Source organism: Sanguibacter sp. Z1732, from assembly GCF_051020515.1.
Taxonomy (GTDB): domain Bacteria; phylum Actinomycetota; class Actinomycetes; order Actinomycetales; family Beutenbergiaceae; genus CALKWS01.
Window position 1 is genome coordinate 2025849 of sequence record NZ_CP194857.1, and the last position, 56298, is coordinate 2082146.

The window sequence follows — 56298 nt, forward strand, 5'->3', positions numbered from 1 at the left end:
CTGGACCCCGAGCGAGCCGCGGACGCGGTCGAAGCCATCCTCGCCGACGAACGCACCGGACAGGCCTGGCTGCTCGTGCCCAATTCCGACGCCCGGCCGATGGACTTTCCAGATACGCCCAGCATCATGGCCGACCCCACCGCGACCCTCCCGGAGATCTCCACATGACCGCCCTCGTGCGCACCACCGACCTGAGCCGCCGCTACGGCGATGTCCTCGCCCTGGACAATGTCGCCCTGGAGATCCCGAGCGGGCAGATCGTCGGCACGCTCGGCCCGAACGGAGCGGGCAAGACCACGCTGATCAATCTGCTGGTCGGGCTGCGCCGGCCCTCCTCCGGCACGGTCGAACTCCGCGGTGGTGACCCCCGTGACGAGGCCACGCGCCGGGTCATCGGAGTGACACCGCAGGAGACGGCCCTGCCCGAGGCCTGGCGGGTCGGCGAACTCGTCGACTTCATTCGCGCCCACTTCCCCGATCCGCTGACACGGTCCGAAGCCCTCGCCCGGTTCGACCTCACCGAGTTCACCGACCGCCAGGTCGGCGGGCTGTCCGGTGGCCAGCAACGGCGTCTCGCCGTCGCGCTTGCCTTTGTGGGCAGGCCAGAGATCGTGTTCCTGGATGAACCGACCACGGGTCTGGACGTCGAGGCCCGCCGCGCGCTGTGGGAGGGCATTCGCAACTACCACACCGACGGCGGCACCGTGCTGCTGACCAGCCACTACCTGGAGGAAGTCGAGGCACTCGCCGAGAGGGTGGTGGTCATTGACCACGGTCGCGTACTGACCGACGGCTCGCTGTCCGAGGTCCGCGGCCTGGTCCGCCTCAAACGGGTCACCCTCACGGGTGCCCGGCTGCCCGAGCTGCCCACGGCGCACAGCATCGAGCAGGAGGGCGAACGCATCCACGTGCTCACCGACGACGCCGCCACCTTCGTGCGCCGGCTGGCCGCCAGCGGTGCCCCCTTCACCGATATCGAGATCCGCTCCGCGTCGCTGGAGGACGCCTTCCTGGCGCTGACCTCCACCGAGCGGGCCGCCTGAGGGAGTTTCCATGTCACTGACCATGACCTACACCCGGCGCTATCTCGTCGAGATGATCCGCACCCCTGTGATGTTCCTGTCGATCACCATGACTCCGGTCGCTGTGATGCTGTTCTTCTTCATCCCCTTCGTCGGCTCGGATGCCACAATGATGACCGCGACAGTCGGCACAATGATGGTGTTCGCGGTGCTCCTGGGCTGCGTCGGTCACTTCGCCACAACCGTCTCGGCCACTCGCGAGTCAACCTGGGGTACCTACCTACGAACCCTGCCCGGAGGGTTGGCACCGGAGATCACGGCGAACCTCCTGACCGGCCTGGCGATGGTCACAGCGGCGATCGTGCCTGTCGTGGCGGTGGCCGCGATCTTCACCGCGGCGACGGCGAGCATCGGCCAGGTCCTGCTGGCTGCCGTGGCCTTGCTGGCCACGGTGGTCACCTTCACCCTGATGGGCCTGGCCCTCGGGTACCTCCTCACTTTCCGGGCCGCACTGATCGTGGCAACGGTCGGCGCGTTGCCTCTTGCGGTGGCCGGTGGGATGTTCTTCGATCCGGCGGAAGTGCCGGCCCTGATTGCGACCATCGCCCCGTTCGTCCCCACCCGCGGCGCGACCGATCTGGTGCTGTTCGCACTGATGGGCCAGCCCCCAGACGCCCTCGCCCTGGTGCTCCTGGTGGTGTGGACGGTCGTCTTCGCGGCGCTCCTGGTGCGGGGCCACCGCCGGGACGAAGGCCGCAGGTTCCGCTGATCCGCGGCTTCTCCAGCGAGTTCCCTCACCCGGGCTGTTCTCCGTGGTGCCGGTCTTGCTTGAGGAGGGGGGGGCGGTCGGCCTCCCACGTAGCGGGCGGGCGGCTGCCCTCAGCGCGCCAGTCCCGCGATCTGCCACACCAGGCCTGAGCCGGCCGTCACCGGCCGGAGGCCACGGGCCGCCGCCGCTGCGACCATCGCGGCGGGCGGGTGCGCGAACGCGCGGTACTCGCGTCCCAGCAGCCGGAACACGGCGCCTTGCGCGGCGACGAACCCGCGGCTGATGAGGGTGCGTGGCGGGTGGCTGAAGACCAGCCGGCCCCGGCAGTGTTCCGCCGCCGCGCCCAGCAGCCGGTCGTAGTCCGGGTAGCAGCACACCACACGGTGGAGCACGACGAGGTCGGCCGGCTCCACGTCGTCCGGCGCGGCCGCGATGTCGGTGACCTGCCGGTGCACCCGGTCGGCGACGCCCGCCTCCCGCGCAAGCCGCCCCGCCTCGTCGTCGTACGCCGGCGACAACTCGAGGGTGGTCGCCCGTGCGGCCCCGCGTCTCAGCAGTTCGATGCCGATCTCCCCCACGCCACCGCCGATGTCGAGCACGGTGGCGCCCTCGACGCCGTCGGCCGCGAGAAAGTCGACCATCCGGCGCGCGGTCGCGTCCAGGCCGCGCCGGCGGAACCGCCTCGCCACGTGCTGGGCGAAGGCAGACCCGAACATGTGGTCGCAGCCCCGCGGGTCACAGCATCCGGCCATGGGCCCAGTCTCCACCCGCGACCGCGCCCGCACCATGGGTATTTCCACCCACTCGCACTGCGGACCACGATGCGCAGGACGCCCGACGCGGTGCCCCACTGCCCACTCCTAGCGTGGGTGCCATGGACACCAAAGAGATCGAGACCGTCATCATCGGCGCCGGCCAGGCGGGGCTGGCAGCCGGTTACTACCTCCAGCGCCGGGGCCGCCCGTTCGTCATCCTCGACGCCAACTCCCGGCTCGGCGACAACTGGCGCCGGCAGTGGGACACGCTCCAGCTCTACTCTCCGGCGCAGTACGACAACCTGCCCGGTCTGCCGTTCCCGGCCCCGAAGTGGACCTTCCCGACCAAGGACGAGGTCGGTGACTACCTGGAGACCTACGCCCACCACTTCGATCTTCCCATCGTCCTCGGGACCCGGGTCCGGTCACTCGAGCGGCACGGCGACCAGTGGGCCATCACCACCGACGGTGACATCTACCGCTGCGACAACGTCGTGGTCGCCACCGGCACCTTCGGTCGCACCCCCTATGTCCCGGCCATCGCGGACCGGCTCGACCCCACCATCCTGCAACTGCACTCCAGCGAGTACCGCCGGCCCGGCCAGCTGCGCGAGGGCCCGGTGCTGGTCGTGGGCGCGAGCCACTCCGGCACCGACGTCGCCCACGAGGTCGGCCAGACCCACCCGACGATCCTCGCCGGCCGTGACTGCGGGCAGATCCCGCCGCGCCTGGACTCCCGAGCAATGCACCTGCTCTTCCCGGTGGTGCACTTCGCGTGGCAGCACATCCTCACCCGGCGCACTCCGATCGGCCGCAAGCAGCTGCCGCACATCCGCTTCCACGGCGGCCCGATGCTCCGGGTGAAGCGGGCAGACCTGACGGCCCGCGGCGTCGAGCGGGTCACCTCGCGGGTCGAGGAGGTGCGCGATGGACGACCCGTCGTCGACGGCGCGCCGCGCGACGTCGCGAACGTCGTGTGGGCCACCGGCTTCCGGCAGGTCTTCGACTGGATCGATGTCCCGGTCTTCGGCGAGGACGGCTACCCACGCGAGCTGCGCGGCGTCGTCGACGAGGCGCCCGGGCTGTACTTCGCCGGGCTGAGCTTCCAGTACGCGTTCAGTTCGATGCTCATCGCGGGGGCGGGGCGCGATGCCGAGTACGTCGTCGACCATCTCGTGGCCCGCCGGGAGTCGGAGAGGTTTGCGGCGGCGGACTGAGGCGCCGTAAAATCGGGTCGGAGGTTCCCGTCATGGGCGTCGTCCAGTTCGAGCAGGCACGAGACGCCTTCGCCCGGGGCGACTGGGACGTCGCGTTCCAGGGCTGGTCCGCTGCGGATGCCGCGGCTCTCACGCCCGCAGACCTCGAGGACTTCGCCACCACCGCGGAGTTGATGGGCCGCCACACCGAGACGGTGCGCGCGTTGCAGCACGCCTTCCTGCGCCGGCAGCAGGAACGGGACCCGGCAGGCGCGGTGGCATGTGCCTTCCGGCTCGCGATGAGTTCGGCCGCCCACGGCGAGCCGGCCATGTTCGCCGGTTGGACGTCCCGCGCGGAGAGTCTGCTCACCGAACTCGGCGGCGACGGCCCCGAGGGTGGCTGGGTGGCGCTCCTGCGGATGTTCCGCGCCCTCGGCACGGGCGAGTACGCCGAGGCTGCAGCGGCCGCCGACGAGGCCTCCGAGATCGGGCACCGACACCACGACGCGGACCTCATCGCCATGAGCGTCTGCGCGCGCGGCCGGATGGCGATCTACGCCGGCCGGGTCACAGACGGCCTGGCGCTGCTCGACGAGGCCATGGTGCGCGTCATCGCCGGTGAGGCGTCACCGATCATCGCCGGCCATGTGTATTGCACGGCCATCGAGGGCTGCCAGGAGATCAGCGACTTCGCCCGGGTGGCGGAGTGGACCGCTGCGCTCGAGCGCTGGTGCGCAGCGCAGCCGGGTCTGCTCGCCTTCACCGGCCAGTGCGCCGTGCACCGGGGCCAGCTCATGCGGATCCGCGGCGAGTGGTCCGCCGCCCTGGAGGAGTACGAACTCGCCACGGCGCGCTACCGGCAGGTGGGCGCGCCCGACGCGATCGGCCTGGCCGCCGCCGAGGCCGGCGACGTGCACCGACTGCGGGGCGAGTGGGAGCAGGCCGACGCCTTCTACCAGATCGCCGCGGACCACGGTTACGATCCGCAGCCCGGCCTGGCGCTGCTGTGGTCGGCGCGCGGCGGGCTGGACGCGGCCCGCGGCGTGATCGACCGGCTGCTGGCCGAGGGCGGGGGCCCTGTCCAGCGCTGCCGGCTGCTGCCCGCAGCAGTCGACATCCTGATTGCGTCCGGGGAGGTCGAGCGGGCCCGCGAGGGGGCCGGGGAACTCGACGCGCTGGCCGTGACCGCCGGCTGCCTGTTCTTGGAGGCGGCGGCAGCCCAGGCCTCCGGCGCCGTCGAGTTGGCCGCCGGCGATCCGCTGGGCGCCCTCCCCTACCTGCGCAAGGCCCATCAACTGTGGACGCGGGCCGAGTCGCCCTACGATGGCGCCCGGACCCAGGTCCTCACCGGGCGCGCGCTGGCCGCCGTCGGGGACGGGCAGTCCGCACGGCGGGAGTTCGAGGCGGCCCGCGCGACCTTCCGCCGGCTCGGGGCCCGGCCCGCGGCCGACGACGTCACTGACCTGCTGGCACCGCCGAGCCTGCCCGCCGGCCTCACCGCTCGTGAGGTCGAGGTACTCCGGCTCGTCGCCGCCGGACGCGGCAACGCCCAGATCGCCACCGACCTCGTGCTCAGCGAGAAGACCGTCGCCCGGCACTTATCCAACATCTTCACCAAGCTCGACGTCGGCTCCCGCACCGCCGCCACGGCGTTCGCCTTCACCCACGGGCTGGTCTGAGCCGTCACCGGTAGAGCAGATAGCGCACACCGGCGTCCTCGGGCGAGGAAGTTCATCCCGTGACCGCCAGCACCGGCCGTGTCGTCATCGCGAGCTACCGCCCGCTGCCGGGCCGCGAGCGCGACCTGCACGCGCTCGTGCGCACCCACGTGCCCCGGCACCGCGCTCAGGGACGGCCCACGGAGACGATGGCCACCGGGCTGAGGGACTTGCTCGCTGCTCTCACATAGCCGGGAGCGCTATCACCGCCGTGGTCACAAGCCGATCCGCTGCGCGCCCGTGGTCACGCTGTGCACGTACAGTTCCTCAGCTGGTTCGAACGTACCCACCAGATGCCCACCCAGTTCCAGCGTCAACAGCCCGAACAGCTGACCGATCACGCCGACCGCGGCAAGGGCGCGCTGCGGTGAGATGTCGCTCTGCAATGCCTCGGTGAGCCGGTGGAGTTGCACGGTCAGGGCAGCCGACGGCGGCTCATCGTCGCGCACCGGGCCGGTGGCGGTGCCTGCCACCTGCAGGAACTGAGCCATGACCTGTGTCGCCGGCTCGATGGTCTCGGCCGGTGCGGTGTATCCCGGCACCGGGGTGCCGTAGATCAGCGCGAACCGGTGGGGCTCGTCGTGCGCCCACCGACGCAGGGCCATGCAGATCTGCATCCAGCGTTGGGCCGGCCGGTAGTCCCTGGCGGCATGGCGAAGGTTGGTGGCCAGATCCTGGTAGGCGTCCACGATCAGCGCGGTCAGGAGTGCCTCGCGGCTGGGGAAGTACCGGTACAGCGCTGAGGAGACGATGCCCAGTTCACGCGCGATCGCGCGCAGCGAGAGTGAGGCCGGACCGGAGTCGGCCAGTTGTGCCGATGCCAGTTCCTTGATCCGCGAGATCGCGTCCGCTCGTGCGCGCGCCCGCGGTGTCGGAGGGCGCGTCGTCGAAGCCTCGGTGCCGGGTGTGGTCATGGTCTGATTCTCACAAAGGTGTGATCGGTTGTCACGAATGTGATCAATGCTCTTCCAGATCCGCGCCGGAGCCTCTACGCTGACGACAGTCAGAGAGCACTGCTCACAGTTTGTGGAAGTTGATGGAAGGACGACCGATGATCAGTAGCCGATGGGGAGTCGCAGCGCTCGGCGCCGCCGGGGCCCTCTTCGCGATGTACCCGATCCTGCGGCCATACGCTGAGGACGAGATCACCATGGCCGGGGGGGCGGCGCCTGGGCCTCCCCGGCGTGGCTGATCTCCCACATGTTCGGCATCGTCGCCTTCATCCTGCTCGCGCCGGGGCTCCTGGTGTGGCAGCGCCAGGCCGTTCCGGGGTTCTCCGACGGTGCTGGGCGATCCGATGCCGGACAAGCCGGTCGGGTCGGTGGTGCGGCCCGCGCGACGGTGGCGCTCGCCTGGCTCGGGTCGGTGCTGGTGCTGCCCTACTACGGCGCGGAGACCTTCGCCCTGGGCGCCGCCGGTGAGCACGCCCTGACTGTCGGTGATGTGGAGGTGCTCGCCGCGGTCGAGTCCTTCCGGCTGGCGCCGGTGCCGATGACGATGTTCGGGGTGGGCCTGCTCGCACTGGCCGGGGCAGGGATTGCGCTGATCGTGTCCACCCGGCCCGGTGCTGGACTGGCGCGATGGGGTGGCCTGCTGGCCGGACTCGGCCTGGCAACCTACCTCCCGCAGTTCTTCGTCCCCGCTGCGGGGCGGATTGGCCACGGACTGGTGCTTGGCATCGGATTGGTCCTGCTTGGGATGTCCCTGTTCGGTCGGACAGCGCACTCCGGGCGTATTCGGCGGTTCGCGGTCGGTGTCGGACCGACCCGACGTCCTGCGTCCACCGGTCCCAGGTAGCCGAACGCGGAGGGGTGTCGAACCTGGCAGTGGACTCAGCCGTTCGGGGGTGGTGAGACTGGGGGCTGCGCCCGGAGAGGTGAGATACGTCAGCAAGTCGCCCCAGTCCTCCTGGCGCGCATTTGCTGTCAGCTTCAAAGGTCGGGCGATGTCGCGCAGATGAATGCACGTCTCCGCGAACGGGCCCATGGGTCCTACCCGAGGCGGGTCCACCCGGTCGCCCGCGTGACGTCGGAGGAGTGTGACGAGTTCGGAGGGCTGCCGACGGGCGATGTCCCGCGTGAGGTGGTCGACGGTGGCCGGAGTGCTTCCGCGATACCGGAGCGCTACCAGGCAGAACCGGGCGAAGCCGACGAGCATCGACTGGATGAGGTGCGCTGCCATGTGCCGGACGGTCCAGCCCTCGCACAACGTGAGCGCGTCCCAGTCTTCGGGTTCGAGGGACTGCAGCAGATCCGCGATATCCAACCGGTTGCGCGTGGTGCGCGCGTGCATCTGCGCAGCGGGGTCCATGGGTTCTCCTGGTTTGTGTGTGGTCGGTGGGCGCGGTGGCCTGCGCGCGGAGATCGTGGCCGGCGTCCTCGGACCAGTGACAGTCGTGATCGAGCAGATATGACAACCAAGGTGCCGTAATGTGCGAGATCTGACAACCAAGTTGCCATAATGCGTTGATGGGAACCGTCCTTGACCCCTCCGCCCTGGCCGAGCGTCTTGCCGAGGTGTACGACACCATCGGGCCGCTCTACCGCAGGGCCTCCCGCCTCGTCGAGCGGGACGGGCAATCGAGCGGAGTGTCCGTCGGTATCCGTGCGGTGCTCGACCACCTCAGGCGCGACGGCGAGCGAACCGTGCCCCAGCTTGCGAGCGAGCAGGTGCTGAGCAGGCAGTTCGTGCAGCGCATGGTCAACGATGCCGTTGCGGCCGGCTATGTGGAGTTGGTCGACAACCCCGCGCACCGCCGCTCGAGCCTCGTCCGGCTGACACCGGTGGGACGAGCGTCTATCCGCGCAGTGCACGAGCGCGAGCACCACCTCATGAGTCACGTCGGAGGCGACCTGACCGATGCCGATCTCGAGGCCACGCTGCGCGTGCTGCGGCACATGCTCGAAGGGCTCGAGAGGCTGGCGCAGGAGGGGACGGGCCATGGTGGTCCGTGACGCCCCGGATTCGGTGTTCTGCTCTGGGCAGAAGAACCGCCACGGCCGGGTGCGGGCGTTCTACGTTGGACCATGGCCGAGATCACGAACCCGCTTCGCCCGCACCGCCAGGGCCCCTCGTCCCGCGGACCATCACCACGGCCCGAGTCCCGCAGACCACTACGACGCCCCGAGCCGTTGTGGCGGCACATGGCGGGCGAGCAGTTGCGCCGCGCCCGTCACGCCCGCGGCCAGACGCTGGGTGAGACGGCAGAACGAGCGGGGGTCTCACCGCAGTACCTGTCGGAGATGGAGCGCGGCCTCAAAGAGCCCTCCAGTGAGATGCTCGCTGCCGTTGCCGCGGCGCTGGGGATGACGCTGCTGGACCTGACCCTGGGCGTGGCGGAGGGGCTGGGCGCTGCCCGCGCCGCCCGATCGCAGGCCCCGGGGACTTCGCCGGCACAGGTGCGGCTGATGCTGGCCGCTTGAGGACCCCGGGCCACACGCCGTCGGTCCACGCACGCCGGGGCCTATCGTCCCTCGACGACCTCATCGACCAGTCCGTAGTCGCGTGCACCGGCGGCGTCGAACACCCGGTGATGGGCGGTGTCGGCCCGCAGGGTGTCGACATCCTGACCACTGTGACGGGACAGGATCGACTCCATCTGGGTACGGATGCGCACCACCTCATCAGCCTGCAGGATCAGGTCCGGGATCGAGCCTCTCCCCTGAGCGGCCGGTTGATGGAGGATGACGCGGGTGTGCGGCAGAGCGATCCTCTTCCCGGCCGCACCGGCCGCGAGTAGCACCGCGCCGGCACCCACCGCCTGCCCCACGCAACTGGTGGCGACGTCGGGGCGGATGAAGCGGATGGTGTCGTAGATGCCCAGCATCGCGCTGGGGTCACCGCCGTCACAATTGATGTACATCTGGATGTCTGCCTCCGGGTTATCCGCCTCCAGGTGCAGCAACTGGGCGATCATGGCGTTGGCCACGCCGGCATCGAGGGCAGTGCCCAGGTAGATGATCCGTTCGGTGAGCAGGTGGGAGTAGACGTCCATGACCCGCTCCCCACGCGGGTGGCGGACGATGATGTTCGGGATGGTGTAACTACTCATCGGGACCGCCCCCGATGAACCCGGCGCGCGCACGCCCGGGTGGGGCAACGTCGTCGAAGGCCTGGACCACCTCGTCGATGAAGCCGTACTCCAGTGCCTCTGCCGCGGTGAACCAGCGGTCGTGCAGGGAATCGGCGAACACCTCCTCCAGCGGACGGCCGGTGTCCTGGGCGATAAGGCTGAGTACGGTGTCCCGGGTGTGGCGCAGGTCGCCGGCCTGCAGCTCGATATCCATCGCCGAACCCCCGATGCCGGCCGAGCCCTGGTGCATCAGGATCCGGGCGTGCGGCAGTGCGCGTCGCTTGCCCGGAGTGCCCGCCGAGAGCAGGAACTGCCCGGCGCTGTAGGCGACGCCGAGGGCCAGGGTGGACACGTCGCACGGGGTCAGTCGGATGATGTCGCGGATCGCGAGCATCGCGGGCACCGAACCGCCGGGGGAGTGGATCCAGAGGGCTATGTCGGTGGAGGCGTCCTCGGCGGCCAGTGCGATGAGCTGGGTGGTCAGGACGGTGCCGTTGTCATCGTCCAGCGGGCCGTCCAGGACCAGCACCCGCTGCTCGTACAGACGGCGCCTGGCGCGGTGGTCGAATAACGGGGGCGGGGGATGTTCGCTCATGCCAGCACTGTGCCTGCCGGCGGTCACCCGCCGCTGCCGATGCTGCCCGGAGCGGATCCGCTCAGAGCAGTCAGCCGCCGGCAGCGTGTCTGGGCCCGGTCGTAGGAGAACCCCCAAGGTCGATCGGTCGGAGGATGATCCGCACGAGCATGTTGCTCTGGCCGGGCCGACTACCCCGCCGTCATATCCCGGCCGGGGGTCCCGAAATCGCTGCCAACTCAGCACGGCACGTGCGTACCTGCGACACTCGCTCGACGCCCGAAGTTATCGACGTCCTGAACAGCATCGCCCAGGCGTAGTCGCGCGCGCAACGTGTCGGGCGTCTACCGCCGGAGGTGTTCGCCGGTCCACCACGTCCCGCCGGCGGTTCAGGTAGCCCCGCCCCAGGTCGGGGTACTCACTCTCCGACCGGTGTCCGAGAGCCCGGTAGTAACCGATGCGGCGGTAACCTGGCCGTCGGATCAACTGGGGAAGGATGGCCGATGAGGCAACCGCTGCGGATCGGAATCGCTGGTTACGGCAACCTCGGCAAGGGGGTGGCTGCCGCCGTGGGGCAGAACCCGGACATGGAGTTGCACGGCATCTTCACCCGCCGGGACCCGGCCTCATTGCAGGTTGCCCAGGACGTCGCCCCGGTCTTCACCTGGTCGGAGTTGCTGGAGCACAAGGACGACATCGACGTGCTGATCCTGTGCGGTGGGTCCAAGGAGGACCTTCCCAAGCAGGGTCCCGAACTCGCTGCACACTTCAGCACGGTCGACTCCTTCGACACCCACGCGCGCATCCCGGACTACTTCGCCGCCGTCGACCGGCCCGCGCGCGCGGCCGGGACCACGTCGATCATCGCGGTGGGCTGGGACCCGGGAATGTTCTCCCTGAACCGCCTGCTCGGGGAGGCGCTGCTGCCTCAGGGTGAGACCTACTCCTTCTGGGGCAAGGGCCTGAGCCAGGGACACTCCGACGCCGTCCGCCGGGTTCCCGGGGTGGCGGCCGGTGTGCAGTACACGATCCCGGCCACCGACGCGATCGAGGCGGTCCGCTCCGGTGCCCGGCCCGAACTGAGTACCCGGGACAAGCACCGCCGGGAGTGTTACGTGGTGCTGGCCGAGGGCGCCGACGAGACCGAGGTGGAGCAGGCGATCGTGACGATGCCGCACTACTTCGCCGAGTACGACACCACCGTGCACTTCGTCAGTGAGGAGACGTTGCGCCGGGAGCACGGCGCGATGCCGCACGGAGGCTTCGTGATCCGCAGCGGCACCACCGGTGGCGGCTACGACCAGGTGATCGAGTACCGGCTGGAACTGGGCAGCAACCCCGAGTTCACCGCCAGCGTGCTGGTGGCCTACGCCCGCGCTGCGGCCCGGCTGAACACTCAGGGCGTGATCGGGGCGCAGACCGTGTTGGAGGTGCCGCCGGCGCTGCTCTCGCCAACCCCGGTGGAGCAGTTGCGCGCCGAACTGCTCTGAGGCGCTCGGCCGCCAGGACGTCAATACGGTGACGGTGACCGCCCCGTCCAGGACGGAGTTGGCGCCCAGGATGAACGCCCCCAGGCGCCCCTGTCCGGCCCGATGCCAACCAGAGACTGCGAACTGCCGGCGCCGCGACCTCGGGCGGGCCGGAACAGCAGAGCCGGTGGTGGGGGAAACCCCGCACCACCGGCTCCATACGGTCTGTACCCCGGACCGTCTTCACAGACTAGGCGATCAGTCTCCTTTCAGGGCCGATCGCAGCGATACCCGCGCCCCGGTGCGCAGCAACGAGCCGGAGTAGATCCGGGCGGCCAGGGCGATCACGATCCCGGCGGCCAGGGCCAGCACGCCCAGTGACAGCAGCGGCTCCCACCACAGGGCATCGCCCATGAACAGCCGGACCGGCATCGCCACCGGGGCGCTGAACGGGATGTAGGAGGCGATCGCCATCGCCAGACTGTTCTCGCCGAGGATGATCACCACGAAGTACGGGGCCATGATCAGCATCATCGTGGGCATCATCACCGCGCCGGTGTCCTCCTGGCGGGAGACCAGGGAGGCCCCGGCGGCGAACATCGCCGCCACCAGCACGAACCCGAACAGGAAGAAGATCACGAACCACGCGATCGGCCCGGTGAGCAGGTCCAGCAGTTCACTCTGACCGGTGAGCATCAGCCCGAGCACCGCAACCGCTCCGATGGCTGCGGTCTGTCCCACCGCGAGCACGCTGTTGCCGATCACCTTCCCGGCCAGAAGTGCCCGCGCGGGAACGGCCGAGAGCAGGATCTCCACGATCCTGGACTGCTTCTCCTGCACGGTGTTCTGCACGATCATCGCCCCTGACCCCATGGCGAACAGCATGAACAGGAACCCGAAGATCACCGAGACCAGCACCTGCAGCCCGCGGGAGGTGGTGGTGTCGAGCAGTTCCACCTCCGGTTGCACCGACAGCGCCCCCAGCACCTCGGTGGGCGGGTCGGTCAGGGCGATCACGCGCACGCCCACCGGGGAGGTCTCATCGGGCACGATGGCGGCGTCCACCTCCTCGTCGCGGACGAGGTCCTGCGCCTGGGTCACGTCCGCCGCGGCGGTCACCTCGAAGCCGTCCACGTTCTCCAACTCCGCGCCGGCCCCGTCGACCACGGCCACCGGGGTGTCCGAGCCGATGCGGTCGGCGAAGAAGCCGGACGCCAGAATTCCGGCCAGCACCAGACCGAGTGTGACGGCCAGGGAGATGATGAACGACTTGGTGCGGACCTGGGTGGTGATCTCCCGCTCGGCCACCAGCAGCGAGGCCGCGGTGGTGGACAGTTTCTCGGCACGCTCGGTCTCGGTGGGCTCGTGCCGGGTGCCTCGGGTCGGGGTGGTGGTCAGCGTGGTCATGCTGCCTGCTCCTTGCTCTCCTCGTCGGTGACGACGTCCTTGAAGATCTCGCTCAGTGAGGGGTGCACCGGCCCGAAGCTGAGAACGGTGTCGGTGGCGATCGCTCGGGTGAGCACCTGCTGGGCCACCTGGTCCCCGCCCTCGAACAAGGCCGTGGCGCCGTCCAGCTCCAGCACTCGGGCGCCCGGGACATCCCGGACCCAGCCGGCGTCGCGGGCGGTGACGATCCGGTGGCGGCGCACCCCGAAGGCCTCCCGCAGGTCCTCGGCGGTGCCGTCGGCGCGGATCTTGCCGCCGGCGATGATCACCAGCCTGTCGCTGAGCCGTTCCACCACGTCCAACTGGTGGGAGGAGAACAGCACCGGCACCCCGCGTTCGGCGTACTCGGTCAGCACGCCCAGCACCACCTCCACGGCCATCGGGTCCAGTCCGGAGAACGGCTCATCGAGGATGAGTACATCCGGGTTGTGCACCAGCGCGGCGGCGATCTGCACCCGCTGCTGGTTACCCAGCGACAGTGCCTCCAGCGGGTCATCGGCCCGCTCACCCAGCCCCAGGCGCTCCAAGAGATCCCGGGCCCGGGTGTTGGCGCCGTCCCGGTCGTAGCCGTGCAACCGCGCCAGGTAGCCGATCTGCTCGGCGATCTCATCATCTTCGGGTACAGGCCGCGCTCCTCGGGCATGTACCCGAACGACCGCCGTCCACCGCCGTCGAGGGGTTGACCGTCCATCGTCACCGTTCCGGCGTGGGCGCTGAGCACCCCCAGGATGATGCGCATCGTGGTGGTCTTACCGGCGCCGTTCCCCCCGACGAATCCGGTCAGTTTGCCTCGTTCGACGCCGAAGGACACGTTGTCCAGCACCTTGTGGTCGCCGAAGAAGCGGTCGATGCCCTCTACCTGAAGCATGCCTCACCCCGTCCCTGCTGATGCGGGCACCGTGTGCGCCCGTCGATGACATCGAGGCTATGAGGCCACCGGCCGGTGCCGCTTCGGCCGTCAGGGGGATCTTTCCGGTCTCCACCCTGCGGGGGAGGGAGGGCACCGTCAGTCCTGCCCGGCCAGGCCGTGGCGGTAGGCGAAGGCCACGGCCTGGACCCGGTCGCGCAGGTGCAGTTTCATCAGCAGGTTGGAGACGTGGGTCTTGACGTGGCGCGCCCGATCACCAGGTGGGCGGCGATCTCGTCGTTGGACATGCCGCGGGCCACCAGCGCCAGCACCTCCCGTTCGCGTTCGGTCAGGTCAGCCGCGGCCGCGGGCCGGGCCGCGTTGCCACCGGCGCCGCGGGCCGGGGCCAGCGGGTCGGCGCCGGCGTCGGCCCGGCCGGTGGCGGGATGGCCGACGGCGGAACTCTCCTGGGCAGCCGGGCCCGCCTGGCCAGGACTGGCCCCGTCCAGGTCCGCGCCGGAGACCGCCCGCTCGATGATCGCCCGGGTGACCTCGGGGGAGAGCAGGGCGTCGCCGTCGGCCACCGAGCGGATCGCGTCGGCGAGTTGTTCGGGCCGGGCGGTCTTGAGCAGGAACGCGCTGGCGCCGGCGCGCAGCGCCTCGAGCAGGTAGTCCTCCCGGCTGAACGTGGTCAGCACCAGCACCTTGGGCCCGCCGGGGTCTGCGGCGATGATCGCCCGGGTGGCCTCCAGGCCGTTCATCCCGGGCATCTCCACGTCCATGCACACCACGTCCGGGCCGGTGTCGGCCACCACCTCCAGCGCCTCGGCCCCGGTGGAGGCCTGCCCCACCACGGTGATGCCGGGCTGGGCGTCCAGGATGGTGGCGATGCCCTCGCGCAGCAGGGGCTGGTCATCCACGAGCACCACCCGCACCCCCGCGTCGCCTGCCGGTGTCTCGTGCTCGGCCGGACTGCTCATGCGGGAGCTTCCTGTTCCTCGTCGGGGGATCTGTGTTCGTCGGCGGCCAGCGCGGTGGGGGTCAGCGGCACCTGGGCACGCACCAGGAACCCGCCCTCACGGCGCGGGCCCACGTGCAGGGTGCCGCCGTCGGTGCCGACCCGTTCGCGCATCCCGACCAGGCCCAGACCGCCGCTGCCGGTGCGGACCGGGCGTCGCCGCCGGCCCGCACCGTCATCGGCCACCTCCAGCTCCACCGCCTCGGGCAGGTAGCGCAACCGCACGTCGACCTGGGCGCCATTGCCGGCGTGTTTGCGGGCGTTCGTCAAGGCCTCCTGGGCGATTCGGTACAGGTTCAGGGAGGCCAGTGGGCGCATCGGCACCGGCTCGCCGATCACCTGGTACTGCACCTGCAGGCCGCCGTGCCGGGCGTCCTCGATCAGGTCGGGAATGCGTTCCACGCCCAGGGAGCCCACGGGATCTGTGCTGCCCGGATCGACGCCGCCGTCGGGTTCGGCCCGAAGGGTGCCGAGCAGGGTGTGCAACTCGCTGATGGCATCGCGGGCGGCGTCCTCCACCCGCTCCAGTGCACCGCCGGCCCGGCCGGGATCCCGGTCCAGCAGGGTGCGCGCGGCCGCGGCCTGCACCCCCATCAGCGACACGTGGTGGGCTACCGCATCGTGGAGTTCGCGGGCCAGGCGCATCCGCTCGATGGTCACCGCCTGGGCCTCGACCAGGGCGCGCTCGGCCTGGAGGTCGTGGGCACGTTCGATGAGGAGGTGGCGGTCCCGGGCCGCTTTCCACGCGTGGTTGCCGAACCAGATCGCCCCGGCGAAGTAGAGGGCGTTGATCAGCACCTGCACCAACATGAACGCGGCCAGCGGGCTCAGCGTGCCGGGCCCGATGTCCACCTGCTCCCCGTCGGGGGGATCGGTGGCGATGCGGAAGAAGGAGACCAGCAGCCAGATGGCCATCACGTCCACGACCACCAGGCGCAGGACGAGTGCGCGGCGCCGGTCGGAGATCCAGGCGCCGGAGGTGTACAGCGCCATGAACAACGCGATGTTGGTGATCAGCGTCTCGGGGACCAGGGTCTCCCCGGCCACGATGAACACTGCCGACACCACCACCAGCACCGTGGCCGGATACCGCCGCCGCAGGGCCAGCGGCAGGGTGATCCCGGCCAGCGCCACCACCGACAGCACCGGGTGGGCCGGGTCGGTGAAGAGCATCGCCGCGCGCTGCAGCGCCATGGCCAGCAGTGCACCGGCGAACAGTGCGAGGGCTGCGGCGGCGTCCATGCGCAACAACTGCGCCTGGGGGGGGCGGGACGCTGCCACGGGCGGGGGGTGGTCCGAGTGCCGAGTTCCCCGCCGCCGGCTGGTCCTGCGGGCGCCGGGACTGCCGCAGCGGCAGCGCCCGGCTGGCTGGTGGGGGCCGGTGCACTCATGAGCCCAACGGTAGCGGCGGGTACGCGGGGATTCCTCCGCCTCGGGGCGGAGGCCAGTAGGTGGAGGCCGCCGGGGATGGTTCACGCCCGTGCCCGTGGAGCGCCTGGTGCACAGGCCGTGGCGAGGCCTCGGTAGGCTCGTCGACCATGCGTCCCGAACACCTCAACCTTCTGCACAGCACCACCCGCCCGGCCGTGCACCCCGACGGCACCTGGGCGGTGATCGCGGTCTCCCGCCCGGACCTGGAGGAGGACACCTACCCTTCCCGGCTCTGGCGCCTGGACCTGGGCGACGGAGCATTGCGCCCGCTGACGCACGGTTTCCGAGATGCCGAACCGGTCATCTCACCTGATGGGCAGTACGTGGCCTTCCTGCGCGCCGCCAAGGGGGACAAGCCCCAACTCGCCCTGATGCGCGCTGACGGCGGGGAGCCGCAATTGCTCACCGACCACCCGCTGGGGGTATCGGGCCGGCCGGAGTTCTCCCCGGACTCCACCCGAATCGCCTACACCGCCCGGGTGCCGGAAGAGGGGCGCTACGGCACCACCGAGGGCGTGGGTCCCGACGCCGAGCCCCCGCGGCATATCACCCGCTTCACCTACCGTCTCGACGGTGCCGGCTTCCATGCCGACCGGCCCCAGCATGTCTACGTCATCGATGTGCGCGAGGAGAACGACCCGACGGCGTCGAGCCCGGCTGGGTCGAGCCCGGCTGGGTCGAGCCCGGCTGGGTCGAACGAGGACAAGGGCAGCACCACCGGGCACAGCACCACCGGGCACAACGCCAGCACGCCCGGCGCTCGCACGGGCGTGCCGGTGCAACCGGCGGCGGTCACAGCGGGCGAACGGGACGGGAACCGCGAACCGGTGTGGACCCACGACGGCACCCACCTGCTCATTACCCGTGGCGTGGTCGATGAACTGCGGAGCGAGTTGATCCGCGTTCCTGCTCCCGGCCCCGGCCCCGGCCCCGGCGCCTCCGCCGACGGCGCCGGTGAGAGCGCCACGTCCGAATCGGATGGCGGGGACACCCGGACGGAGGGCGAGCGCGAGGTGCCGGTACCCGAACCGGAGTTGCTGCAGGGCCTCGAGCACGGTCCTGTCGGCGTGCGGACCGGCCCGGGCGACACCCTCTGGCTGCTGATCTCCGACCTGGGCCCGGACTCGATGGACTTCATCGGTAAGACCCCCGCGCTGCACCGCGCCCGGCTCACCCGGGACGGACTCGCCGACCTGGAACAGGTGACCGACCCGCGCACCGGGTCGTTGACCAACGCCGTGTTCCTGGCCGTCGACGAGGACGTCCTGCTCACCCGCCTGAACCGGGGTAGCACCGAACTGGTGCGCTACACCGGTGGCGAACTATGGCCGGTCTTCAGCGGTCAGGTGAGCGTGGCCGGGGCCGACCCGCTCCCCGGTGGCGGGGTGCTCGTGAGTGCCTCGACGCCGGACAGTGCCGGCGACCTCTTCGTCGTCGGGCATTCCGACAACCACAACGACAACCACAACGACGACGACGACGTCACCGCGCGCCGGCTGACCGACCTGTCCGCGCGGCTGCGCGAGCAGGCAGGGGTGTTCGTCCCGCAGGAACTGCAGGTCGACGGCGAGGACGGTTACCCGGTGCACGGCTGGGTCACGGTGCCCGAGGGGGAGGGCCCGCACCCGGTGCTGCTGCTCATCCACGGGGGCCCGCACGCACAGTACGAGTCGGTGCTCTTCGACGAGGTGCAGGTCTACACCAGGGCCGGTTACGCCGTCGTCTTCTGCAACCCCCGGGGCTCGGCCGGTTACGGGCAGGACCACGGCCGGGCGATCATCAACGGCTTCGGGGACCGTGACGCCGCCGATGTGCTGGCCTTCCTCGACGGCGCCCTGGCCGCCCACCCCAGCCTCGAAGCCCAGCGCGTCGGCGTGCTCGGTGGTTCCTACGGCGGGTACATGACGGCGTGGCTCACCACCCGCACCGACCGGTTCGTCGCCGCGATCGTGGAGCGCGGCTTCCTGGACCCGGTCAGTTTCGAGGGGTCGAGCGACATCGGCTGGTTCTTCGGGATCAAGTACCTGGGTGAGGATCCGGACCAGGTGGCCGCACAGAGCCCGATGGCCCACATCGACAAGGTCGCCACGCCCACCATGGTGATCCACTCCGAGCAGGACTGGCGCTGCCCGGTGGAGCAGGGCCAGCGCTGGTTCGTGGGGCTCAAGCGCCGCGGCGTGGAGACCGAGTTCCTGCTCTTCCCGGGCGAGGGCCACGAGTTGAGCAGGTCCGGGCGGCCACAGCACCGCCTGGCCCGGTTCGAGCACATCCTCACCTGGTGGGACAAGTACCTGCCAGTCCGGTGACGGCGAAGCGCCGGTCTATCGGGGATTCTGGGCCGAGGGGCGAGGACGGACTCCATCCAGAGCGCGCATGATGGGCTCGTAATGGTCGTCAACTGAAGCGATGAGCGCCTCCGCGTCGCCCTTCTCGGCGGCACGGAGCATGTCACCGTGGGCCTTGGCAGTCTGGACGAGATCAGCGGAAGGACTGACGCCGAGCCGGGGCATCACGGCGGTGTGGACGTCCCAGAAGGCCCCGACCAGTTGACCGACGAGAACGTTGTCCAGACGCTCCAGCATCGACGTGTGAAAGGCCCGGTCCTGGTGGGGGAAGGGCTGCCCGCTGGAAGCCAGGTCGACCATCTGCGCCACCAGGTCATGCAAGTCGGCATTGTGTGTTCCTCGCATACTGTCCGCAACCTTGTGCGCCATCGCAGTATCGAGCGCTTGGCGGACCTCAATGATGTCGCGCAGCGCCTGCAAGTCATCGCCAGGGGTCAGCACCCCGCGAAAGACCAGGGACTCCACCAAAGCATCCAGGCTCAATTCCCCGACGAATGTGCCGTACCCGTGACGCACCGAGACGATGTTCAGCGTGGAGAGGGTTCGGATGGCTTCGCGTACGTTGGAGCGGGAGACTCCGAGCAGTTCGCACAGTTCGGACTCGGTGGGCAGCGCATCACCGGGCCGTAGCCCATGGGTGAGGACGTAGTCCTTGATCTTGTCCGCGGTCGTCGGCCGCTGGCTCGCGCGCCCGGCGTCGGGTACCGACGATCTCTGCTGTGCTGTTAGCGCCATTGGTTGACCCTTCGCTCTCGATGCGTTTATAGTCACCATAGTACATCCGACATCAGACCTCCGACGTCATTCATCTCACGGGAGAGCCCATGCATCGATCAACCGTCAGCCGTCCTCGGAGGGGGGTCGCCCTCGGGGCGTCCGCTCTCGCCACGGCGCTCGTCCTGTCCGCCTGCGGTGGGGGTGGCGGGGGAGGTGGGAGCGACGACGGGTCGCTCTCGGGGGAGGTGGTGTTCTGGCACAGTTTCACGCAAGGTCCGAGAGCGGACTACATGGAACGAATGGCCGCCGAGTTCGAAGATGCCCACCCGGATGTGGACATCACGATCGAGACGTTCGCCTGGCCGGAGTTCTACACGATGTGGACCACGGGACTGGCGACCGGTCAGGTGCCGGACCTCAGTACCGCGCTACCCAATCACGTCGTCGAGATGATCGGCGCCGAGGCACTCGTGCCGCTGGATGATGTCATCGAGGAGATCGGCCACGAGCGCTTCTCCGAGGCTGCGCTGACCGAGGGTTCGAAAGACGGGCACGCCTATGCCATCCCGATCTATTCGCATGCTCAGGTCATGTGGTACCGAACGGACCTGCTCGAAGACGCCGGAATCGCCGTTCCCGAAACGTGGGAAGAACTGGCGCATGCGGCTGCCGCTCTGACGGAGGATGGCACCTACGGACTCTCCGTCCCCTTGGGCGCGAACGACATGATGGGCAGTCGGTTCCTCAACTTCTACGTCCAGTCCGCGGGTGAGCGCCTCCTCGCCGACGACGGGCGCGCCAACCTGACATCCGAGGCCGCGCTCGAGGGCATTGATTATTGGGTTGAGGCTTATCGATCGACATCGCCCGAGGGCAGCCTGAACTATGACGTGCTTGACCAGGCGACGCTGTTCTACCAGGGTCGCACCGCCTTCGACTTCAACTCCGGCTTCCACATCAGCGGAGTGGAGGGTGCAAGTCCCGACCTCCTCGGCGACATCGCTGCCGCTCCGCTGCCTCGGATGGCCGCCGGCGAGCCCCACTACGGGGGCGAGACCTCGAACATTCCGATGGTTGTGTGGGAGGCCAGCGACGTCCAGGAAGAGGCGAAGGCGTTCCTGAGGTTCCTCTACAACGACGAGGACTACATCGAGTTCCTGCACTCGGTGCCGGGCGGGATGCTCCCGGCTATGTCCGACATCAGTGATAGCCCGGAGTACCAGGACAACGACGTGATCGAGGAGTTCTCAGAATCGGTCGCGGTCATCGAAGAGGCAGTGCCCCTCGGCACCGCGATCGGGATGGAGCAGGGGCCGGCTCTCCAGGCTGGAATCCTCACGAGCCAAGGGGTCGTCGAGCGGATGTTCCATTCGGTCATCCTCGATGGCACCGACACGCGGGAAGCCGCTGAGGCTGCGGAGCGCGAACTCAACGAACTGTTCGAAGCCGCCGGCGCCGAAATCGGCTAATCCATGATCGGAACGGCAGAAGCGCCGGCGAACAGCGGGATCGGCGGGAGCGGCGCACCAGCGCCCTCCCGCTGGTCCCGCGTGAAGCGAATCGACAAGGTCGGCCTGGCCTTCATCCTCCCCAGCGTCATCGCCGTCCTCGGGCTGCTGATATACCCGCTGCTGTCCAGCTTCTTCTACTCATCAACCAACCGGCACCTGCTTCGGCAGAGCTACGACATCGTGTGGCTGGACAACTTCGTCAACCTGCTGACGTCCGAGGCGTTCTGGAGGGCATTCTCGACGTCAGCCTGGTGGACCGTCGGATCGGTCAGCGGACAGTTGTTGCTCGGGCTGCTGCTTGCGCTCGCGTTGGACAGGGTCCGTCGGTGCACCGGACTCTATCGAACACTCCTGATCATCCCTTGGGCGTTTCCGGCGATCATCATCGGGTTCGGATGGACCTGGATCCTCAATGATGTGTACGGCTTCCTCCCGAACCTCCTCACCCGCATGGGCGTGACCGACGGGAATGTGAGCCTGTTATCCAATCCGAGCACGGTTGCCTGGACCGTGATCGGCATCAATATCTGGTTCGGCACCCCGCTCTTCATGGTCAACATCCTTTCGGCACTCAAGACGATTCCGCGGGAGCAATACGAGGCAGCGACGATGGACGGAGCCACCGAGCGGCAGAAGTTCAGTTTCATCACGATGCGCCATATCAGGAACGTGATCGGACTACTCGTCATACTGCGGTTCATCTGGGTCTTCAACAACTTTGAACTGCTGTTCCTGATCACCGGCGGTGGGCCCGGAAGCATGACGACGACACTGCCGATCTTCGCGTATCGAACCGGGTGGGGCCTGCATCAACTCGGGATGGCAGCAGCCGTCACCATTCTTCTGCTGCTGTTCCTACTCGTTCTCGCGCGAATTGCCTTCAGTGTCTTGAATCGATGGGAAAGGCAGGACGCTGGATGATTGCGCGCCGTCGAAACCAGTTGTTGCTGCATGGCTTCCTTCTTCTCGTATCCATCATCTTCGTGTTCCCACTGGTATGGATCATCGTCTCGTCGTTCAAGACCGGACCGGACCTGGCATCCAACCCGGTCTCCTTCGTCCCGGAGACGTTCACGCTCGACAACTACGTCAATGTGCTCATTGGGCTCGGATTTCTGCGAAACCTCGGTAACAGCCTCTATATCTCTCTGATTACTACGGCCCTGACCGTCATCGGAAGCACGATGGCCGCCTATGGTGTGGTTCGCTTCTTCCCGAAGGTCGGCAAAAGACTCACGCGGTTACTGATCGCGACATACATGTTTCCGCCGATCCTGCTCGCGGTGCCGTACCTGTTCATCATGGTGCAACTGAATCTGATCAACACCTACACCGGACTCGTCCTCGCCTACCTGTCGTTCTCCTTGCCCTATGCCATTTGGATGCTGGTCGGTTTCTACGGCAGGGTTCCCCTTGAGGTCGAGGAGGGTGCGCAGATGGACGGGGCCGGCAAGTTTCGTGTGTTCTGGCAGATCGCGACGCCGATTGTTATGCCCGGGATCGTGGCTACGGCCGTGTACACCTTCATCAATACGTTCAACGAATTTCTCTATCCGCTGTTGTTCATCAATGAAACAGGCAAAATGCCCGTCGCAGTCGCATTGTATTCGCTGACCGGTTCTGAGGTCCTTGATTGGGGAGCGATGATGGCCGCGGCTGTCACTGTGGTCGTCCCATCGGTGCTGTTCTTCATGGCGATACAGAAGCATATTGCCGGCGGTCTGGCGGAAGGATCGGTGAAATGAAGCATTGTCGCCTCATCTGAAAGGAATCAAGTGAAACCTGTTCGTTATGGCATCGTCGGGACCGGCTACTTCGGTGCTGAGATCGGGCGGTACCTGGTGTCTCGGAGTGATGCGGTGGTTTCCGCCGTTCACGATCCACAGAACGCTGAGAACGTTGCAGCGGAACTAGGTGCTCGGAGCGTGGGGTCCCCGGCGGAGTTGTGCGCTGCCGAGGATGTGGATGCGGTCGTGGTGGCATCACCGAACTGGGCTCACCGCGAGCCCGTCGTCCTCGCCGCGCGCTCTGGAAAGGCGGTCTTCTGCGAGAAGCCGATCGCTCTCTCTTACGAGGACTGTCTGGCGATGCTGGATGAGACCAGGCGGGCAGGTGTGCTGCTGATGGCCGGGCACGTCATGAACTTCATGAGTGGCGTGCGTCGGGCGAGGAGCCTAATCGAGGAAGGGGCGATCGGGGATGTGCTCTTCTGCCGTGCTGTGCGGAACGGCTGGGAGGGCCCGCAACCTTCCTTGAACTGGAAGAAGCAGCGAAAGTTGTCGGGTGGACACCTCTACCACCACATCCATGAACTCGACTTCGTGCAATCCATCATGGGGCCCGCGCGGATCGCGACCATGGTGGGAGGAAACGTCGCGCACCAGGGCAGGGGCTCGGGGGACGAAGAAGACATTCTCGTCATCACTCTGGAGTTCGACGGTGACCGGTTCGCCGCGCTGGAGTACGGCTCGGCGTTCCGGTGGCCGGAGCATCACGTGCTGATTCAGGGGACCGAGGGCGCCATTCGGATCGACCTTCAAGACCCCGGGTGTGAACTGCGGACGCCCGACCGAACCGAGAGGTTCCTCCTGCACAGGTCCCGAGCCGAGGACGATGAGCGACGCGCGATCTATAGCGGGAGCGAGACGGATGGAGCAGTCATGTATGGCGATCCTGACCGCCGGCCACCTCTGTGGCTTCGCGGGATCATCGAGGAGGAACTCGCGTACTTCCATGATCTCGTCCAAGGCGGCGCGCCGAGCGAGGAGTTTGCCGCACTCACGGACGGATCGGCGGCTGCGGCCTCGATTGCCACGGCTGACGCCTTGACGTTGTCCTTGAGTGATTCCCGCAAGGTGCCAGTCGAGAGCGTGATCAACGCGGCGGAACGAAGCCCGAGTTTGCCCGTCTAGGCACCGCACCGATCCCCGACCAGTCTGACGATTCGCGGCTCACGTACCGCACTTCACGATGGAGATTCCTGTGGCCTCTACCCGCATCTGCGGCGTTATCCCCCCGATCATCACACCATTGACACCGGAGGGGAACATCGACCACGACGCGCTCGCCGCCGTGGTCGAGCACCTACTTGCAGGCGGCGTCGACGGCGTCTTCGTCCTAGGATCGACCGGCGAGGTCGCCTACCTAGACGACTCGGAGCGCGAGTCCGTTGTACGCACGGTCGTGGACAAGGTCGCTGGACGTGTCCCTGTGCTGGTCGGCGCGATCGACACCACGGCCGGTCGCGTGATTCACCATGCTCGGCGAGCGCAGTCCTTGGGTGCCGATGCGATCGTGGCGACAGCACCCCTGTATGCCATCAATGATTCCGACGAGATCGAGCGACACTTCCGCGCCATCTCGGCTGCGAGCACGTTGCCGCTCTTCGCCTATGACATCCCAGCCCGCGTGCACACGAAACTCCCCATCGAACTCCTCACGCGACTGGGCACCGAGGGGGTCCTAGCCGGTGTTAAGGACTCATCCGGGGATGATGTGAACTTTCGCCGGCTGGTAGCAGCCAATGTGCGTGCCGGTCGGCCGCTCATGGTGCTGACCGGTCATGAAGTTGTCGTCGACGGCATGCTTCTACTGGGCGCGGACGGAGTCGTCCCCGGATTGGGCAACGTCGACCCGGTCGGCTATGTCCGCCTCCTTGAAACTGCCCAGGCTGGTGACTGGACTCGGGCACGCCAGGAACAGGATCGGCTAGCGCAACTTTTCGAGATCGTCTACCAAGCCGATGGCCGGTCGGGCGACGCCGCTGGGGTCGGCGCTTTCAAGGTTGCAATGAAACACCTTGGAGTCATTCCTACCGCCACGATGGCCTTCCCCGTCGAGGAACTGGGCGAAGCAGCGATCGCCCGTATCTGCGCCATCGTTGACGCGGCCTTGCCCGTGAGTGCATGAATCTCGGGCAGCCTGGGGTGTGCGGCTTGCCCGCGGGCCGCCACCTAGGGCTCATGGCTCGATGGAGGGCGACGTGAGTCACCTCGTCGGCGTCGATCTGGGCGGGACGAAGACTGCTGCGGCTTTGGTGAGTCTCGAAGGCCAGGTGGGAGCGGCTTACGCGATTCCCACTCCAGCACGGGATGGGCCGGAGGCAATCCTCGATGCTGTCGCCACTCTCGTGCGTGAGGTCGTTGCTCGATATGAGGGTTCTCTCGCACCGGGGCAGTACGGGGCCACGATCCACCTCCCAGGCATCGTCCAACTCCTGGGGATCGGTGTGGGCACTGCAGGTGTGGTGGACGCCGGCGTGGGACGGGTCCTGTCGGCGACGGACGCCTTGCCGGGCTGGCCGGGGACCGACGTCCGTCAAGGGCTGCGGGAGCGACTTGCGGACCTGATCGGTGATCACCCTGTGACGGTAGAGAACGATGTGGACGCTCATGGCGCCGGAGAGGCATGGCAGGGCGCGGCAGCCGGGTCCGACGACGTGCTGATGGTCACGGTCGGCACCGGAGTCGGGGCTAGCGTCGTCTTCGACGGCCGACCGCTCCGCGGAGCCCATCACGTGGCCGGGGAACTGGGACACCTCCCGAGCCCGGAAGCCGCTGGGCTGCGCTGTGGTTGTGGCAAGGAGGGACACCTGGAAGGTATCGCCTCCGGTCCGGCACTGCATCGACACTACCTACGCCTGGGCGGAGATCCCGCTGCTGCCGACGCCCGGGCGGTTTACGCCCGGGCCGCCGCTGGAGATGCGCTGGCCGAGCGGGCCCTCGCTGTCTCGGCTCGTGCCGTGGGAAGAGCAGTGGCCGGTGTCGCCATGGTGCTCGACCCGGCAGTGGTGGTCGTGGGCGGGGGGTTGAGCCAGGCCGGCCCGCTGTGGTGGCAGCCCATGGTTTCGGCACTGCGCCACGAACTCATCGCACCCCTCATCGACCTTCCGGTGCGGCGCTCCGATCTCGGCCCGGCAGCCGGCATCCTCGGAGCCGCGCGCTCTGCACTGCTGTGCCGTTCGTGATCACTGAACCGAAGGGAACTAGTGTGGCATCGATCCTTGACCAGTTGAACGGGCAACTCATCGTCTCCTGCCAGGCTTACCCGGATGAGCCGCTGCGGGACGGGGAGGTGATGGCCCGGATGGCGCAGGCTGTGATCGCGGGAGGCGCCGCGGGAGTCCGCGCCCAGGGCTTGACGGACATCGGACTCATCCAAGCCTGCACGAATGTGCCACTCATCGGCCTCTGGAAGGATGGTGACGACCCGGTCTTCATCACCCCGACCCTTGAACACGCGACCGCGGTGGCCGAGGCTGGCGCTGACATTGTCGCCCTCGACGGCACTCGCCGTCCGCGTCCGGACGGTCTGACGTTGGCCGAGACGATTGACGGACTCCGGCAGTACTCCCATGTCCTGGTGATGGCGGACTGTGGCAGTCTCGATGACGCCTTGGCGGCCGAGGATGACGGGGCCGATCTCGTTGGCACGACCTTGGCCGGTTACACCGGGGAACGTGCGAAGACCAAAGGTCCCGATACCGAACTCATCGATCAACTGGTCGAACGCTGCGAGCGACCTGTCATCGCTGAAGGCAGGGTGCATACGACGGCTCAGGCTGCTGACGTGATGGAGCGGGGTGCTTTTGCCGTCGTGGTAGGAACCGCGATTACCCACCCGACGACCATCACGGGCTGGTTTCACCAAGCAGTTGCCGGGGCGTAGGGACCACGAGTATCGGCAACTCTTCCGCTCCGCGAGGTCGCTTCGCGCTGCCGGCGCGCATCGTACCGCGAGCGCGCTCCCAGTTCAGGTGAAGTAGGCCCCGCCGTTGATGTCCACCACGGTGCCGGTGACGAAGGCGCTCTCCTCCGAGCACAACCACAGCACCGGGCCGGAGACGTCGTCGGGGTAGCCGGCCCGGGCCAGCGGGATGGCGTCGATGGTGGCCCGCTGCCGCTCCGGGGTGCTGAACGTCTCGTGGAAGGGGGTGTCCAGGATGAGCCCGGGGGCCAGGGCGTTGACGGTGATCTGCTTGGGTGCCAGTTCCTTGGCCAGGGAGCGGGTGTAGCCGAAGATCCCGGCCTTGGCGGCGGCGTAGGCCCCCGAGCCGTCCGAGCCGCCGTTCTGCCCCGCCACCGAGGAGACGTTGACGATCCGTCCGCCGGGGTGCATGAACTTGATCGCCTCCCGGGTCACCATGAAGGTGGAGTCCAGGTTGACGGCCATCACCGTGCGCCAGTGCTCGGTGCTCATCTCCGCCAACGGCACCCGCCCGATCAGCCCACCCGCGTTGTTACCAGGATGTCCAACCCGCCGAGTTTGCCAGCGGCGTCGGCGACACCGTCGATCACGGCGGCCTCATCGGTGACGTCCAACTGCATCGACAGCGCCGGTGGGGCGTTGGTGGCAGCGAGTGCGTCCAGGAACTCCGGGTCGGGGGCGTGGGTGAGGTAGGTGAACGCGACCTGGGCGCCCTCCCGGGCCAGGTCCGCCACGATGCGGCGGCCGATTCCGATGCCGCCACCGGTTACCAGTGCCTTCTTGCCGGCCAAACGAGACATCTGTGCTCCTTGCGCTGATCGTCCTGGCTGATGGTCTGATCCGCCCTCAACCGTAGCCGGACTGCGAGCGACCCTCAGGGTTGAGGCGAAAAGGCGGCGTCGGCGCTCAGGCGGGGGTAGCGGGAGCGGCCCATCGGGGTGGCTGCACGGGACTCAGGGTGCGAGAGCCGCCTCAGGCGTGCTGGCGGGCGGTGAGGCGGCGCCGCACCCACTTCTCCGCCTCCACGATCACCAGGACCGAGACGCCCAGTGCCGCACACAACGCCCACTCCCCGCCGGACAGCGGGACGAAGCCCATCAGGTTCGACACCACCGGCCAGGTGACCGCCACCCAGAACAGTGCGAGTGCGGCGAAGGAGGAGACCACCAGCAGCCGGTTGCTGAAGGGGTCCGACAGCACCGACTTGTGCTCGAACCGGGAGGTCTGCACGAAGAAGAAGTTCATCATGACGAACAGGGTCATCGTCAGGGTACGGGCGTGCTCCTCGGCCAATCCCTCGTTCAGGCCCCACAGGAACATCCCCACCGCGGCCAGGCCCATCCAGGCGCCGGCGATCACGGTGCGCCACCATAGCACCCGGCTGAGCACCCCCTCCTTGGCCGAGCGCGGCGGGTGGTTGAGCTCATCGCCCTCAGCACCCTCGAACCCCAGCGCGATGTCCTGCACACCGTTGGTGACCACATTCATGAACAGCATCTGGATCGGCAGGAAGATCAACGGCATGTCGGTGTAGACGCTGATCGAGACCGCCAACAGCGAGGCCGCACCGTTGGCCAGCAGGAAGTGGGTGGCCTTGCGGATCGCATTGAACGTGACCCGGCCCTGCTCCACGGCGTCGACCACGGTGACGAAGTTGTCGTCGGTGAGCACCATGTCCGCCGACTCCCGGGCCACGTCGGTGCCGGAGGCCCCCATCGCCACCCCCAGCGCGGCCGCCTTGAGGGCGGGTGCGTCGTTGACGCCGTCGCCGGTGACGGCGACCACCTCGCCGCTGTCCTGCAGCACCTGCACGATGCGCATCTTGTCCTGCGGGGACACCCGCGCCGCGACCCCGACCCGGCGCAGCCGTGCCCGCAGGGCCTCATCGTCGAGGGTGAGGATCTCGGCGCCGGTGAGCGGTTCGGCTTCGGTGGGCAGTCCCAGTTGAGCCGCGATCGCCAGCGCCGTGGCCGGTTGGTCGCCGGTGATCATCAGCACCCAGATCCCAGCCCGGTGGCAGGCGGCGATCGCCTCGGTCACCCCGGGGCGGGGCGGGTCGGCCATGCCCTGCAGGCCGGCGAAGGTCAGGCCGCTGGGCGCTGGGAGCTCCTCAGGGATCTGCTCCCCGGGCGCGAGCACCCGGAAGGCGGTGCCCAGCATCCGCAGTCCCCGACTGGCGAGGTGATGATTCGCGGACTGGACGACGTCGAGGTCGAGGGGGGCCACGCCGTCGTCGGTCTGGATGTTCACCGAGGCCGCGAGCAGCGCATCCGGGGAGCCCTTGACGAACAACACCCGGTCGTCGCCGACCCGGTGGATGCTCTGGGACATCCGGGCCTCGGACTCATACGGGGCATGCGCCAGGGGCGCGGTGGTGAACTCGCCCATGGTCACCGCGCCGGTGCGCAACGCCGCCTTGGCCATCGCGACGTCGACGGCGTCCCCGATGAAGGTGCTCGGGTCATCACGGTCGGGCCGGGCCTCGTTGGTCAGCGCCCCGATAAGGAGCATCTGGCGCGCTGCCGGACTCAGCGTGAGCCCGGGATCGGTCAGCTCGACCTCACCGGCGGTGGTCCAGCCGGCCTGGGAGGTCATCTCGTTCATCGTCAGAGTGCCGGTCTTGTCCGAGCCGATCACCGTGGTGGAGCCCAACGTCTCCACCGCCGGCAGTGAGCGAACCAGGGCGTGACGCTTGGCCATCCGGGACACACCCACGCTCATCGCCACGGTCAGCACGATGGGCAAGGACTCCGGCAAGGAGGCCACCGCCAGGGCCACGATGGTCATGAACATCTCACCGGGGGCGTTACCCAGGGCGACTCCGGAGAAGAACAACACCGCTGAGACTGCGGTGATGATCACACCGATCTTGCGCTCCAGGCCGTTGGTCAGTTCCTGCAACGGGGTCTTGCCCGGAGGCCCCTTGATCAACTCACTGATCACGCCCAGCTCGGTGCCGGTGCCGGTCGCCACCACCAGCGCTCGGGCCCGGCCCGAGCGCACCAGGGTGCCGGAGAAGGCCATGTTGATGCGGTCACCGACGGGGGCTTCCTCGGTGACCACGCCGGTCTGCTTGGTGACCGCCTCGGACTCCCCGGTCAGCATCGACTCATCGACCTGCAAACTCTTGGCGTCCAGCAACCGGACGTCGGCCGGGACGCGGTCCCCGCTCTCCAGGTGCACCACGTCACCGGGCACCAGATCGGCCGCAGGCCGGGTGGCGGCTGCCCCGTCCCGCACGACCGTGCAGTTCGGCGCGGACAGGGTGGCGAGCGCTCGCACGTCGCGGGCGGACTTGCGCTCCTGCCAGAATCCCAGACCCGCGTTCAGGGCCAGGATCAGGGCGATCGCACCGGCGTCGACGTACTCCCGGAGCAGCATGGTGATGACGAAGGCCGCCAGCAGGATCCCGATCATCGGGCTGACGAACTGGCGTAGCAGAGTGACGATCCACGGGGTGGCCGAACTGGTCTCGATCGTGTTCGGGCCGTGGACGGCGAGACGTTGCTCGGCCCCGGCGGAGGTCAGTCCCTGGTCATCTGCGTGCAGGGCCGCGGTGACGTCCTCGATGTCCAGCGCATGCCAGGTCCGCTCGGAGGCGGATTCGACGGTGGGTTGCGTGGACATGGTGGAGGCGGACACTGGTGGCTCTCGGGTGGGGGGTCGTTCGGGACCGTGACCGTTGTGGCAGGCAAGACCGTTGCCTACCAGTCTGGTGCCAGAAGGGCGTCGTGCCGTGGGACCAAGGACCCGCCCGGGTGGCCCCGCGGTATGGGGGCCGATCAGATCACGGGGGTGCGGCCTTCGCCAGTGCGATCCCGGGGAGGGACCGGCTCACGAACGTCGGGTGCGCTGCCCGCCTCAGGTGCGCTCGCCGTCGTCGGGCCGGGCGTCCTGGTTGTTCGTCGCGGCGCCGAGCCCGGGTGCAGCGTGTTCAAGGCCGCCAGGTGTGTCCAGGACGATCGGGTCGGGTCTCTTGGCGGCGCGGGTGTCGCCGGAGGAGGCGCGGCGGAACCGCCGGGTCGCCCAGGGGTAGACGTCGCGGCGTATCCAGGTGGCGTCCTCGCGCAGTCGTGCGGGCAGGGCGGGCCGGGCCTGGGTGTCCAGCGGTTTCGACCAGTCGGCGTCGTCGGGTTCCAACCCCAGCGCGTCCAGCGCCGCCTGAGCGGCGCGCCAGTGGCCCAGCGTGCTCAGATGCACCCGGTCCGGGGCCCACATGCGCCGGTCCTGCAGCGCTCGCAGGCCCCAGATGTCCATGACGTGGGCGCCGTGGGTGCGCGCGACGGACCAGATGTGGGCGTTGAAGATCCCGACCTTGGGGCGCATCACGGTCAGCAGCGGCCCGGCCCGGCGGGTGTCCATCCCGGTGGCCAGCAGCACGTCGATGCCCTGCTCGCGCGCGGCGCGTACCGCGCGGTCGAGGCGCGCGCCCAGGACGTCGGGGTCGCCGCCGGGGCGAAGCAGGTCGTTGCCGCCACCGATGATGGAGATCAGGTCCGGCTTGGCGGCCAGTGCCTGTGGGAACTGCTCGGTCAGGAGGATCGGGCCCAGCAGCTTGCCCCGGATCGCGAGGTTGGCGTACTCCAGCGGCGCGCGCCCCGCCCTGGTGCGACGCCCGGTCAGGGACTGGGCAAGCAGGTCCGCCCAGCCCCGGTAGTCACCGGGTTCGCCGGGCTCATCGCACAGACCCTCGGTCATGGAGTCACCGATCGCCACGAAGCGGCGCCAGCGTGGTGCGGACGGGGTGAAGAACACATCAGTCACGGTTGCCATTGTGCCGTGCCGGGGGTGTGCGGTGTTGCGGTGCCTGCTTGGTGGGGTGCTGCGGTGCCTGGGGTGCTGGGGTGCTGCCATGCCACGGTGCCGGCGTGCCCGTGTCAGGGCAGCGACCACTCCACCGGCTCGGCACCCATCTGCAACAGCAACTCGTTGGCGCGGGAGAACGGTTTGGAACCGAAGAATCCGCGCGAGGCCGATAGCGGGCTGGGGTGCGGCGACATGATGCACGGCGTGGCGCCCAGAGCCGGCTTGAGGGACTGGGCGTCCCCCCCCACAGGATCGCCACCATCGGTTGGTCGCGAGCCACTAGCGCTCTGATCGCCTGGTCGGTGATCTGCTCCCAGCCCTTGCCACGGTGGGAGGCGGGCTTGCCCGGCATCACGGTCAGGCACCGGTTCAGCAGCAGCACGCCGTGGTCGGCCCAGGCGGACAGGTCGCCGGAGGTGGGCTGGGGCGCCCCGACGTCGCTGACCAGTTCGGTGAAGATGTTCACCAGGGAGCGCGGCAGCGGTCGTACATGGGATTGGACGGAGAAGGACAGGCCCATCGGATGCCCCGGGGTGGGGTAGGGGTCCTGGCCCACGATCAGCACCCGTACGTTCGCCAGGGGCCGGGTGAAGGCGCGCAGCACGTCCTCGCCTGCCGGCAGGTAGCCGCGGCCGGCGGCGACCTCGGCGCGCAGGAAGTCTCCCATCGCGTGGATCTGCTGCTCCACCGGCGCCAGGGCCTGGGCCCAGCCCGGTTCGATGATGTGCTCCAGTGGGGTGCGCGTGCTCACCGCACCAGGGTGGCAGAAGTATCAGGCCCTGCCCGAGCGGTCGAGACGTTTGGCTCCGCGCTGGGCAGTTGACGCCGTTACAGTTAGCGCCGTTGCGATTAGCACAGACGCGGCCGAAGCGAGTGAATGACACGCGTGTGGTTTGCCTCTAGTATTGCCCCGAGCGGCTCCACGTGCGTAGGCACACGAGGTGGGGATCACGCCGCGGTTCAGCAGCCGCGGCGGGAGTCCACCACACGGAACCGCACCGGGAAGTTCAGGCACCAGGAGGATCGATGTCAGCAGCGCAGCAGATCAACGCTCACACCACCGAGCAGGAACTGAGCGAACGCGACGCTGCAATCCTGGCCTTCGAGAACCAGTGGTGGAAGTACGCCGGCGCCAAGGAGACCGCCATCCGGGAACACTTCGACATGAGCGCCACCCGCTACTACCAGGTGCTCAACGCCCTCATCGACACCCCGGCCGCCCTGGCCGCTGAGCCGATGCTGGTCAAGCGGTTACGCCGGATGCGCAGTTCCCGCCAGCGGGAGCGTTCGGCCCGTCGGCTGGGCGACCGCGCGTGATCGCGCACGATCGCCGTCGAAGGAGATAACCTTTCGGGTGTGAGCCGCCAGGACTATCCCTACGACGAGGACGAATTCGACGTCCTCGGTGCCGACCGCACGCCTCAGGGCGTGCACCGGGCACCCGTTCCGCGCTGGCGGCAGTTGCTGCCCTTCGCGATCGTGATAGTGGTCGCCCCGCTGCTGGCCTGGGCCGGCGTGAGCATCCTGTCCGGGAACTTCGGTAGCGAGCCCGACCCCACGCCGGCCGTGACCGCCACCGAGGACCAGACCGAGGAGGAGACCGAGGACGGGACCGACGACGAGACCGACGACGGCGAGAACGGGACCGACCCGGAGGCCACCGAGGAGGACGAGCCGGAGAACGGCGACGGCGAGAACGGGACCGATGAGGGCAATGGCGAACCCGAGGACGAGGCCACCGAGGAGGACCCGACCGACGATCCGGTCGATCTGGACCGGGACGTGCGGATCCTGATCCTCAACGGAGCCGGTGTCGCCGGAATCGCCGGCAGCACCGCCGAGACCCTCAACAACGAGGGCTGGACCAACACCTCCACCGCCGACTACGGCCAGGCCCTGCCCACCGACACCACCCTGTACTACCACGACGCCCAGGTGGCCGAGGAAGCCGAAGCGGTCGCCGCCGACCTTGGCATCGAGGCCACGGTGGAGAGCGCCAGCGCCGCTTCCTCCGGCATCGTGATCGTGCTCCGTCCGGACTTCGTCGGCTGAGCCGTCAGGCCTGCGCGGGACCCCTGCGTTCCTGGGTCCTGCGCCCCGAGCACCTCAGTTGTCCCGCACCTGCTCCGCGGGGGTCAGCACGCCGTCGTCCTCCAGGTGCGCCACGGTGAGCACCACCACCGCCGCACTCCACGCCAGCGGCGCCACCGCGGCCGGGGTGCCGTCGGGGAGACCTTCTCCGGGATCGCACCCAGCGGGGTGCGGTGGGCATCGACCCAGTCCAACCAGTCCAGGGCCATCTGAGGCTCGCCGTTGTGCGCGGCGACCAACGCATACAGCGTGGTCTGCGGGGTCCAGGACAGCGACTGCTCCCGCCAACTCGCGCCCGGTGCCAGCCCGCCGGCGGGCCTGCGCATCGGCGTGATCGAGTCGTGCCACGCCCCGAGGGCCTCGCTCAGGGGTTCCGGTTGGAAGGGCGGCAGCGCGAAGGCGGTGGCAGCGTCGCGGTCGGTGCCACCGGGGTAGCGGGGATAGGTGGGCCCGAAGGTGCTCTCGACAGCCGTGCGCAACCGGTCGGCGGCGGCGCCGGTGCGCAGCGCCAGGTCCATGTCGCCGGCACCGGACCAGATCCGGGTGGCCGCGTGCAGGCCGGCCAGGACCGGGGCGGCGGTGCCCAGCGTCAGGTCCTGCTCTGGGTGCTCCCAGTAGTCCGCGCTCGGCGGCGGCAGCGAGTCCGGAGTCTCGGCCTGGTGCAGTAACTGAGCGGTGGAGCGGGCCAGTAGTGGCGTGAGGTCGTGGTGGATCCGCTCACGGAGCGGGTCGTCCGGGGCCAGCGTGGCCAGGACGTGGTCGGTGGCCCACAGCACCCAACCGGTTCCGTCGGTCTGGATGCCCCGGCCATCCGGCGGTCCGGAGGCGTCGGGGAGATAGCGGGCCTCGAAGGTGCCGTCGGGGTGTTGCACGCGCTGCAGGAAGGCCAGCACCTCCACCGCGTCCCGGGGGTGCCCGGCGCCGGCCAGCGCGGCGGCGATGAAGGAGGCATCCCGCGGCCACACGTACCGCCAGTTCGGGTTGTACCCGGCAAGGGCGGCGCCGTCGTCGAGGGTCAGGGCACGGATGTCCAGCAGTGCGCCGGTGACCATCTCCTCGTAGGCGCTTCCGGTGCCGGGAACCGATCCGGCGGCGAGCCAGTCGCGGTCCGCCTGGGCTCGTTCGTGCGCGTCCCGGTGCTGTCCCGCGGAGGTATCCGGAGTGGGGGCGAGGACCCGGCTGCCGCGCAGGTAGGAGACCTCGGCGCCGGGCAGGATCACGGCCCGTTCACCGTCGGGGCGCACCTGCACGCCCCAGGCGTAGGGATCCACCTCATCGATGCGTCGTGGGTCCCACAGGTCGGTCCGCGCGAGCGCCATCCCGGTCAGCAGAGCGGCCAGGACCACTGCGGTGAGGACGATGAGTGGGCGACGGTGCATGGTCGCCCGATCCTACGAGAAGCGCTCGAGCGGGTGGGCTGCGGAGGGGGTGCGGCCCGGATCGCCGGCTGGCCACAGGGCGCAGGTGCGGCGGGGTGGGCTGCGGAGGGGGTGCGGCCCCACAGGGCGCACGTGCGGCGGGTGGGGGCGAGGTGGGATGCTGCGATGGTCGGAGAGTCGGTCGGGGCGGTGGTCAGACGGCTGTCCAAGAAGTGGCACCAGCGAAGGCCGAAGCGGTAGGAGGGCGATGGGCGAGCGAGCGGTAACCGACGTCGTCGTGGTCGGTTCCGGGCCGAACGGCCTGGCCGCCGCGGTCACGATGGCCCGCGCCGGACTGGATGTGCACCTGTACGAAGCCGAGCCCACCCTCGGCGGGGGCGCGCGTACCGAGAACCTTGGCCTGGCCGGCAACCTGCAGCACGACATCTGCTCCGCGGTGCACCCCCTGGCCCTGGCCAGCCCGTTCTTCGCCGAGTTCGACCTGCCGGCCCGTGGGGTGCAGTTCACCGTCCCCGAGATTGCCTACGCCCAGCCCCTCGACGACCAACCCGCCGCCCTCGCCTACACCGACCTGGAGCGCACCGCAGCAGCCCTGGGGGCCGACGGCGGCGCCTGGCGGTCGCTGTTCGGCCCCTTGGTACAGCACGAGCCCGCGGTCCTCGGGATCGGACTGGCCGACATGCGCGCCATCCCCGCCGCGCTGCGCAACCCCAGCGGGCTCCTCGGCGCGCTGCACTACGGCCTGCGCGTTCTGGAACAGGGCAGCCCGCTATGGAACACCCGATTCCGGGCAGACGCCGCCCCGGCCCTGTTTACCGGGGTGGCCGCCCACGGCATCGCCGGGATGCCCGGGCTTGCGCCCGCCGGCCTCGGACTGCTGCTCGGCCTGCTGGCACACACCTCCGGGTGGGCGCTCCCGGTGGGCGGGTCCCGAGCGATCGCCAACGCGATGGTGGCGGATCTGCGTAGCCACGGTGCGACCATCCACACCGACACGCTGATCCAGGATTACCGGCAACTGCCACGTGCCCGGTCCTACCTCTTCGACACCACACCTGGCGCGATCGCGCGGATCTGGGGGGACCGGCTCCCACCCCGCACCGCCACCCGGTTGCGCCGGTACCGGCACGGCAATGCCGCCGCCAAGGTCGACTTCGTGCTCTCCGAACCGGTGCCCTGGCGCGATGCCCCGGTGGGGCGGGCCGGGACCGTGCACGTGGGCGGCTCGCGGGCGGACATGGTGCGCGCCGAGGCCCAGGTGGCCGCCGGCGCACACGCTGAGCAGCCGATGGTGCTGCTCAGCGACCCCGCCGTCGCTGACCCCGCGCGCAGCCGGGACGGACTGCGGCCGCTGTGGACCTACGCGCACGTGCCCGCCGGATCGACGGCGGACGTCACCGAAGCGGTCACGGCGCAGATCGAACGGTTCGCTCCGGGCTTCCGGGATGTGGTCGTCGATGCCCGGTGCACCCCAGCGGCGCAGATGAGCCGGACGAACGCCAACTACGTCGGCGGGGACATCAGCAACGGTGCCCTGGATCTGCGCCGCATCCTCGGTGCCCCCCTGACAAGCCTCAACCCCTACCGTGCGGGCATCCCCGGGGTGTATCTGTGCTCAGCCGCCACCCCACCGGCCCCCGGGGTTCACGGGATGTGCGGCCACCATGGCGCCCGGTGGGCGCTGCGGGAACGCTTCGGGATCCATCAGATGCCCGGTCTCGGGCCGCGGTGAGAGACCCGGCCCAGCAACCAGTGGGTGCCCTTCGCCCCGTCGATTTCGTCCAAGACGGCGGCACGATCCGCGCAGAGCGAGCCCGGCAGCAGCCGTGATGAGCGTGTGACCAAAGGTGAGATACCGCACCGAAGGCCTGCGTCGTCGTCGATCCTGCTTGCACTCTCACCCCTAGAGTGCCAATAATGGCGTTAGCACTCTCGACCTGAGAGTGACAACTGTGGCCGGTAAGACGAGGTGCCGCGGGATGCGTGACGTGAACGCATGTCGGGGCATCGTCCGTCGCGGGCGTCGAACCGGCTTTCGTCCGCCAGCAGGAGGATTAAACCCGAATGGCAAAGATGATTGCTTTCGACGAGGAGGCTCGTCGCGGTATGGAGCGTGGACTGAACGTCCTCGCCGATACCGTGAAGGTCACCCTCGGCCCCAGGGGCCGCAACGTCGTTCTGGAGAAGAAGTGGGGCGCCCCCACGATCACCAACGACGGCGTGTCCATCGCCAAGGAGATCGAGCTCGACGAGCCGTACGAGAAGATCGGCGCTGAACTCGTCAAGGAGGTCGCCAAGAAGACCGATGACGTGGCCGGCGACGGCACCACCACCGCCACCGTGCTCGCCCAGGCGCTCGTGCGCGAGGGCCTGCGCAACGTGGCCGCCGGTGCCAACCCGATCGCGCTGAAGCGCGGCATCGAGAAGGCCGTTGAGGCCGTGACCGAGTCGCTGCTCAGCAACGCCACCGAGATCGAGACCAAGGAGCAGATCGCCGCCACCGCGGGGATCTCCGCCGGTGACCCGGCCATCGGTGAACTGATCGCCGAGGCCATGGACAAGGTCGGCAACGAGGGTGTCATCACCGTCGAGGAGTCCCAGGCCCTGGGCCTGGAGCTCGAGCTGACCGAGGGTATGCGCTTCGACAAGGGCTTCCTGTCCGCATACTTCGTGACCGACCAGGAGCGTCAGGAGGCCGTCCTCGAGGACGCCTACGTGCTGCTGGTGGAGTCCAAGATCACCAACGTCAAGGACCTGCTGCCGCTGCTGGAGAAGGTCATCCAGTCCGGCAAGCCGCTGATCATCATCTCCGAGGACGTCGAGGGCGAAGCCCTGGCGACCCTGGTGGTGAACAAGATCCGTGGCACCTTCAAGTCCGTGGCCGTCAAGGCCCCCGGCTTCGGTGACCGCCGCAAGGCGATGCTGAACGACATGGCCATCCTCACCGGTGGTCAGGTCATCTCCGAGACCGTGGGTCTGTCCCTGGAGAACGCCACCCTGGACATGCTGGGCCAGGCCCGCAAGGTGGTTGTCACCAAGGACGAGACCACGATCGTCGAGGGTGCCGGCGAGGCCGACGCGATCGAGGGCCGGGTCAACCAGATCCGCGCCGAGATCGAGAACTCCGACTCCGACTACGACCGCGAGAAGCTCCAGGAGCGCCTGGCCAAGCTCGCCGGTGGTGTGGCCGTCATCCGTGCGGGTGCCGCCACGGAGGTGGAGCTCAAGGAGCGCAAGCACCGCATCGAGGACGCCGTGCGTAACGCCAAGGCTGCTGTGGAAGAGGGCATCGTCGCCGGTGGTGGCGTGGCCCTGATCCAGGCCGCCGCCCGGGCGTTCGAGGGCCTGACCCTCGAAGCGGACGAGGCGACCGGGGCGAACATCGTCAAGGTGGCCGTGGACGCGCCGCTGAAGCAGATCGCCGTGAACGCCGGCCTCGAGGGCGGCGTCGTGGTGGAGCGGGTGCGTGGGTTGGAGAACAACCACGGCCTGAACGCCGCCACCGGTGAGTACGAGGACCTGCTCGCCGCAGGCATCGCCGACCCGGTCAAGGTGACCCGCTCTGCACTGCAGAACGCCTCCTCGATCGCCGGTCTGTTCCTCACCACCGAGGCCATCGTGGCCGACAAGCCGGAGCCGCCCTCGGCCCCGGCCGGCGGTGGCGAGCCGGACATGGGCGGCATGGGCTTCTGATCTGACCGATCAGATGCTCGGCTGACCAGCTGAAACACACACGGCCCCCGATCCCTCGTGGATCGGGGGCCGTTGTGGTTTCTGACGGGATCGTTGCTGGCCAGGATCGACGCGACATTGAGCGGACTCGCGCACGGGGGTCGCGCACAGGGGGTGCTGTGCTCAGGGCGTGGAGGTGAGGGTGGCCAGTTCGGCGCGCAGGTTCGCCCGGGCCGCCTCCTGCCACAACTCCCGGCCTCGGTCAGTGCGGTAGAGGGGCTCCAGTTCCAGCAGATGGCGGACGACGGCGGTGCGCCCCTTGATGAAGTCGGCGTGCGGCACGTGGGAGTACTCCGCGCGCACGTCGCGGGCGTAGCGCCGGTATCCGGTCGCCTCGCGGGCGAGGACGGCCAAGTCGGCATCGCAGAGCAGTGCGCCGTGGTGGTCACCCGGTTCGGGGGAGTGGGTGCGGGTGAGGAGTACCAGTCGGGCGACTTCCTCGATGCGGTCGCTCGGGAGGGCCTCGGGACCCAGCGCCTCGGGCCCGAGTTCGGCGCGGGCCAGGTCGGCGCTGGCCTGCTCGTCCTCACCGGGGACACCGTCGTAGACCGCGTCGTGGAACCAGGCGGCCAGCACCACTGGCAGCGGGGCAGGATCCGGGTCGCACAGCAGGTCCAGGGCCGCGAGCACATCACGTAGATGGCGCAGGTCGTGATAGCGCCGGTGCGGCTGCGCCCAGCGTTCGATCAGATCCGCGCCCAGGGCAACTGCCGCCGGTACTGGACCTGACGCGCCACGGTGAGTTACGTCGTCGTCGGGCCTGTCCTGCCAGCGTTCGACCGTGCTGCCCCAGAACGCGCTCAGCACGCGACGCAGCGTCTCGGGGCGGTCGCGCGCCGGAATCCGCAGGCCGGAGTTCCGTAGCCGGCGGATCAACTCGCGCCCACTGACCGCGATCGCGCCCCGGGCCACCAGGTCGTCATAACGGTGGGCGGGCACGTCGTAGTGGTCCATGTCGAAGGCCTGCTCGGGAAGGCCGGCACGGGTGGCGAAGTCGTGCAGTTCCTCCAGGGACTGATCGGAGACCAGAGGTGAGCGAACACCGTGCCGTGGGCCGGCCAGGTGGGCGGATCGATGAGGATAGCCACCCCTTCAGCCTAAGTCCGCGCCGGAGGAGGGGTGTGCCCCGCTACGCCCCGCCGCTCTACGCCCGCCGCTCTACGCCCGCCGGGCAGACCCCGGCAGCAGCCCCTCAGCGCGCAGGCCCAGCCGCAATGCCGTCGACAGGTGGCGGGAGCCCCCGAGCCGTCTCAACTCCGCCAGTGCGGTGCCGTTCGCAAGCGCTCGATAGTCGCCGTAGCGCACCGCCTCGATCGCCCGCAGCACGGCCAGACCGTGGGTATCCAGCGCACTGTGGCCGGTGTCGGCCAGGGGTACGAGCACCCCATCAGCCGGACGTCCCCCTGGCATGCCACGGGCCCGGCCGTAGTGGCCGGGTGTGGGGCGGGGCATTCAGGTATGCCAGGTGACCCCGGTGGGTGTGACGGTGGCGGTCAGACCATTGCTGTGCACGTGGGTGTGGTGGCGTTGGCACAGCAGGGCTCCGTTGTCCAGGTCGGTGGGTCCGCCGTGGGCCCAGAACTGGACGTGATGGGCTTGGCACCATTGAGCAGGGATCGTGCAGCCGGGGAACGAACACCCCTTATCGCGATGCCACAGGGCTCGCTGTTGGGCGCGGGTGAACAGGCGCTCATCACGGCCCTGATCGAGGATTTCGCCCTCGGTGCCCAGCACCGCGGGGATGATCGAGGCATCGCAGGCCATGCGCCGCACGGTTTCAGGGGAGAGCACCTGCCCGGTCATCGTGATGCCGGCGCCGTTGGTCTTGGACTGTAGGTCACTTAGGGGGATGGTGATGAATACTTGGGCCTTGGTGGTCTGGGGGGTTCCCTCGGGGGCGGCTACGCCCCGTTGGATGATGGTGACCAGGGCGTCGGCCCGGCGGCGGGGTGCGCTGCGCGGATCGGGGGTGCCGTCCTCGGCCGGCTGCGGTTTGGACAGCGCTGACAAGGTGGCGTCGATGATGGCCGCCCCTTCAGGGTCGAGGAAGACCCGGTACTCGGTCATCCCGCCGGCTGCGGGCAGGGTGTAGAGGGCTCGCCGGATCCGTTGCCCGTTCTCTTCGGCTTCCAAGTCCTTGGGTGGTTTGATGGTTCGCCGTGCCCGGCGCAGCAGGAGCGACAACTGCCGGTCGGTCCACCCGCACCGGCGCACCGGTGTCCCCCCTTCGGCGGCATCCCCGTCGTCGCCCCCGGCGTGGTTTTCGTCGTTCTTGTCGTTCTTCGGGTCCGAATGTTCGACCTGATCGGCTGCGCCTTCATTGATCGTCTTCATCGTGGTGGCAAGCGCCTCGACGTCGGAGATCGGTTCCACCTCGTCGTGGAACTGAATGATCGCGGAGACCTTGGAGGTGCTGATCAGCCCGGCATCGAACCCGGCAAGGGTGTTCTCCACACCGGGTGAGGGATTGTTGATCGTTTCGGCGATGCGCGCGGTGTGGATCGCTTGCCCCCGCGGTGGCGCCGGAGCGTACCGGCTCGCCACCTTGACCAGGTAGTCCACCGCCGTCATTCCCTGGCCTGCCGGCAACCCGCGAGAGATCGCTTCGGCCACGGCGTGTGCCTCCAACCGGGCCACCTCGTGGCGGATCCGACCCGCCTGCGCCAGCGCCTCGCCCAGATCGGACTCACCCACCCGCCACCACCCACCGGCAGCAATCTCCCCAACAACCGAAGCGACCTGAGCCAACGCGGCCGGTGCCTGGATCATCGGTGGGACCTGGGTGATGGACATGACACGAACCTACAACCCACCTCCGACAAACGTTCGAATCGTTTTGGCGCTGTGGATAGCGGTTCATAACGGGTGATGCTGTGGATGTCCGTCCTGAAAATGTCCTCGCCTCCAGACCCGGATCTAGCGTCAACCTTCGATTCGCGGCGGTCGCACCACGGTCTGGCGGTCGCATCCGGGGCTGGCGTCCACACCCGCATCCGTCATCCACAGCCGCCGCGTCGGGGACAACACGAACAGCCGGCGCAGGCATAGCGTGCCGGGCACCACCGGGTGACGATCCCGGACCCCAACCAGCAGGAGGCGCAGCCCATGTCCCGATTCGAAGTCGATACCGAGGAGGTCGCCCGCGCGGCCTCGGCCGCGGGTCGCTCCGCCACCGCGATCAACACCGAGGTCGCCAACATGTTCCGGATCCTCACCGCGCTGCAATCGGCCTGGCGGGGTAGTGCCTCCGCGGCATTCGCCTCCCTCGCCCAGGAGTGGCGTGGCACCCAGCAACAGGTGGAAGCCAACCTTCAGCGGATCAGTGAGGCGCTGGCCTCGAGTGCTCAGCATTACAGCGACGTCGAGAGTTCCACGACTCACCTGTTCCGCAGGTGAGGACGGGGCAGTCGCGGAGTCGCGGAGTCGCGGAGTCGTGGAGTCGTGGAGTCGTGGTGCCGCCTCGGTCGTCCGCCTTCGGGCCCGCGCCCTGCTCGTCAGCTCACGGCGCTCCGTCCGTCAGCGCCCGCCGCCCCCATCCGTCGCATCTGCCGCCGCCTCTGCGCACCGGCCGCCTCGTCGTCCGCCCGTCTTCGGGTCCGCCGCCGCGCCTTCTGCCATACCGGCAGCCCTGTCCTTCCCACCCGCCAGTTTGGTCCCTCCGCCCGAACCTGGCAGGTTTGAGGTATGGAGACCGAGGAGATCCTTGACCTGCTGCGCCAAGCCGCGGATGAGGTGATCATCCCCCGCTTCCGCGCGCTCAGCGAGGAGCAGGTTCAGGAGAAGAGCCCCGGCGACCTGGTGACCGTGGCCGACCGCGAAGCCGAGATCTTCCTCACCAAGGAACTGCAGGACGCCTACCCCGACGCCGCGGTGCTGGGGGAGGAGGCCAGTTCGATCGACCCCCGCGTTCTGGAGCGCGCCAGCCAGGCGCCGCACGTCTTCACGATCGACCCGGTCGACGGCACCCGCAACTTCGTGGAGGGCTCACCCGATTACGCCGTGATGGTCGGCGAGGTGCGGAACGGGCAGACAGTGCGCTCCTGGATCTACCAGCCCCAGCACCAGCGTGCCTATGTCGCCGAGGCCGGTGCCGGCGCCTGGTGCAACGGGGAGCGGCTCAAGCCCCTGGACCCGCCTGCCGAGCCGGGGCAACTGGTCGGCGCCACCTCCAACCACAGACTCCTGAAGCGGCCACCGCAGGACCTCGCGCCGTTGGAAGAGGCGTGGTGGTCGTGCGGGATCGACTACCCGCGCCTGGCCAGCGGCGAGGTGGACTACCTGGTGTACAAGAACGACTGGCCCTGGGACCACGTGCCCGGCGCGTTGTTGGTGGCCGAGGTCGGAGGAGCCACGGGCCGGCTGGATGGCAGTGCCTACGACCTGGTCACGAGGAGACCGTGGGTGTTGACCACCGCGAGCCGGCAGGTGATGGGAGCGGTCGGAGCAGCGCTGGCTGCCGTAGTGGGATGAACGACGACGGCGCCCGCCCGGCCGGCGAGGACGCGTCGCGACGGACCTGGCACAGCCAAGGGACCCAGCGCACCCGGCGCGCCTGGGTCCACCCAGCCCCGGGCCTCGCCGTGACCCACAGCCGCCTGGACCACACCGCCAGCGTGATCCTGACCCGCGAAGAATCATCCGGTGCCGCCTCCGCCCTGGTGGTCGACCCGTGCTGGGCCCCGGAGGAGTTGGACGCGCTCGCCGCGGACGTGCGCACCTGGGGCCTGGATGTGGTCGCCGGGTTCGCCACCCACGCCCACTACGACCATGTGCTGTGGCACCCGGACTTGGGTGATGTGCCGCGCTGGGCCTCGCCCGGGACCGCCCGGCTCGCGCGTACCCACGCCGAGGACAACCGCACCGGGCTGCGCGCCTCCGTGGCAGGTTGGACCCCCGAGTTGCTCGACTTGGTCGGGGCCGTGCGTGCGTTCCCGACTGAGGATCACCTGCGGGACTGGGCCGAGGTCATCGTGCACGATGCGCATAGCACCGGCCATGCCGCGCTCTGGCTCTCCCAACCTCAGGTACTGATCGCTGGCGACATGCTCAGTGACATCGAGATCCCGATGTTCGCGGAGACCGGTGCCCAGGCCTATCTCGACGGTCTTCAGGCGCTGCGCCCCTACGCCCACGCCGCGCAGGTGCTGATCCCCGGCCACGGCACGATAACCGATCAGGGTGCAAGCCGATGGGCTGCTGATCAGCGTTACGTCGAGGACCTGCTCGCCGGCCGCGAGAGCGCCGACCCTCGCCTCGACACCGAGTCCAACCGCGGCCACCACGCCCACAATCTCGCTGCGTTGGACTGACCGCTGGCTCGCTGTGCTGTGCTTGGGTGACCCTGCGCTGGCTGTAAAGCGCTGGTTTGACGGCTCTTCCGGTTTGAGGGTGCGTTGAGGGGCTGATCAGGCGGCGTGGTGGGCCTGGGAGCAGGTGGGCCTTGGGTGAGGATTGGAGGTGCTAACCAGTCCGATCCAAACACCCAAGGCCCGCGATGAAATCTACCTGCTCTGCCGCTGTTTCTGGTTGCCCTGTTGCTGATGTCATCTGTCGCACCGCGGAGTTGGACCTGATGATCACCGGGGCCAGCATCGACGCCGCAGACGTCACCATCATCCAGGCCCGACCGCGCCAGGGGTTGCCGTTCTGCCCGTCCTGCGGGGCCGAAGGGGTCCTGCGGGATCACGTGGTGCGGGTGCTGACCGACGTACCGGTGGCCGGCCATCCCACCAGGTTGCACGTGAGCCTGCCTCGCTATCGGTGCACCGGGACCCAGTGCCCGCAGCGGATCTTCCAGCAACGGCTGGACTGCGCCGCGGTGGGGGCCAAGACCACCAACCGGTGCACCCGGTGGATCCTGCAGCGCTTGGCGATCGACAAGATGAGCATCAGCGCCGTGGCCCGGGCCCTGGGACTGGGATGGGACCTGGTCAATAACCTCGCGGTCGATGCCGCCCGCACCCTGGTCTATGACGACCCGACCCACCTGGAAGGGGTGCGGATCTTGGGGGTCGATGAGCACAAGTGGAAACACGTGCGCGGCGGCGGTGAGGACTCGTATGTCACGATCCTGGTAGATCTGACCCCCACGATCGAGGGCACCGGGCCGGCGCGGCTGCTGGATGTGCAAGCAGGCCGTTCGGCGACGGTACTCACCGACTGGTTGGCCGAGCACACCCAGGAGTTCCGCGACCGCATCGAGGTGGTCACCATGGATGGCTTCACCGGCTATCACAGCGCCACCAAAGAAGCACTGCCGCAGGCCACACCGGTGATGGACCCCTTCCACACGGTGCAACTGGCTGGGGAGAAACTCACCGTCTGTCGTCAGCGCCTGCAGCAGCAGATCCACGGCCACCGGGGCCGCAAGGAGAACCTGCTCTACCGCGGCCGGCGAACACTGCTGACCCGGCAGTCGCTACTGACCGATGAGCAGATCGCCCGACTGCAGCGGCTGTTCGCCGAACACGAGGACCACGCGGCCTTGGAGGTCTCCTGGCACATCTACCAGGACATCATCAGCGCCTACCAACACCCAGATCCGGCCGCCGGCAAGAAGCGCATGCAGGCCCTCATCACCAGGCTCCGGCGCGGGCTACCCGAGGGGCTGGAGGAACTCGCTCAACTCGGCCGCACGCTCTGGCGCAAACGAGACCAGATCCTGGCGTTCTTCGACCGTGGCGGAGCCTCCAACGGCCCCGTCGAAGCGATCAACGGACGCCTCGAAGCCCTACGCGGCATCGCCCTAGGGTTCCGCAACTTCGACCACTACGTCCTGCGCTGCCTACTGCACTCCGGCCAACTGGCGACCCGGATCAATGCACTCTAAAACCGGAAGAGCCGGTTTGACCGCGGATTCGCTTCGCTCTGGTGCGCTGACTGTGGTTGCGTCTCACTCCGCCGACCCGACTGCGGGCTGGCTGCGCCGTCCCGACTGCGGGCGGCGCGGTTACCGAGGCGGCATCCGCAGTGCGCCGTCGAGCCGGATCACCTCACCGTTGAGCATCGGGTTGGCCACGATGTGCGCGACCAGGTCGGCGTACTCGTGCGGGTGCCCCAGCCGCGAGGGGTGCGGCACCAGTGCCTCGAGGCTCTCGCGCACCTCATCGGCCATTCCGGCCATCATCGCGGTGTTGAACACCCCGGGCGCGATGGTCATGACGCGCACGCCGTGGCTGGCCAGGTCCCGCGCGGCCGGCAGCGTCATCCCGGCGACCCCGGCCTTGGAGGCGGCGTAGGCGAGCTGGCCGATCTGGCCGTCCTGGGCCGCGACCGAGGCGGTCATGACGATCACGCCGCGCTCGCCGTCGTCGCCGACCGGGTTCAGTCCGGACATCACCGGCGCCGCAGCGGCGATCGCGTTCATCGTGCCGAGCAGATTGATCTGCACCACCCGGTGGGCGGTCTCCAGGTCCAGCGGCCCGCGCTTGCCGAGGATCCGCCCGGGCGTGGCCACCCCGGCGCAGCAGACCAGCACGCGCAGATCGCCCAGGTCCCCGGCCGCCTGTACGGCAGCGTGGACCTGCTCCACGTCCCGTACATCGGTGGGCTGGGCCCGTGCCCGCCTGCCGGCGGCGGTCAGTTCCTCAGCCAGGTCGGCGGCGGGGGAGTCGGGCAGGTCGGCCAGCAGGACCGCGACGCCGCGCTCAACAAGCCGGCGCGCCGTCGCCGCCCCCAGACCCGAGCCGCCCCCGGTGATCAGTGCGCTGGTGCCTTCCGAGAGATCCATGGCGCCAGGTTATCGGTGCGCCACGGCCGCACCTATGCGGATGAGCCGGCCTCTCAGCGGCTATTGCCCGGCGCGGCGCGAGGTGCGCGGCCCGGCGCGGCGCGACGTGGCCTGGCGCAGGGCGCGCGGGGCGCACGGAGTGCGTGGAATGCGCGGGGCGCGTGGGGGCACGGAGTGCGTGAGATGCGCGGCGCGCGCGGAGAGGCGGCGGAGCGCGGTGGCTCAGAGGTAGCGCGTGGGGTCGAAGGACTCCAACGGGATCACCCGCACCCGCGGCAGCGGCTCGGTGAAGGCCTTGATGTGGTCCTCCAGGTCGTAGACCGTCACCCCGGGGATCTCGGCGAGCCGGGCGCTGATGAACTCCCGGAACCCCAGCACCGCCAGGCGCCGCCCGTCAGTAGCGAGTCGCTGCACCTGAGGTACGAAGTCGCCGTCGTGGCTGGCCAGCATCACATCGCCGATGCGCGGGCCCAGGGCCTCCAGGGTGCGCTGGATGCCGATGTCCACCACCGACTCATCCGGGCTGCCGGACAGCGGGATCGGCTGGTAACCCATGGCCAGCAACGCCTGGATGAACGACATCGGCAACTGCCCCGACGTCGCGTTGAGGAAGAACAGCGCCGTCACCGGCTGGCTCCAGGTGCGCTGGGCGAATTCGGTGATCCGGTCCCACCTGGGCCGCTGATCGGGGTTGGGGCGGTGGCCCAGCACGCTCATCCCGAGCGTGGCGTCGATATTCTCCCCGTCCACCAGCAGGTAGGTGCGGCGGGTGTCGTCGGATTCAGTCTGGACCATGGCTGCACCCTACTCGGGGCCGACGGCGACGGGGGTCGCCGGGCGATCCGCCGCGCCCGGGCAGCGAAGGAGCCGCCCTGGACATGGTCCGGAGCGGCTCCTGGCAGCCCGGCTACGGTCCGGTTCGCCGCTGCGTCACCGGCGCTCGCCGTCGTCCCGGGACCCCCCGCGACTGGTCGGTCCCTCAGTGCTGTTGACCCGGGGCCTGACTCCCGTCCTGCTGGGTGGCGTTCGGGTCGGCGGCGTGCTTGCCGGAGTCGATCCGGCCCGGGTCCGCGCCGGCGCCGGCGTTCAGGGAACCGGAGCGCAGTGCCTCGAACCGGGCCTCGACCTCCAGTGCCTCGGTGGAGGTCTCCAACTCTGCGAACTGGGCATCCAGGCTGGAGGACTGCAGTTCCTGCTGGCCCATCACCTCTGCCTCCTGGCGGCGGACCTGCTCCTCGAACCTGCCCAGTTCGCTGGACGGGTCCATCACGTTCAACGACTGCACCGCGCTCTGCACCTGTTGCTGAGCATCCGCCGACTTCTGCCGCGCCACCAGGTTGTCCCGGCGGGTACGCAGGTCGACCAGTTTCTCCTTCATGATCGCCAGGCCACTCTTGAGCCGCTCGACCACGTCGTTCTGGGAGGCCAGCAACGGCTCGGCGGACTTGACCTCGTTCTCGAAACCGATCTGCTTCTGCAGGGCCAGCCGGGCCAGGTTGTCGAACCGCTCGGCGGCGGCCTCGTCACCGTTGCTGCGGGCCTGGTTCGCCCGGTTCGCCGCCGCCTGGGCCTTGTCCCCCCACTCGCGCACCGCGGCGACGTCGGAGTTGTAGTCCTGTTCGGCGAAGCGCAGGTTGCCGATGGTCTGGGCGATGGCTTGCTCGGCCTCGGCGATGTTGTTGGTGTAGTCGCGGATCAACTGATCCAGCATCTTCTCCGGGTCCTCGGCGCGGTCCAGGATGGAGTTGATGTTGGCTCGGGTCAGTTGGGCGATCCGCCCCAGAATGCTCTGCTTCTCGGCCACGGGTGGTCCTTTCCTAGCGGGTCTGAACTGCGGGTCTGAACTCTCGGTGCGGTCTTGGCTGCGCTGCCGGGCTGTCCGTCCGGTCCGGCTGAACTGTCAGTGTGCTCTCGTCGGGCTCGGTCTGCGCGGGCTTCCAGTGCGGACTCTAGAACCGGCCACCACCTCCCATGCGTCCGCCGCCGAAGCCCCCGCCCCCCATGGAGCGGCCCCCGAAGCCTCCTCCGAACGTACTGCGTCCGCCGGCCCCGCGCGAGGAGCCACCGAATCCGCCGCCCGATCCCCAGCCGCCGCGGGAGCGCCCGCGCCCGCCGGTGAGTACCTGCCCGAGGATCCCGCCCAGGATCAGCGACCCGGCATCGATCCCACCGGAGCGCCCGTGCTGGCCCCAGGGGTTGTGGTCGCTGCTGGAGTAGTCGCGGCGCCACGTGGTCACCGCGGCCAACGCCTGCTCATTGGCACGGTCGGCCAGCTCCAGCGCCCGCGTGGCCAGGCCGAGCGCCTGCTTGGGGTCACTGTCGGCCAGGCCGCGGGCCTCGTCGAGCAGCCGTTCGGCCTCGGCGACGAGGGCGCGGGGCTGGGCGCCGATCGCCCCTCGGTTGGACTCGATGTAGATATCGGCCGAACGCAGTTTCTCCGACGCCGCCGCGATCTGTCGCCGCAACGAGGTCTGCACCCGCTGGATCACCTCGGCGCTGTTGCGGTGTCCCTCCAGCGCGGCGTCCAGGGCCGCCTCCGCGCTGGCGATCTGACGCAGCGCGGCGATCGGGTCCCCGCCGGAGCGGGCCGCCTCGGCCACCCTGATCGCCTCGGTGGCCCGGTCGCGCAGGGGCGCCACCGCGGAGTCGTTCGGAGCGAGGCGGTCGGCGTCGGCCACGTCGGCGCTGATCGAGGCGATCGCCTCGGCCAGGTCCTCGTTCGCCGACTCCAGGTCCGCTCCGGCGCTGCCCACCGAGTTCAATAGGTCGGCGGCCTGCCCCAGCGCGCCCTCAGCGGTGCGGGCGAAGGCCACCGCGTTCCCGCGGTCGTCGGCCTCGACGCGGGCCCGGCCCTCGGCCACCGAGGTTCGCGCCGCCTCGATCAATTGCTCGGCCTGGTCCGGGGCCCGGGCGATGGTGGCCAGCGTGGCCGGCGGATACGTCACCTCCAGGGTGGTCAGCGCGGCCCGGGCCGCGGGGATGCGTGCCTCGATCTCCCCGGCCCGCTGGTGCAGTTCGGAGAGCACCTCGGGCACGTTCTGCTCCAGCCGGCGCAGCTGCGCGAACGCCTCCGCCTGCTCCTCCAGCAGGTCCTCACCGCGCTCGCACAGACCCAGCACGCGGATCAGCAGGGCGCGCTGCTCGGGGGCGGAGACGTCGTCGTTCTCTGCCTGCCGTTGCAGGGTGAAGGCTTCCTGCAGGGTGCTGCGGGCCTGCTCCAGCACCTCCCGGAAGCGCCCGGTCGATTCCAGCCCGAACTGGGCCTGGGCGAACCGCAGCTCCTGCTCGGAGGTGCGCACGTCGTCGTCCAGGGCCACCAGGGCCGAGCCCACCCGGGTGCGCAGTTCCTCGGTGCTGACACCCTCGTAGGGGTCCGGCGGGGATGCTGGTCGGCCGGCACCCACGTGTCGGCTGCCGGCGGGGCCGGCGGAGCGGGCGGAGCGGGCGGCGTTGCCGGTGGAGCGCCGGTACACCACGATCAGGGCGAGCGCCACGATCACGGCCAGACCCACCAGGAAGATCGTCAGGCCCCCGCCGCCGCCTCCGCCAGCGGCGCCATCACCCCCGGCCCCGTCACCCCCCCCCCCGCCGCCGCCGTCGGCGTAGGCCTGCGCCCCGGCGACCACCGCGCCGGACCAGTTCTCGGCGCCCAGTTCCGAGCGGATGCGCGTCTCGGCCCGGTCCATCGTGGCCGCGGACAGGCCCGAGGTGTCGGAGATGGAGACCCCGTAGGCCGAGTCCTGCACCGCCACCGCGAGCAGGAGGTCCCGGTCGCCCAGGTTGGACAGGTTCGCGGTCTCATCCACCCAGTCGTCGTAGTTGGTCCCGCCGAAGGTGTCCACGAACACCACGAACAGCAGGTACCCGGTCTCCTCGCGCAGTTCGTCGATGGCGTCCTGGGCCTCGGCTCGCCCCGAGTCCAGCACCTGATCGCTCGTCAGGTCGGTGAGTTGCTCATCCAGGGAGAGCGGGTCCTGCGCGTGTGCCGGCGCCAGGGCCGGTCCGGCCACGCTGAACCAGGCAGCCAGCAGCACACCGGCGAGGAGGGCACGTGCGATACGCGAGAGGCGGGCCACAGTTCCCGATCCTTCCTGTTGGCGCGCGGGGATGCAATGTGGTTGCCGCGCAACAGCGGCCCACCGCCTCGAAACCCGGGCCCATCGGCCATCCACGGCAGGTCCCTCGTACCATCGATTGCCCGCTCCGGCACCCGCTGGGGTAAGTTGCGCTTGTGACTGAGACGACGCAACCCCGCATCCACGTGATCCAGAACGCCGACGACGTCGGCCTGGACTTGCTTGCGCCCGGCCTGGACGGAGCGCAGCTCGAGGTGGTGCACCCCTATCGCGGTGACGCGCTGCCCGCGGTGGAGGACGTGCACGCGCTGATCGTGCTGGGTGGGGCCGCCAACGCCTACGACGACGAGGCCAAGCCCTACCTGCCGCAACTTCGCGACCTGCTGTCCGCCGCCGTCGACCGTGACGTGCCCACGCTCGCGGTCTGCTTGGGCGCCCAGCTCCTCGCCGTGGCCCGCGGCGGTCAGGTGCACGTCGCGGCACCGGCAGGCGCGGAGATCGGAGTGATCGAGGTGCGTCTGCGTCCCGACGCCGAGCGCGATGTGGTGCTCGGCCCGCTGGTGGCAGCCAAGGGCGCGACCGTGCAGGTGCCGTCGCTGCACATGGACGCCATCACCGAGTTGCCCGAGGGTGCCTGCTGGCTGGCCGCCTCCCGGCAGTACCCCTTCCAGGCCTTCCGGATCGGCTCGGCCCTGGGCGTGCAGTTCCACCCGGAGGTGTCCGGGACCATGCTGGCCTCCTGGATCCGCCGGCACGGCCTGGAGGACGCCGAGCGCATCGCCGATGAGGTCCGGGCGCAATGGGATGCCTCGGCCCAGGAGATCACCGAGGTCGCCGACCTGCTCTCGCGCGCCTTCGCCGCGCAGGTCGCCGCGCAGGTGCGCGAGCAGACGGCCGCGCAGGTGGGCGCGCAGACGGGCCCGCAGGTGGGCAAGCAGGTCGGCACGCTCGAGCCGCTCGGGACCTAAGACCTTCGCCACGGGCCGGGACCGGCCCTAGTCTCATCCTGCGGCCACGGGCCGGCCGGGCGGTGCGAACCCCCGGCACTCGAGCAGCAGGAGGGGTAGTCATGGAGATCCCGGGCAAGACGTTCGTCGTCACCGGAGGGGCCAACGGGATCGGCCGTGCGGTGGTCCAGGCGCTGTTGGAGCGCGGGGCGAACGTGGCCGCCGTCGACCTGAGCGAGCAGGCCCTGGCCGCGGCTGCCGAGAGCGCCGGCACCGACCGGCTGTCCACCCACGCGCTGGACATCACCGATGCAAGTGCCGTCGAGGCGTTGCCCGAGCAGGTGCTCGCCCTCCACGGGACGGTCGACGGCGTGGTGAACGTGGCGGGCATCATCCAGCGGTTCGTGCCGATCGCCGACCTCGACGTCGCCGAGATGGCCAAGGTGCTGGAGGTGAACTTCTGGGGCACCGTGCGGATGACCAAGGCGTTCCTGCCGCACCTGATGGCGCGCCCACATGCCGCGGTGGTGAACGTGGGCAGCATGGGCGGGTTGGTGCCGGTGCCCGGGCAGAGCGCGTACGGGGCGTCCAAGGCCGCCGTGCAGTTGTTCACCGAGGGCCTGTACGCCGAGATGCAGGGCACGAACGTGGCCGTCACGATGGCCTATCCCGGTGCCACCAACACCGACATCGCCCAGCACTCCGACGCCGCCATCCCCGGCCGGGATGCGGAGAGTTCCAAGGCGGCGGCGAACATGACCTCACCGGCGGAGGCTGCCCGGCTGATCGTGGACGGTATCGAGAAGGGCTCCTACCGGGTGCTCATCGGGCGCGACACCAAGATGCTCGATGCGCTCTCACGGATCGCGCCCAAGCGGGCCACCGAGATGGTGGCGAGCCGGATGAAGGACCTGGTCGGCTGACTCGGCGCCCGGGGAACCCCGGAGACCGGGCCGGCCCCGGGATCATCGGACAGGCCCGGTGCCCGGGCATCACCGGGATCGACCCCGGGGATCACCGGACCGGGTGAACGGCCGCCGGTCCGGCACGAACGGACTCAGCTGAGGGTGAGGAAGAGTTTCTCCAGTTCCTCGATCGTCAGCCCGTCCTCCACCTCGGCGGCCTCCCCGGGTTCGGTGAGGCAGAACTGCATCGCGCTGGAGACGATGGCGAATCCGGCCCGGTCCAGTGCGGTGGAGACCGCGGACAGTTGGGTCACGACGTTCCGGCAGGACCCGCCGTCCTCGACGGCGTTGATCACTGCGTCGAGTTGTCCGCGGGCGCGCTTGAGGCGGTTGAGGATCCGGCGTTGGGTTTCGGGGTCTGCACTTCTCATCGGGATTCCGCTCTCTATCGACGGTACGGTTCCGGTGTGTGCGGGTGGGGGAGTGCACACGCTCTCCGGACAGCATACCGCGATACCCCGTAGGGTATATAGTGAAGTTGAGTGCTCAGTTCAGGGCTGAGGCCCAGAGCGGTGGGGCGCGTGTGGGTGGCGATCAGCAACCGGCGGGCGGCGCCGACGGTTCCGCGGGTCCGGGCTCGAGCGCCCGGCTCAGCACCGCGAGCGTGTCGGCTTCGACGGCGTAAAAAGCCCACCGGCCGCGCTGCTCACGACTCACCAGGCCGGCTTCGACCAGTTGCCGCATGTGGTGCGAGACCGTCGGCTGGGACAGTCCGACCGGCTCGGTGAGGTCGCACACGCACGCCTCCCTGCCCGGCTGGGCGGCGATGATCGACAGCAGCCGAACCCGGGTCGGGTCGCTCAGCGCCTTGAACATCCGCGCCAGGCGGCGGGCGGGCTCCTCCGCCAGGACGCCACCGGTCACGGGCGTGCAGCAGGCGGCCAGGTCCTCGGGGGTCGTGGGCGCAGAGATCGTCATGGAACAATTCTCCCAGACGTATTGACAGTTGTCGATCAATCGATAAGTATCGATGCGTCTGTACCTGCGACCCGGGACGGGACCATGAGTGAGAACACCGAACTGCGTGAGCAGGTCCGGCGCCGTTACGCACGCGCCGCCGGCCAGGTCGGCGCCGGCATACCGAACAGCGACCTGCTCGACGACGGCCGGACGGACTCCGGATCCTGTTGCGGCGAACCGACGCAACGACCGATCTTCGGTGCCGGTCTCTATGACACCGCCGCATCGGCGGACCTGCCCGTTCAGGCGCTCGAGGCGAGCCTGGGTTGCGGCGACCCCACCGCGGTCGCGGACCTGCGCGAGGGGGAACGAGTGCTGGATCTGGGCTCGGGGGGTGGCATCGACGTGTTGCTCTCGGCCCGGCGTGTCGGTCCCAGCGGGTTCGCCTACGGGGTGGATATGACCGAGGAGATGCTCGACCTGGCGCGGGCGAACGCCGCCGAGGCCGGAGCCGCGAACGTGGGGTTCCTGCACGGCACGATCGAGGAGGTGCCGTTGCCGGCGGGCGCCGTCGATGTGGTGATCTCCAACTGCGTCGTCAACCTCTCCACCGACAAGCAGGCCGTGATTGCCGAGATGTTCCGTGTGCTCGCCGCCGGAGGGCGGGTCGGGATCTCCGACGTCGTCGCCGAGGATCACCTCTCGCCGCAGCAGCGGGCGGAGCGCGGGTCCCACACCGGCTGCATCGCCGGGGCGCTGTCCAGGGCCGAGTACCTCGATGGTCTGGAGCAAGCGGGCTTCGTCGACGCCCAGGTGGAGTTCACCCACGAGGTAGCCCCCGGCATGCACGCCGCGATCATCAGGGCGAGCAAACCGAACCAGGGCCAGGTGCGCCAGGAGCAAGTGCGGGCCTGAGCGAGCCCTGCCCGGGTGCCACCCGCCCGGAGCAAGTGCGGGTCTGACCCAGCCCGGCGTCGCGTTACCCGCCACGGCGCTCGGCGCGTTGGTGGCGGTCCTGAACCGCCTGAGACTCCTGCTCAGAACAGCTCGCGCTCAGAACAGCCCGACGGTGTTCCCGTCCTCGTCGATGTCGATGTGCGCCGCCGCCGGGTCCGAACCCAGGCCCGGCATGGTGCGCATCTGCCCGGCGATGGCGTAGATGAACCCCGCACCCACCGAGGCGCGCACCTCCCGCACCGGCAGCGTCCACCCGGTCGGTGCCCCGCGCAGCGTGGGGTCGGAGGACAGCGACAGGTGGGTCTTGGCGATGCAGATCGGCAGGTTGGACCACCCGTACCCCTCGTAGGCCTCCAGGGCGCGCGCCGCGGCCGGGGCATACTCGACGCCGTCGGCACCGTAGACCTTGGTGGCGATCGCAGCGATCTTGTCCCGAAGCCGCATCTCCTCGGGGTACAGGAGGAGAAGTCGCTGGGCTCCTGCGCCGCCTCGGCCACTGCCTCGGCGAGTTCGGCCGCGCCGGAGCCGCCGTGGGTGAAGTGCTCCGAGACGGCGCATCGCACGCCCAGTTCGGCCGCGATCTGCCCGATCGCCTCGTGCTCGGAGGGGTAGTCGGAGCCGAAGGCGTTGATTGCCACCACCGGGGTGGTCCCGTGCAGGCGGATGTTCTCGATCTGGCGGCGCAGGTTGTCCGCACCGGCGTAGACGTCGTCGGGACTCTCCGCGAGCATCTGCTCCGGCAGTGCCCGCCCGGCCACCACCTTGTGCCGCCCGGAGTGCAGTTTCATCGCCCGTACCGTCGTGACCACCACACCCACGTCGGGCACCAGCCCGGAGACGCGGCTCTTGATGTTGAAGAACCGTTCGGCGCCCATGTCCGCACCGAACCCCGCCTCGGTGATGAGGAAGTCCCCGGTGCGGATGCCGATCAGGTCCGCCACCACCGAGGAGTTGCCGGTGGCGATGTTGCCGAACGGGCCGGTGTGCACCAGCGCGGGGGTGCCTTCCAGGGTCTGCAACAGATTCGGTTTCAGCGCCTCCCGGAGCAGCACGGTCATCGCGCCGGCGCCGCGGAGCTGCTCGGCGGTGACCGGTTCCTTCGTCTGGCGGGTGTAGCCGATCACGATGCGGCCCAGCCGCTCGCGCAGGTCGCGCAGTGACGTGGCCATCGCCAGGGTGGCCATCACCTCCGAGGCGGCGGTGATGTCGAACCCGCTCTGGCGCAGCACGCCGTCGAGTCGCGGGCCCAGGCCGACCACGATGTTGCGTAGCGACCGGTCGTTGATGTCCATCACCCGTGGCCAGGTGATCGCATCGGGGTCGATGTCCAGTTCATTGCCGTGGAACAGGTGGTTGTCCACCATCGCGGCGAGCTGGTTGTGCGCCGCGGTGACGGCGTGCATGTCCCCGGTCAGGTGCAGGTTCAACCGCTCCATCGGCACCACCTGGCTGTACCCGCCGCCGGCACCGCCGCCCTTGATGCCCAGAGTCGGGCCCATCGAGGGCTGGCGCACCGCGATCGTGGCCCGCCGCCCGGTCAGGTTCAGCCCCTGCCCCAGGCCCACCGCCGTCGTCGTCTTGCCCTCACCCAGGGGAGTGGGTGTGATGGCGCTGACCACGACGTACTTGGCCTTGGGCCGGTCGGCCAGCGCGGTGATCGCATCCAGGTCGATCTTGGCCACGTCACGGCCGTAGGGCTCGAGCAGGTCGGGATCGAGGCCCATCCGGTCGGCGATCTCGGGGATGGGCCGTAGGGACGCGCCCTGGGCGATCTGCAGGCTGCTGGGCGGGGTGGTCAGGGTCATCCGTTCTCCCTCGAATCGATCGCGGCGGTACGCGTGAGTCCCGGGCCGGAGCCGATCGGTCCGGTGGCCGGCGCCCGGAGGTGGCGGGCCCGGCACCCCAATCCTCACCCGCACCGAGGCTGATTGCGGCGGATTCCGGCAGGCGATTGCCACAAGATACCCTGGGGGGTATACTCGACGCAGGCATCAACCACGCAGCCCCCTGAGGAGAGCCCAATGGCCACCATCGACCTGACCGCGTCCACCTTCGGATCCACCATCGCCGACAACGACATCGTGCTCGTGGACTTCTGGGCCGCCTGGTGCGGCCCGTGC

General features: G+C 69.2%; 48 protein-coding genes and 6 pseudogenes (2 of these 54 running past the window's edge). 29 read left to right on the plus strand and 25 right to left on the minus strand.

The genetic code is table 11. The annotated features are described in order from the left end of the window. The 3 genes in view from ACRRRO_RS10800 to ACRRRO_RS10810 are tightly spaced (at most 10 nt apart) and all read left to right on the plus strand, a layout consistent with a single transcriptional unit that may run on beyond the window. Positions 1-168, plus strand: the 3' portion of a protein-coding gene (locus ACRRRO_RS10800; protein WP_424798100.1) for an SDR family NAD(P)-dependent oxidoreductase. 609 nt of this gene lie to the left of the window's left edge; only the last 168 of its 777 coding nucleotides appear in the window; its start codon lies off the left edge, out of view; its stop codon occupies positions 166-168. After that, positions 165-1043 (plus strand): ABC transporter ATP-binding protein, encoded by an 879-nt coding sequence (locus tag ACRRRO_RS10805; RefSeq protein WP_424798101.1) that lies wholly within the window; start codon positions 165-167, stop codon positions 1041-1043. Before ACRRRO_RS10800 ends, ACRRRO_RS10805 begins: the two co-directional genes overlap by 4 nt. 10 nt (positions 1044-1053) lie before the next feature. After that, a complete protein-coding gene (locus ACRRRO_RS10810) occupies positions 1054-1791 on the plus strand; it encodes an ABC transporter permease (RefSeq protein WP_424798102.1) in 738 nt (245 codons plus the stop codon). Between the two features lie 110 nt (positions 1792-1901). Here the strand turns inward: ACRRRO_RS10810 and ACRRRO_RS10815 are convergent, their stop codons facing one another. After that, positions 1902-2507, minus strand: coding sequence for a methyltransferase domain-containing protein (locus tag ACRRRO_RS10815; RefSeq protein ID WP_434081520.1), 606 nt, complete (start codon positions 2505-2507; stop codon positions 1902-1904). A gap of 158 nt (positions 2508-2665) precedes the next feature. Here ACRRRO_RS10815 and ACRRRO_RS10820 point away from each other — a divergent pair, with 158 nt between their 5' ends. After that, a complete protein-coding gene (locus ACRRRO_RS10820; RefSeq protein ID WP_424798104.1) occupies positions 2666-3763 on the plus strand; it encodes a flavin-containing monooxygenase in 1098 nt (365 codons plus the stop codon). A 32-nt stretch (positions 3764-3795) separates the two neighbouring features. Beyond that, positions 3796-5421 carry a LuxR C-terminal-related transcriptional regulator gene (locus ACRRRO_RS10825; protein WP_424798105.1) on the plus strand — a complete coding sequence of 542 codons (1626 nt, stop codon included), beginning with the start codon at positions 3796-3798 and terminating at the stop codon, positions 5419-5421. A 254-nt stretch (positions 5422-5675) separates the two neighbouring features. Here ACRRRO_RS10825 and ACRRRO_RS10830 read toward each other — a convergent pair whose 3' ends face one another. Continuing rightward, on the minus strand, positions 5676-6374 hold the full coding sequence (locus ACRRRO_RS10830) for a TetR/AcrR family transcriptional regulator (protein WP_424798106.1): 699 nt from the start codon (positions 6372-6374) through the stop codon (positions 5676-5678). Positions 6375-6660: 286 nt separating this feature from the next. Between ACRRRO_RS10830 and ACRRRO_RS10835 the strand changes: the two genes are divergently transcribed. Further along, entirely contained in the window at positions 6661-7257 is a 597-nt protein-coding gene (locus ACRRRO_RS10835; RefSeq protein ID WP_434081638.1) for a hypothetical protein, read from the plus strand. A 42-nt stretch (positions 7258-7299) separates the two neighbouring features. On the opposite strand, the pseudogene ACRRRO_RS10840 reads toward ACRRRO_RS10835, so the two are convergent. Beyond that, positions 7300-7770 (minus strand): annotated as a pseudogene (locus tag ACRRRO_RS10840) (maleylpyruvate isomerase family mycothiol-dependent enzyme); the annotation flags it as partial. 158 nt (positions 7771-7928) lie between these two features. Between ACRRRO_RS10840 and ACRRRO_RS10845 the strand changes: the two are divergent. Further along, the gene (locus ACRRRO_RS10845) at positions 7929-8414 is read left to right on the plus strand and encodes a MarR family winged helix-turn-helix transcriptional regulator (protein WP_424798107.1); all 486 of its coding nucleotides are present in this window, start codon (positions 7929-7931) and stop codon (positions 8412-8414) included. Positions 8415-8486: 72 nt separating this feature from the next. Next, a complete protein-coding gene (locus ACRRRO_RS10850; RefSeq protein WP_424798108.1) occupies positions 8487-8882 on the plus strand; it encodes a helix-turn-helix domain-containing protein in 396 nt (131 codons plus the stop codon). 41 nt (positions 8883-8923) lie between these two features. Here the strand turns inward: ACRRRO_RS10850 and ACRRRO_RS10855 are convergent, their stop codons facing one another. Further along, complete coding sequence (locus ACRRRO_RS10855; RefSeq protein WP_424798109.1) at positions 8924-9511, minus strand: ClpP family protease; 588 nt, start codon at positions 9509-9511, stop codon at positions 8924-8926. Then, a complete protein-coding gene (locus ACRRRO_RS10860) occupies positions 9504-10127 on the minus strand; it encodes a ClpP family protease (RefSeq protein ID WP_424798110.1) in 624 nt (207 codons plus the stop codon). The genes ACRRRO_RS10855 and ACRRRO_RS10860 overlap by 8 nt, the downstream gene beginning before the upstream one ends. 482 nt (positions 10128-10609) lie before the next feature. Here ACRRRO_RS10860 and ACRRRO_RS10865 point away from each other — a divergent pair, with 482 nt between their 5' ends. Beyond that, positions 10610-11596, plus strand: a complete 987-nt coding sequence (locus ACRRRO_RS10865) for a diaminopimelate dehydrogenase (protein ID WP_424798111.1) — start codon at positions 10610-10612, stop codon at positions 11594-11596. Positions 11597-11833: 237 nt separating this feature from the next. Here the strand turns inward: ACRRRO_RS10865 and ACRRRO_RS10870 are convergent, their stop codons facing one another. The 4 genes and pseudogenes from ACRRRO_RS10870 to ACRRRO_RS10885 form a co-directional block, all read right to left on the minus strand. Then, entirely contained in the window at positions 11834-12982 is a 1149-nt protein-coding gene (locus tag ACRRRO_RS10870) for an ABC transporter permease (protein WP_424789025.1), read from the minus strand. Continuing rightward, positions 12979-13889: pseudogene (locus ACRRRO_RS10875) on the minus strand (ABC transporter ATP-binding protein). Before ACRRRO_RS10875 ends, ACRRRO_RS10870 begins: the two are co-directional and overlap by 4 nt. 212 nt (positions 13890-14101) lie before the next feature. Next, entirely contained in the window at positions 14102-14848 is a 747-nt protein-coding gene (locus tag ACRRRO_RS10880) for a response regulator (protein WP_434081521.1), read from the minus strand. Further along, entirely contained in the window at positions 14845-16167 is a 1323-nt protein-coding gene (locus ACRRRO_RS10885) for a sensor histidine kinase (protein WP_434081522.1), read from the minus strand. Before ACRRRO_RS10885 ends, ACRRRO_RS10880 begins: the two co-directional genes overlap by 4 nt. Positions 16168-16424: 257 nt before the next feature. On the opposite strand from ACRRRO_RS10885, the gene ACRRRO_RS10890 reads away from it, so the two are divergent. After that, positions 16425-18623: a S9 family peptidase gene (locus ACRRRO_RS10890; protein WP_434081523.1), complete on the plus strand. Its 2199-nt coding sequence runs from the start codon at positions 16425-16427 to the stop codon at positions 18621-18623. A gap of 15 nt (positions 18624-18638) precedes the next feature. Here the strand turns inward: ACRRRO_RS10890 and ACRRRO_RS10895 are convergent, their stop codons facing one another. After that, a complete protein-coding gene (locus ACRRRO_RS10895) occupies positions 18639-19397 on the minus strand; it encodes a FadR/GntR family transcriptional regulator (RefSeq protein WP_424798114.1) in 759 nt (252 codons plus the stop codon). A 272-nt stretch (positions 19398-19669) separates the two neighbouring features. Between ACRRRO_RS10895 and ACRRRO_RS10900 the strand changes: the two genes are divergently transcribed. The 7 genes from ACRRRO_RS10900 (at position 19670) to ACRRRO_RS10930 (ending at position 26557) form a co-directional block, all read left to right on the plus strand. After that, positions 19670-20848, plus strand: a complete 1179-nt coding sequence (locus ACRRRO_RS10900; RefSeq protein WP_434081524.1) for an ABC transporter substrate-binding protein — start codon at positions 19670-19672, stop codon at positions 20846-20848. Between the two features lie 81 nt (positions 20849-20929). Beyond that, positions 20930-21811 (plus strand): carbohydrate ABC transporter permease, encoded by an 882-nt coding sequence (locus tag ACRRRO_RS10905; RefSeq protein WP_434081525.1) that lies wholly within the window; start codon positions 20930-20932, stop codon positions 21809-21811. Next, on the plus strand, positions 21808-22635 hold the full coding sequence (locus ACRRRO_RS10910; protein WP_434081526.1) for a carbohydrate ABC transporter permease: 828 nt from the start codon (positions 21808-21810) through the stop codon (positions 22633-22635). The genes ACRRRO_RS10905 and ACRRRO_RS10910 overlap by 4 nt, the downstream gene beginning before the upstream one ends. A 30-nt stretch (positions 22636-22665) precedes the next feature. Then, positions 22666-23802 (plus strand): Gfo/Idh/MocA family protein, encoded by a 1137-nt coding sequence (locus tag ACRRRO_RS10915; protein ID WP_434081527.1) that lies wholly within the window; start codon positions 22666-22668, stop codon positions 23800-23802. A 58-nt stretch (positions 23803-23860) separates the two neighbouring features. After that, positions 23861-24799 (plus strand): dihydrodipicolinate synthase family protein, encoded by a 939-nt coding sequence (locus ACRRRO_RS10920; protein WP_424798195.1) that lies wholly within the window; start codon positions 23861-23863, stop codon positions 24797-24799. Positions 24800-24872: 73 nt separating this feature from the next. Continuing rightward, complete coding sequence (locus ACRRRO_RS10925) at positions 24873-25856, plus strand: ROK family protein (protein ID WP_424798196.1); 984 nt, start codon at positions 24873-24875, stop codon at positions 25854-25856. Next, entirely contained in the window at positions 25853-26557 is a 705-nt protein-coding gene (locus tag ACRRRO_RS10930) for an N-acetylmannosamine-6-phosphate 2-epimerase (RefSeq protein WP_424798197.1), read from the plus strand. Before ACRRRO_RS10925 ends, ACRRRO_RS10930 begins: the two co-directional genes overlap by 4 nt. Before the next feature lie 84 nt (positions 26558-26641). On the opposite strand, the pseudogene ACRRRO_RS10935 reads toward ACRRRO_RS10930, so the two are convergent. The 4 genes and pseudogenes from ACRRRO_RS10935 to ACRRRO_RS10950 all read right to left on the minus strand — a co-directional run bounded on the left by ACRRRO_RS10935 (position 26642) and on the right by ACRRRO_RS10950 (position 32153). Further along, a pseudogene (locus tag ACRRRO_RS10935) lies at positions 26642-27396 on the minus strand (SDR family NAD(P)-dependent oxidoreductase). Positions 27397-27568: 172 nt separating this feature from the next. Beyond that, entirely contained in the window at positions 27569-30223 is a 2655-nt protein-coding gene (locus ACRRRO_RS10940; protein ID WP_424798199.1) for a cation-translocating P-type ATPase, read from the minus strand. 234 nt (positions 30224-30457) lie between these two features. Then, entirely contained in the window at positions 30458-31369 is a 912-nt protein-coding gene (locus tag ACRRRO_RS10945) for an SGNH/GDSL hydrolase family protein (RefSeq protein WP_434081528.1), read from the minus strand. A 104-nt stretch (positions 31370-31473) separates the two neighbouring features. Beyond that, positions 31474-32153, minus strand: a pseudogene (locus ACRRRO_RS10950) (uracil-DNA glycosylase). A gap of 275 nt (positions 32154-32428) precedes the next feature. Between ACRRRO_RS10950 and ACRRRO_RS10955 the strand changes: the two are divergent. Both ACRRRO_RS10955 and ACRRRO_RS10960 read left to right on the plus strand, forming a co-directional pair. Then, on the plus strand, positions 32429-32719 hold the full coding sequence (locus ACRRRO_RS10955; RefSeq protein WP_424789034.1) for a DUF3263 domain-containing protein: 291 nt from the start codon (positions 32429-32431) through the stop codon (positions 32717-32719). Between the two features lie 39 nt (positions 32720-32758). Further along, positions 32759-33454 (plus strand): LytR C-terminal domain-containing protein, encoded by a 696-nt coding sequence (locus ACRRRO_RS10960; RefSeq protein WP_424798202.1) that lies wholly within the window; start codon positions 32759-32761, stop codon positions 33452-33454. An 83-nt stretch (positions 33455-33537) separates the two neighbouring features. On the opposite strand, the gene ACRRRO_RS10965 is transcribed toward ACRRRO_RS10960, so the two are convergent. Next, positions 33538-34872, minus strand: coding sequence for a glycoside hydrolase family 15 (locus tag ACRRRO_RS10965; RefSeq protein ID WP_434081529.1), 1335 nt, complete (start codon positions 34870-34872; stop codon positions 33538-33540). Between the two features lie 247 nt (positions 34873-35119). Between ACRRRO_RS10965 and ACRRRO_RS10970 the strand changes: the two genes are divergently transcribed. Next, positions 35120-36604, plus strand: coding sequence for a phytoene desaturase family protein (locus tag ACRRRO_RS10970; RefSeq protein ID WP_424798204.1), 1485 nt, complete (start codon positions 35120-35122; stop codon positions 36602-36604). Between the two features lie 332 nt (positions 36605-36936). Beyond that, positions 36937-38565, plus strand: a complete 1629-nt coding sequence (gene groL / locus ACRRRO_RS10975) for a chaperonin GroEL (protein ID WP_424789038.1) — start codon at positions 36937-36939, stop codon at positions 38563-38565. Between the two features lie 162 nt (positions 38566-38727). Here the strand turns inward: groL and ACRRRO_RS10980 are convergent. The 3 genes and pseudogenes from ACRRRO_RS10980 to ACRRRO_RS10990 all read right to left on the minus strand — a co-directional run bounded on the left by ACRRRO_RS10980 (position 38728) and on the right by ACRRRO_RS10990 (position 41397). After that, positions 38728-39692, minus strand: a pseudogene (locus tag ACRRRO_RS10980) (DUF4031 domain-containing protein). Positions 39693-39762: 70 nt separating this feature from the next. Beyond that, complete coding sequence (locus ACRRRO_RS10985) at positions 39763-40056, minus strand: hypothetical protein (protein WP_424798206.1); 294 nt, start codon at positions 40054-40056, stop codon at positions 39763-39765. Beyond that, positions 40057-41397: a DUF222 domain-containing protein gene (locus ACRRRO_RS10990; RefSeq protein WP_424798207.1), complete on the minus strand. Its 1341-nt coding sequence runs from the start codon at positions 41395-41397 to the stop codon at positions 40057-40059. 312 nt (positions 41398-41709) lie between these two features. On the opposite strand from ACRRRO_RS10990, the gene ACRRRO_RS10995 reads away from it, so the two are divergent. From ACRRRO_RS10995 to ACRRRO_RS11010, 4 genes are all read left to right on the plus strand, one after another. Next, positions 41710-42000 carry a WXG100 family type VII secretion target gene (locus ACRRRO_RS10995; protein ID WP_424789043.1) on the plus strand — a complete coding sequence of 97 codons (291 nt, stop codon included), beginning with the start codon at positions 41710-41712 and terminating at the stop codon, positions 41998-42000. 288 nt (positions 42001-42288) lie between these two features. After that, entirely contained in the window at positions 42289-43074 is a 786-nt protein-coding gene (locus ACRRRO_RS11000; protein ID WP_424798208.1) for an inositol monophosphatase family protein, read from the plus strand. Next, positions 43071-43913, plus strand: coding sequence for an MBL fold metallo-hydrolase (locus ACRRRO_RS11005; RefSeq protein ID WP_424798209.1), 843 nt, complete (start codon positions 43071-43073; stop codon positions 43911-43913). Before ACRRRO_RS11000 ends, ACRRRO_RS11005 begins: the two co-directional genes overlap by 4 nt. A gap of 185 nt (positions 43914-44098) precedes the next feature. Next, positions 44099-45433: an ISL3 family transposase gene (locus ACRRRO_RS11010; RefSeq protein WP_434081530.1), complete on the plus strand. Its 1335-nt coding sequence runs from the start codon at positions 44099-44101 to the stop codon at positions 45431-45433. Positions 45434-45553: 120 nt separating this feature from the next. Here ACRRRO_RS11010 and ACRRRO_RS11015 read toward each other — a convergent pair whose 3' ends face one another. The 4 genes from ACRRRO_RS11015 to ACRRRO_RS11030 form a co-directional block, all read right to left on the minus strand. Continuing rightward, the gene (locus tag ACRRRO_RS11015) at positions 45554-46333 is read right to left on the minus strand and encodes an SDR family NAD(P)-dependent oxidoreductase (RefSeq protein WP_424798039.1); all 780 of its coding nucleotides are present in this window, start codon (positions 46331-46333) and stop codon (positions 45554-45556) included. Positions 46334-46555: 222 nt separating this feature from the next. Beyond that, positions 46556-47128 carry an NYN domain-containing protein gene (locus ACRRRO_RS11020; protein WP_424798038.1) on the minus strand — a complete coding sequence of 191 codons (573 nt, stop codon included), beginning with the start codon at positions 47126-47128 and terminating at the stop codon, positions 46556-46558. A gap of 184 nt (positions 47129-47312) precedes the next feature. Then, on the minus strand, positions 47313-48137 hold the full coding sequence (locus ACRRRO_RS11025; RefSeq protein WP_424798037.1) for a PspA/IM30 family protein: 825 nt from the start codon (positions 48135-48137) through the stop codon (positions 47313-47315). A 145-nt stretch (positions 48138-48282) separates the two neighbouring features. After that, the gene (locus ACRRRO_RS11030) at positions 48283-50409 is read right to left on the minus strand and encodes a TPM domain-containing protein (RefSeq protein WP_434081531.1); all 2127 of its coding nucleotides are present in this window, start codon (positions 50407-50409) and stop codon (positions 48283-48285) included. Between the two features lie 155 nt (positions 50410-50564). Between ACRRRO_RS11030 and ACRRRO_RS11035 the strand changes: the two genes are divergently transcribed. Both ACRRRO_RS11035 and ACRRRO_RS11040 read left to right on the plus strand, forming a co-directional pair. Beyond that, a complete protein-coding gene (locus ACRRRO_RS11035) occupies positions 50565-51377 on the plus strand; it encodes a type 1 glutamine amidotransferase (protein WP_424798035.1) in 813 nt (270 codons plus the stop codon). Positions 51378-51478: 101 nt separating this feature from the next. Continuing rightward, a complete protein-coding gene (locus ACRRRO_RS11040) occupies positions 51479-52279 on the plus strand; it encodes an SDR family NAD(P)-dependent oxidoreductase (RefSeq protein WP_424789051.1) in 801 nt (266 codons plus the stop codon). A gap of 134 nt (positions 52280-52413) precedes the next feature. Here ACRRRO_RS11040 and ACRRRO_RS11045 read toward each other — a convergent pair whose 3' ends face one another. Both ACRRRO_RS11045 and ACRRRO_RS11050 read right to left on the minus strand, forming a co-directional pair. Beyond that, complete coding sequence (locus tag ACRRRO_RS11045; protein WP_424789052.1) at positions 52414-52692, minus strand: metal-sensitive transcriptional regulator; 279 nt, start codon at positions 52690-52692, stop codon at positions 52414-52416. A gap of 163 nt (positions 52693-52855) precedes the next feature. Continuing rightward, positions 52856-53239, minus strand: coding sequence for an ArsR/SmtB family transcription factor (locus ACRRRO_RS11050; protein WP_424789053.1), 384 nt, complete (start codon positions 53237-53239; stop codon positions 52856-52858). An 84-nt stretch (positions 53240-53323) separates the two neighbouring features. Here ACRRRO_RS11050 and arsM point away from each other — a divergent pair, with 84 nt between their 5' ends. Next, positions 53324-54136: an arsenite methyltransferase gene (gene arsM / locus ACRRRO_RS11055; protein ID WP_424789054.1), complete on the plus strand. Its 813-nt coding sequence runs from the start codon at positions 53324-53326 to the stop codon at positions 54134-54136. Positions 54137-54274: 138 nt separating this feature from the next. Here the strand turns inward: arsM and ACRRRO_RS11060 are convergent. Next, a pseudogene (locus ACRRRO_RS11060) lies at positions 54275-55983 on the minus strand (formate--tetrahydrofolate ligase). Positions 55984-56199: 216 nt separating this feature from the next. Here ACRRRO_RS11060 and trxA point away from each other — a divergent pair. Next, positions 56200-56298: the start of a thioredoxin gene (gene trxA / locus ACRRRO_RS11065; RefSeq protein WP_424789056.1), read on the plus strand. 270 nt of this gene lie beyond the right edge of the window; 99 of the gene's 369 nt are visible here — the first part of the coding sequence; it begins with the start codon at positions 56200-56202; the stop codon falls past the right edge of the window.

Coding starts and splice junctions, on each gene's coding strand:
- ACRRRO_RS10805 (WP_424798101.1), top strand. CDS start 165: ATGACCGCCCTCGTGCGCACCACCGACCTGAGCCGCCGCTACGGCGAT.
- ACRRRO_RS10810 (WP_424798102.1), top strand. CDS start 1,054: ATGTCACTGACCATGACCTACACCCGGCGCTATCTCGTCGAGATGATC.
- ACRRRO_RS10815 (WP_434081520.1), bottom strand. CDS start 2,507: ATGTTCGGGTCTGCCTTCGCCCAGCACGTGGCGAGGCGGTTCCGCCGG.
- ACRRRO_RS10820 (WP_424798104.1), top strand. CDS start 2,666: ATGGACACCAAAGAGATCGAGACCGTCATCATCGGCGCCGGCCAGGCG.
- ACRRRO_RS10825 (WP_424798105.1), top strand. CDS start 3,796: ATGGGCGTCGTCCAGTTCGAGCAGGCACGAGACGCCTTCGCCCGGGGC.
- ACRRRO_RS10830 (WP_424798106.1), bottom strand. CDS start 6,374: ATGACCACACCCGGCACCGAGGCTTCGACGACGCGCCCTCCGACACCG.
- ACRRRO_RS10835 (WP_434081638.1), top strand. CDS start 6,661: ATGTTCGGCATCGTCGCCTTCATCCTGCTCGCGCCGGGGCTCCTGGTG.
- ACRRRO_RS10845 (WP_424798107.1), top strand. CDS start 7,929: ATGGGAACCGTCCTTGACCCCTCCGCCCTGGCCGAGCGTCTTGCCGAG.
- ACRRRO_RS10850 (WP_424798108.1), top strand. CDS start 8,487: ATGGCCGAGATCACGAACCCGCTTCGCCCGCACCGCCAGGGCCCCTCG.
- ACRRRO_RS10855 (WP_424798109.1), bottom strand. CDS start 9,511: ATGAGTAGTTACACCATCCCGAACATCATCGTCCGCCACCCGCGTGGG.
- ACRRRO_RS10860 (WP_424798110.1), bottom strand. CDS start 10,127: ATGAGCGAACATCCCCCGCCCCCGTTATTCGACCACCGCGCCAGGCGC.
- ACRRRO_RS10865 (WP_424798111.1), top strand. CDS start 10,610: ATGAGGCAACCGCTGCGGATCGGAATCGCTGGTTACGGCAACCTCGGC.
- ACRRRO_RS10870 (WP_424789025.1), bottom strand. CDS start 12,982: ATGACCACGCTGACCACCACCCCGACCCGAGGCACCCGGCACGAGCCC.
- ACRRRO_RS10880 (WP_434081521.1), bottom strand. CDS start 14,848: ATGAGCAGTCCGGCCGAGCACGAGACACCGGCAGGCGACGCGGGGGTG.
- ACRRRO_RS10890 (WP_434081523.1), top strand. CDS start 16,425: ATGCGTCCCGAACACCTCAACCTTCTGCACAGCACCACCCGCCCGGCC.
- ACRRRO_RS10895 (WP_424798114.1), bottom strand. CDS start 19,397: ATGGCGCTAACAGCACAGCAGAGATCGTCGGTACCCGACGCCGGGCGC.
- ACRRRO_RS10900 (WP_434081524.1), top strand. CDS start 19,670: ATGGAACGAATGGCCGCCGAGTTCGAAGATGCCCACCCGGATGTGGAC.
- ACRRRO_RS10910 (WP_434081526.1), top strand. CDS start 21,808: ATGATTGCGCGCCGTCGAAACCAGTTGTTGCTGCATGGCTTCCTTCTT.
- ACRRRO_RS10920 (WP_424798195.1), top strand. CDS start 23,861: ATGGAGATTCCTGTGGCCTCTACCCGCATCTGCGGCGTTATCCCCCCG.
- ACRRRO_RS10940 (WP_424798199.1), bottom strand. CDS start 30,223: ATGTCCACGCAACCCACCGTCGAATCCGCCTCCGAGCGGACCTGGCAT.
- ACRRRO_RS10945 (WP_434081528.1), bottom strand. CDS start 31,369: ATGGCAACCGTGACTGATGTGTTCTTCACCCCGTCCGCACCACGCTGG.
- ACRRRO_RS10955 (WP_424789034.1), top strand. CDS start 32,429: ATGTCAGCAGCGCAGCAGATCAACGCTCACACCACCGAGCAGGAACTG.
- ACRRRO_RS10965 (WP_434081529.1), bottom strand. CDS start 34,872: ATGCACCGTCGCCCACTCATCGTCCTCACCGCAGTGGTCCTGGCCGCT.
- ACRRRO_RS10970 (WP_424798204.1), top strand. CDS start 35,120: ATGGGCGAGCGAGCGGTAACCGACGTCGTCGTGGTCGGTTCCGGGCCG.
- groL (WP_424789038.1), top strand. CDS start 36,937: ATGGCAAAGATGATTGCTTTCGACGAGGAGGCTCGTCGCGGTATGGAG.
- ACRRRO_RS10985 (WP_424798206.1), bottom strand. CDS start 40,056: ATGCCCCGCCCCACACCCGGCCACTACGGCCGGGCCCGTGGCATGCCA.
- ACRRRO_RS10990 (WP_424798207.1), bottom strand. CDS start 41,397: ATGTCCATCACCCAGGTCCCACCGATGATCCAGGCACCGGCCGCGTTG.
- ACRRRO_RS10995 (WP_424789043.1), top strand. CDS start 41,710: ATGTCCCGATTCGAAGTCGATACCGAGGAGGTCGCCCGCGCGGCCTCG.
- ACRRRO_RS11000 (WP_424798208.1), top strand. CDS start 42,289: ATGGAGACCGAGGAGATCCTTGACCTGCTGCGCCAAGCCGCGGATGAG.
- ACRRRO_RS11005 (WP_424798209.1), top strand. CDS start 43,071: ATGAACGACGACGGCGCCCGCCCGGCCGGCGAGGACGCGTCGCGACGG.
- ACRRRO_RS11010 (WP_434081530.1), top strand. CDS start 44,099: ATGAAATCTACCTGCTCTGCCGCTGTTTCTGGTTGCCCTGTTGCTGAT.
- ACRRRO_RS11015 (WP_424798039.1), bottom strand. CDS start 46,333: ATGGATCTCTCGGAAGGCACCAGCGCACTGATCACCGGGGGCGGCTCG.
- ACRRRO_RS11020 (WP_424798038.1), bottom strand. CDS start 47,128: ATGGTCCAGACTGAATCCGACGACACCCGCCGCACCTACCTGCTGGTG.
- ACRRRO_RS11040 (WP_424789051.1), top strand. CDS start 51,479: ATGGAGATCCCGGGCAAGACGTTCGTCGTCACCGGAGGGGCCAACGGG.
- ACRRRO_RS11045 (WP_424789052.1), bottom strand. CDS start 52,692: ATGAGAAGTGCAGACCCCGAAACCCAACGCCGGATCCTCAACCGCCTC.
- ACRRRO_RS11050 (WP_424789053.1), bottom strand. CDS start 53,239: ATGACGATCTCTGCGCCCACGACCCCCGAGGACCTGGCCGCCTGCTGC.
- arsM (WP_424789054.1), top strand. CDS start 53,324: ATGAGTGAGAACACCGAACTGCGTGAGCAGGTCCGGCGCCGTTACGCA.